The organism is Vallicoccus soli (genome assembly GCF_003594885.1).
GTDB lineage: Bacteria > Actinomycetota > Actinomycetes > Motilibacterales > Motilibacteraceae > Vallicoccus > Vallicoccus soli.
This window is the reverse complement of sequence record NZ_QZEZ01000002.1, coordinates 115,343-173,013: the sequence shown is the minus strand read 5'-3', so window position 1 is coordinate 173,013 and position 57,671 is coordinate 115,343. Positions and strand designations below refer to the sequence as shown.

The following is a 57,671-nucleotide window of genomic DNA, read 5'->3' as shown; positions in this document are numbered from 1 at the left end:
CCATCAGCGACCGGCGGATCAGCGTCCTCGACGCCTTCAAGCAGGCCGACCAGGTGCTCCTGCAGGGCGTCTCCGGCATCACCGACCTCATCACGACGCCGGGCCTGATCAACCTCGACTTCGCCGACGTCAAGTCGGTCATGCAGGGCGCCGGCTCGGCCCTCATGGGCATCGGCTCCTCCCGCGGCGACGACCGCGCCGTGCAGGCCGCCGAGATGGCGATCAGCAGCCCGCTGCTCGAGGCGTCCATCGACGGCGCGCACGGCGTGCTGCTCTCGATCTCCGGCGGCTCGGACCTCGGCCTGTTCGAGATCAACGAGGCCGCCCAGCTCGTCGCGGAGGCCGCCCACCAGGAGGCCAACATCATCTTCGGCGCCGTCATCGACGACGCGCTCGGCGACGAGGTGCGCGTGACGGTCATCGCGGCGGGCTTCGACGGGGGCGCGCCGCGCCGCCGCGAGCCGGCGATGGCGCGCCGCGCGCCCGAGGCCCCGCCGGAGCGCCCGTCGCGCCGGGACCGCGGCGACCGGGGGGCCGAGCGCCCCGAGCCCGCGCGGGCCGAGCGACCGGCGGCTAGCACCGGCCGGCAGACCGACGCCAGCGCCCAGACGCCGGCCGTGCAGTTCGAGCCGTCGCACCCGACCGGTCCGGTCCCCGGGGCCCCCGCCCAGGGCCAGGAGCCGGCGCGGGCGCCGCGCCCGGTGGCCTTCGAGGGCGACGACGACCTGGACGTGCCGGACTTCCTGAAGTAGTGCGCCTCGACGTGCTGCCCGCCGGCCTGCCGGCGGGCGCCACCGGCGCCTTCACCACCCGCCACGGCGGGGTGGTGGCGGCACCGTACGGCGCCGCCAACCTCGGCCTGCACGTCGGCGACGAGCCGGCGCGGGTGCTCGCCCACCGCGCCGCGCTCGGCGACCGGCTGGGCGGCGCCGTGCGCTTCGCGCAGCAGGTGCACGGCGCCGGGGTCCTCGTCGTCGACGAGCGGGTCCCCGCCCCGGGGCAGGACGCCCCCGGGGTCGACGCGCTCGTCACGGCGCTCCCCGGCGTCCCCGTGGCGGCGCTCGTCGCCGACTGCGTGCCGGTCCTGCTCGCCGACGTCGTGGGCGGGGTCGTCGCCGCGGCCCACGCGGGGCGGCAGGGCCTCGTGCGCGGCGTGCTCGAGGCGACGGTGGCCGCGATGACCGGGCTCGGCGCCGACCCCGCCCGCACCGTCGCCGTCGTCGGCCCCTGCGCCGGCGCGTGCTGCTACGAGGTGCCGGCCGCGCTGCGCGACGAGGTCGCCGCCCTCGTGCCGGGCACGGCCGCGACCACCCGCCGCGGCACCCCCGCGCTCGACCTGCCCGCCGGTGCGCTCGGCGTGCTGCGCCGCGCCGGCGTGGGCGAGGTCCGCGTCCTGGGTGCGTGCACCATCGACGACGAGCGCTTCTACTCCTACCGGCGCGAGGGCGTCACCGGGCGCATGGCCGGCGTCGTCGTGCTCGACCCGCCGGGGCGCCGCGGGTGAGCGGGCGCCGCGAGGAGGTCGCCGCCGGCCTGGCCGCCGTCGAGGAGCGCGTGCGCCGGGCCTGCGCCGCCGCGGGCCGCCCGCGCGCCGGCGTGGTGCTCGTCGCGGTCACCAAGACCTGGCCGGCCTCGGACGTGCGCCTCGTCGCCGAGCTGGGCGCCACCGACGTGGGGGAGAGCCGCGACCAGGAGGCCGCGCCGAAGCACGCCGAGTGCGCGGACCTCGGCCTGCGCTGGCACTTCGTCGGGCAGCTGCAGACCAACAAGGCGCGCTCGGTCGCCGCGTACGCCGACGTGGTCCACTCGGTCGACCGCGCCCGGCTCGTCGACGCGCTGGCGGCCGGGGCGCGCCACCACGGCCGTACGGTCCGCTGCCTCGTCCAGGTCGCCCTCGACGCCTCGCCGGGCGAGACGGGCCCGCGCGGCGGGGCCGCGCCCGCGGACGTGCGGGCCCTCGCCGACCGGGTGGCCGCCGCCGAGGGCCTCGAGCTCGGCGGGGTGATGGCCGTCGCCCCGCGCGGCGCCGACCCCGCCGAGGCGTTCGCCGCGCTGGCCCGCACGGCAGCGGCGGTGCGCCGCGCCCACCCGGCCGCGACCGACCTCTCGGCGGGCATGAGCGGCGACCTCGAGCAGGCGGTCGCCGCCGGCGCGACACACCTGCGGGTGGGCAGCGCGGTGTTCGGCGCGAGGCCGCCGCTCGGGTAACGTCCCAGCAGGCGGTCCGCCGCCGGCACGAGCACAGCCACGAGCACAGCCACGAGCACGACCCAGCAGCACGGACAGCGTCGGCCCCGCCCGCCGCGACCGCGAGCGATCCCAGCCCAGGAGGACCCCGACATGGCCGGCGCGATGCGCAAGATGGCGGTCTACCTCGGACTCGTGGAGGACGACGACCGCTACGACGAGTACGACGACTACGACGAGCGCGACGACCGCCGCCGCGACGCGCGCGACGGGCGCGAGGCGCCGGAGGACCGCTACGAGCGCGACGTGCGCGAGGTCCGCGAGGTCCGTGACGCGCGCGAGGTCCCGCAGGAGCGGGCCCGGACCATCGCCGCGGTCCGGGACGAGCCGGTCGTCCGGCGCAGCACCGGTGCTACCGTCGCGGCCATGCCGCCCCGTGTCCCCGCCCCCGCCCCCGAGCCCGTCTCGGCGCTCGACCGCATCACCACGATCCACCCGCGGGCGTACAACGACGCGAAGGCGATCGGCGAGGCGTTCCGCGACGGCACCCCGGTGATCATGAACCTCACCGACATGGACGACGCGGACGCGAAGCGGCTCGTGGACTTCGCGGCCGGGCTGATCTTCGGCCTGCACGGCGGCATCGAGCGCGTCACCAACAAGGTCTTCCTGCTCTCCCCGGCGAACGTCTCCGTGACGGCCGAGGACAAGGCCCGGATGGCCGAGAGCGGCTTCTTCAACCAGAGCTGAGGACGCGTGTCCGCCGTCTTCTCCCTGGTCTCCGTCGTCCTCTGGCTGTTCTTCGTCCTGCTCATCGCCCGGCTGGTGCTGGACTACGTGCAGATGTTCGCCCGCTCGTGGTCCCCGCGGGGGCCGCTGCTCGTCGTGGCCGAGGCGACCTACACCGTGACCGACCCGCCGCTGCGCGCCCTGCGCCGGGTCATCCCGCCGCTGCGCATCGGGCAGGTCTCGCTCGACCTGTCGTTCCTCGTGCTCATCATCGCCGTGCAGGTGGGCATCGGGGTGTCCGACAGCATCGCGTCCGGCGCCTGAGCGCGGGCGACCCGACCCCCGAGAGGTGACCCGGTGCCGCTGACCCCGCAGGACGTGCGGTCCAAGCAGTTCACCCAGACCGGCCTCGGCCGCAAGGGGTACGACGAGCACGAGGTGCGCGCCTTCCTCGAGGAGGTCGCCACCGAGCTCGAGGGCGTGCTCGCGGCCCGCACCGAGGCGGTCGAGCGCCTCGAGGCCACGCAGAAGGCCCTCATCACCGCGCAGCAGCGGCCCGAGCCGGCGCCCGCGCCGGCCCCGGAGCCCGCGCCGCCGGCGGAGGACGTCGCGGTGCGCGCGGCCCGCGTCCTCGCGCTCGCCGAGCGCACGGCCGACGAGCACGTCGGCCAGGCCCGCAGCGAGGCCGAGCAGCTGGTGAGCACCGCCCGCGAGCGCGCCGAGACGATGGACCGCGAGGCGGACGAGCGCCGCCGGCAGGTCATCGGCGCCATCGAGGCGCAGCGGGCCGAGCTCGAGCAGCGCATCGAGTCGCTGCGCTCGTTCGAGCGGGAGTACCGCAGCCGCCTCACGGCGTACCTGCAGCAGCAGCTCGCCGAGCTGCACGCCGGCGGCTCCTCCGACGCGACCACGGCCGCGCCGGGCCCGGTCGACGGGCAGCGCGCGGCCGGCGCCTAGCGCTCAGCGCCCGAGGCGCGCCCGCGCCGAGCGCCCCGGGCGGGCGCGACGGCCGCGGCGGGTCGCCCCGCCGCGGCCGCAGCGCTCAGGCCCGGGTGAGCCAGAAGCGCAGCCCGAGGTCCGCGTCGCCGTGCTGCGGCAGCGGGCCGCCGGCGCTGCCGCCCGGCGACGGCGTCGCCGCGTGCTCGCCGGGCTCGCCGCGCCGGAACGCCGTCGCGAGCACCTCGTCCGCGACGAGGGCGCCGTGCTCCTCGAGCGCCTCGGCGAGCTCGCCCTCGGCCTCCCACCAGAGCGCGATGCGGTCGCTGACCTCGAGCCCGGACGCCTTGCGCGCCTCCTGGACCAGGCGCACCGCCTCACGGGCGAGCCCGGCCCGGCGCAGCGCCGGGGTGAGGGTGAGGTCGAGGGCGAGGGTCTCGCCGGCGTCGCTCGCCACCGCCCAGCCCTCGCGCGGCGCCTCGGTGACGACGACGTCGTCCGTGCCCACCTCGACCTGCTCGCCGTCGACCTCGACCGTCGCCGTGCCGCTCGCCCGCAGCGCGGCGACGAGCGCCGTCGGTCCGGCGGCGGCCACGGCGGCCGCGACCCGCGGCGTGCGCTGGGCGAACCGCTTCCCGAGCGACCTGAAGTTCGCCTTGAGGCTCACGTCGACGAGGTCGCCGCCCGACCCGTCCAGGCCGGTGAGCTCGACGACGTTGAGCTCCTCGGCGACCTGCGCGCGCAGCTCCGGCGGCAGGTCGGCCCAGCCCGCGGCACCGACGAGCGCCCGTCCCAGCGGCTGGCGGCTGCGCACCTTCGACTCCGCGCGGGCCGCGCGGCCGAGCTCGACGAGGCGCCGCACGAGCGCCATCCGGCCGGCGAGCGCGTCGTCGACGAGCGCGGGGTCGGCCTCGGGCCACGCCGCGAGGTGCACCGACGCCGGCGCGCCCGGCGTGACCGGCCGGACGAGGTCCTGCCACACCCGCTCGGTGACGAACGGGACGAGCGGGGCCATGAGCCGGGTGAGCAGGTCGAGGCACTCGTGCAGCGTGGCCAGCGCCGCCGGCTCGCCCTGCCAGAAGCGGCGGCGGGAGCGGCGGACGTACCAGTTGGACAGGTCGTCGACGAAGGCGGCGAGCAGCGCCCCCGCCCGCTGGGTGTCGAACGCCTCGAGCGCGGCGTCGACCTGCGCGGCGAGCCGGTGCGCCTCGGACAGCGCCCAGCGGTCGAGCAGCGGTCGCTCCGCCGCTGAGGGTGCCCCCGAGGCGGGCGTCCACCCGGCGGTGCGCGCGTAGAGCGACTGGAACGCCACGGTGTTCCAGTAGGTCAGGAGCACCTTGCGCACGATCTCCTGCAGCGCCCCGTGGCCGACCCGCCGCGCGACCCACGGGGAGCCCGACGCGGCCATGAACCAGCGCAGGGCGTCCGCCCCGTGCTCGTCCATGAGCGGGATCGGCTCGAGGATGTTGCCGAGGTGCTTGCTCATCTTGCGCCCGTCCTCGGCGAGGATGTGCCCGAGGCAGAGCACGTCCTCGTACGACGAGCGGTCGAAGACGAGCGTCCCGACGGCCATGAGCGTGTAGAACCACCCGCGGGTCTGGTCGATCGCCTCGCAGATGAAGTCCGCGGGGTACGCCCGCTCGAACCGCTCGCGGCTGCCGGGCAGGTGCGGGTAGCCCCACTGCGCGAACGGCATCGACCCGGAGTCGAACCAGGCGTCGGCGACCTCGGGGACGCGCACCGCCTCCTCGCCGCACTCCGGGCAGGGGAGCGTGACCTCGTCGACGTACGGGCGGTGCGGGTCGAGCGCGGACAGGTCCCGGCCCGCGAGCGCGCCGAGCTCGGCGCGCGAGCCCACCACGGTGAGGTGCCCCGCGCCGCAGCGCCAGATGGGCAGCGGCGTGCCCCAGAAGCGGTTGCGCGAGAGCGACCAGTCGATGTTGTTCTTCAGCCAGTCGCCGTAGCGGCCCCACTTGACGTTCTCCGGGTGCCAGGTCGTGCGCTCGTTCTCGCGCAGCAGGGCGTCCTTGGCGGCCGTGGTGCGGATGTACCAGGACGGCTGGGCGTAGTAGAGCAGCGCGGTGTGGCAGCGCCAGCAGTGCGGGTAGCTGTGCTCGTACGCGACGTGGCGGAAGAGCAGGCCGCGCTCGGTGAGGTCCTCGACGAGCGGGGTGTCGGCGTCCTTGAAGAACAGCCCGCCGACGAGCGGCAGCCCGGCCTCGAAGGTCCCGTCCGCGCGCACCGGGTTGACCACCGCCAGCCCGTACGCCTTGGCGACCGCGAGGTCGTCGGCGCCGAAGGCGGGGGACTGGTGCACCAGGCCGGTGCCGTCCTCGACGGTCACGTAGTCCGCGAGCACCACGTAGTGCGCGTCCGGGACCTCGACGAGGTCGAAGGGGCGGGCGTACGTCGTCCGCTCGAGCTCGCGCCCGGGCACCGTCGCGACGACCTCGGCCTCCTCGCCGAGGACCGCCCGCAGCAGCGGCTCGGCGACCACCAGCAGCTCGTCGCCGGCGCGGGCCACGACGTAGTCGACCGCCGGGTTCACCGCGACGGCGGTGTTCGAGACGAGCGTCCAGGGGGTCGTGGTCCAGACGAGCAGCGAGGCGCGCCCGGCCCACTCCCCGCCGGTCACGGGGAACCGGACGTACACGGACGGGTCGACGACGGTCTCGTACCCCTGCGCCAGCTCGTGGTCGGACAGGCCGGTGCCGCAGCGCGGGCAGTACGGCGCCACGCGGTGGTCCTCGACGAGCAGGCCCTTGCGGTGGACCTGCTGCAGCGCCCACCACAGCGAGTCGACGTACTCCGGGTCCATGGTCCGGTACGCCTGGCTCATGTCGACCCAGTAGCCCATGCGCTCGGTCATGCGCTCGAACTCGTCGACGTGCCGCTCCACCGACGCCCGGCAGCGCGCGTTGAACTCCGCGACGCCGTACGCCTCGATGTCGCGCTTGCCGGAGAAGCCCAGCTCCTTCTCCACGGCGATCTCGACGGGCAGGCCGTGGCAGTCCCACCCGGCCTTGCGCTCGACGAACCGGCCCTTCATCGTCCGGTAGCGCGGGAACACGTCCTTGAAGACGCGGGCCTCGACGTGGTGGGTGCCGGGGCGGCCGTTGGCGGTCGGGGGGCCCTCGTAGAACACCCACGGCTCGCCCTCGCGGGACGCCTCGACGGAGGCGGCGAAGGTGCCCTCCCGGCGCCACAGCGCGAGGACCTCGCGCTCGAGCGCGGGCAGGTCCACCTGGGCGGGGACCGCGCGGTACTGGCTCACTGCTGCTCCTCCGTGCTCGCTCCTGCTGCACGGAGGGACGAGGCCGTCCGGCCCCGCGGTACCACCCTCCTTGGGCGCGCCCGCTCCGGGCGCTCCCCGCTCGTTCGCGCCGCCCGCTGCCGGGTCTAGTAGGGGCGGGCCCCGTTCTCCCGGCGGCTCGGGGGTGATCTTCGCTCCGGGCACGCCCCCGGGCTCGCACCGTCCCCGGGTCGCTGGTGGCTGCGTCCGGGGCTACTCGTCCCCGTCGTCACCTGCAGACAGCGCGCCCAGGGTAGCGCGCGGCGCGGAGCGCGGCCGTGCCGTGCGACCCTGGTGCGTGATGGACGCGCCCCACGAGGCGTCGCTGGGCGACGCCGAGACCCAGACCGCCCGCCCCCGCCGGACCGGCGCGCTGCTCGTCGTGGCGGTGCTGGCGTACGCGCTCGACCAGGCCACCAAGCTCGTCGCCGTCGACCGGCTGAGCGGACGGGACCCGGTGGAGCTGCTCGGGGGGCTGCTGACGCTGCGGCTCATCCGCAACCCCGGCGCGGCCTTCGGCCTCGCCGGCGGCGCGACGGTGGTGTTCAGCATCGTGGCCGTCGTGGTCGCCGTGATGATCCTGCGCACCGCCCGGCACCTGCGCAGCCTGCCGTGGGCGCTCGCGCTCGGCCTGCTCCTCGGGGGGGCGCTGGGCAACCTCACCGACCGGCTCGTGCGCAGCCCGGGGGTGCTGCGCGGGCACGTCGTGGACTTCCTCGAGCTGCCGAACTGGCCGGTCTTCAACGTGGCCGACATGGCCATCTGCACCGGGGCCGCGCTCATCGTGCTGCTGACGCTGCTCGGGCGCACCGTGGAGGGGACGGTGGAGCGTGGCTGACCGCCGCAGCCTGCCCGTGCCGGAGGGCCTGGAGGGGGAGCGGCTCGACGCCGCCCTGGCCCGGCTCTTCGGCTTCTCGCGCACCCGCGCGGCCGAGCTCGTGACGCAGGGCATGGTCGAGCTCGACGGGGCGCCGGCGGCGAAGTCCGACCGGGTCACCGCCGGCGCCTGGCTCGAGGTCGAGGTGCCGCCGCCGCCGGCCGCGGTGCAGGTGGTCGCCGAGCCGGTGCCGGGCCTGCGCGTCGTGCACGACGACGACGACGTCGTGGTGGTCGACAAGCCGGTGGGCGTCGCGGCGCACCCCAGCCCCGGCTGGACCGGGCCGACGGTGGTCGGCGGGCTCGCCGCGGCGGGCTACCGGGTGTCGACGAGCGGGGCGGCCGAGCGCCAGGGCGTGGTGCACCGCCTCGACGTGGGCACCAGCGGGCTCATGGTGGTCGCCAAGTCCGAGCGGGCCTACTCGCTGCTCAAGCAGGCCTTCCGCGAGCGGACCGTCGACAAGCGCTACCTCGCGCTCGTGCAGGGCCACCCGGACCCCTCGCGCGGGACCGTCGACGCGCCCATCGACCGGCACCCGACGTCCGACTGGAAGTGGGCGGTGGTCGCGGGCGGCAAGCCGAGCGTCACGCACTACGAGACGGTGGAGGCGTTCCGGGCCGCGAGCCTGCTCGACGTGCACCTCGAGACCGGGCGCACCCACCAGATCCGCGTCCACATGTCGGCGCTGCGGCACCCCTGCGTGGGCGACCTGACGTACGGCGCCGACCCCACGCTCGCCGCCCGGCTCGGGCTCACCCGCCAGTGGCTGCACGCCGCCCACCTGGGCTTCGAGCACCCGGGCACCGGGGAGCGGGTCGCCTTCGACAGCGCGCCCCCGGCCGACCTGCAGCACGCCCTCGACACCGTGCGGGCCGAGTCGTGAGCCGCCCCGCCACCGTGGTGCGCCGGGTGGAGGACGAGGCCGGGCGCCAGCGGGCGTACGCGATCCGCACCGAGGTCTTCGTCGAGGAGCAGGCGGTGCCGCTCGAGCTCGAGCTCGACGAGCACGACCCGACGGCGGACCACGTGCTGGCGTACGACGGCGACGAGCCGGTCGGGACCGGCCGGCTGGTCCTCGAGGACGGCGGCGGGGTGGCCCACCTCGGCCGCATCGCCGTGCGGGCCGGCGCCCGCGGGCGGGGCGTGGGCGTCGCCCTCATCACCGCCCTCGAGCAGCTCGGGCGCGAGCGGGGGGCCGGCACGTCGCTGCTCGGGGCGCAGGTGCAGGCGCTGGGCTTCTACGAGCGGCTCGGCTACGTCGCGGAGGGCCCGGAGTTCGACGACGCGGGCATCGCCCACCGCTGGATGCGCAAGGCCCTCTAGTGCCCGCCGCCGCCTCCCCGCCCACGCTCGAGTCGGTCGCCGCCCGGGCGGGGGTCTCCCGCGCGACGGCCGGGCGCGTGCTGTCCGGCTCGCCCCGGGTCAGCGAGCAGGCCCGCGAGGCGGTGCTCAAGGCGGCCGCCGAGCTCTCGTACGTCCCGAACCACGCCGCCCGCTCGCTCGTCACCCGCCGCGCGGGGTCCGTCGCGTTCGTGGTCGGCGAGGAGGAGGAGCGGTTCTTCGCCGACCCGTACTTCGCCGGGGTGCTGCGCGGCGTGCGCTCGGAGGTGCGCGGCGCGGGGGTGCAGCTCGTGCTCGTCGTCATGACGACCGACGAGGAGCGCGAGCGCTTCGCGACGTTCGCGCGCGGCGGGCACGTCGACGGGGCGATGTTCGTGTCGGTGCACGGCGCCGACCCGCTGCCGGCGGCGCTGCGGGCCGCCGGCGTCCCCGTCGTCGTCTCGGGCCGCCCGTACGACGTCCCGGCCGGGCGCCGCGGGGCCGTGCCGTACGTCGCCTCGGACAACCGCGGCGGCGGGCGCCTCGCCGCGCGGGCCCTGCTCGCGCGCGGCTGCGGGTGCGTGGCCACCGTGACCGGCCCGCAGGACATGTCCGCGGCGCAGGACCGCCTCGCCGGCTTCCTCGAGGGGCTGGGGGAGCGCGGGCTGCGCCCGGCCCCCGGCGGTACGCAGGAGGGCGACTACTCGCGGGCCGGCGGGCGCGCCGCGGCGGAGCGCCTGCTCGAGCGCGTGCCCGACGTGGACGGGGTCTTCGCGGCGAACGACCTCATGGCCGCGGGCGTGCTCGACGCGCTCGTCGCCCGGGGCCGGCGGGTGCCCGAGGACGTGGCCGTCGTCGGCTTCGACGACGTGCCGGTGGCGCGCGAGACGTCGCCGCTGCTCACGACGGTGCGCCAGGACGTGCACGGCATCGGCGCCGCGATGGCGCGCCTGCTGCTCGAGCTGGCCGCCGGGGGCGACCCCGACCCGGTGGTCCTGCCCACCGGGCTCGTCGCCCGCGCCAGCGCCTGACCACTCTCGCCGAACCCCTGGTGGGACCGCTCCCAGCCGCCTACTGTGCGGTCTGTGGGAGCGCTTCCATGATCACGTAACGACCGGGTCACGAGCCCGCGTCGGGGGGTTGACAGCCCCCGTCCCCGGGCGGATAGTCGTCCCACCCGTGAGAGCGCTCTCACACCACCTCCGGCACGGCAGGGAGCCGTGCCTCGGGGGCCGAGCCACCGCCGTCTCCCTCTCGACCTGGGCCCAGCGCCCGGAGGAGCATCCATGCGCATCCGATCCACCGCACCCGTCGTCGCCACCCTGCTCAGCGGCGCCCTCCTGCTCACCGCCTGCGGCGGCAGCGACGACGAGGCCGCGTCCTCGTCGGGCGGCGGCGACGGCGACGTCGAGCTCAGCGTCAGCCTCTTCGGCACGATGGGCTTCGAGGAGTCCGCCCTCTTCGAGGAGTACGAGAAGCAGAACCCCGGCGTGCAGATCAACTACGAGTCCACGCAGGGCGAGGACAAGTACTGGCCGGCGCTGCAGACGAAGCTGGCCAGCGGCAGCGGCCTCGCCGACGTCCAGGGCATCGAGGTCGCGCGCATCGCCGACGTCGTGGCCAACCAGTCCGACAAGTGGACCGACCTCACGACCCTCCAGGCGACGAAGGACATCGCCGCGAACTACGTGGAGTGGAAGGCCGCGGCCGCCACGACCGAGGACGGCAAGGTCCTGGGCGCCGGCACCGACATCGGCCCGATGGCCCTGTGCTACCGCACCGACCTGCTCGAGCAGGCCGGCCTGCCCACCGACCCGGCCGAGCTGGCCGCCCGCCTGGGCAGCTGGGACGACTACGTCGCCCTCGGCGAGGAGTACAAGGCGGCGGCCCCGGAGGGCTCGGCCTGGATGGACTCGGCCGGCGGCTTCTACAACGCCATGGTCTCCACCTCGGAGGAGATCTACTACGACGAGGCCGGGGAGCTGGTCTACGACAGCAACCCCGCGGTCAAGGAGGCCTTCGACACCGCCGCCGCGGCCGGCGAGGCGGGGCTGACCGCCCGCCTCGAGCAGTTCGTCGACCCGGCCTGGGACCAGGGCTTCGCCTCGGGCTCCTTCGCCACCATCGCCTGCCCGTCCTGGATGATCGGCTACATCAAGGGCAAGGCCGGCGACGCCGGCGCCGGCAAGTGGAACGTCACCCCGCTGCCGGGCGGCGAGGGCGGCAACTGGGGCGGCTCCTACCTCGCGATCCCGGAGTCGAGCGAGAACAAGGAGGAGGCCGCGAAGCTCATCGCGTGGCTGACCGACGGCGAGCAGCAGGCCACGGTCTTCAAGAACGTCGGCAACTTCCCCTCCACGACCGACGGCATCGCCAACGTCGGTGACGCGACCGACGAGTACTTCAACGGCGCCCCCATCGGTGAGATCTTCACCGCCTCCGCCGACGCCGCGCCGACCCAGATCCTGGGCCAGGACGACGGCGTCCTGAAGAACACGCTGGTCAAGGCGCTGCTCTCGGTCGAGGCCAACGGCGTCCCGGCCCAGGAGGCCTGGGACAGCGCGGTCTCGCAGGTCGAGAACCAGCTCGGCTGACACCTCTCGGGGCCGGCCGGCGCCCCACGGCGCCGGCCGGCCCCCCGGTCCACCCGACCCCGAACCCCGAGAGGTCCGCCATGACGGTCGACACGATGCCGGGCACGCCGTCCCCGGCCGACGCGGTCCCGCCCGCCCCTGGCGCGCGGCCCGCACCCCGCCGGCGGCGCCGGCGCCTGCTGGGCGAGAGCGGCCTGGCCCCGTACGCCTACGTGGGCCCCTTCTTCCTCATCTTCCTGGCGTTCGGGCTCTTCCCGCTCGTCTACACCGCCTGGGTCAGCCTCCACGAGTACCGCCTCGGCGGCGAGATGACGTGGACCGGCCTCGACAACTACACGTGGCTCTTCACGAGCGAGCAGTTCTACAACGCGCTCTGGAAGACCATCACGATCGGCGCGCTGTCCACGATCCCCCAGCTCGCCCTGGCCCTGGGCCTGGCGCACCTGCTCAACTACCGCATGCGGGCGCGGAACTTCTTCCGCATCTCGATGATCATGCCGTACGCGACCTCCGTCGCGGCGTCGACGCTGGTCTTCGCGCAGATCTTCGGCCGGGACAACGGTTTCGCGAACTGGCTGCTCAGCCTCGTCGGCATCGACGGGCCGGACTGGCGCAACGGCAACTGGACCGCGCAGATCGCCATCTCGGTCATCGTCATCTGGCGCTGGACGGGCTACAACGCGCTCATCTACCTCGCCGGCATGCAGTCGATCTCCCAGGACCTCTACGAGGCAGCGGCCATCGACGGCGCGAGCAAGTGGCAGCAGTTCGTGCACGTGACGCTGCCGGGCCTGCGCCCGACGATCCTCTTCACCGTCGTCGTCTCCACGATCGGTGCGACGCAGCTCTTCGGCGAGCCCCTGCTCTTCGGCGGCGGCACGCCCAACGGCGGCGCGCTGGGGCAGTACCAGACGCTCGGCCTGTACATGTACCAGCAGGGCTGGCAGTTCGGCGCCCTCGGGCGCGCGGCGACGGTCGCCTGGGTGACCTTCGTGCTCATCGTCCTGCTCGTCGTGCTGAACACCGCGCTGACCCGGTGGCGCACCGGTGAGCGCAGCACCCGGAGGGCGGCCCGATGAGCACCACCACGACGCAGCTGCGCGAGGCGGCGATCGCCGCCCCCGTGCCCCCCGCGGCCCGGCGCCCGCGCCGGCGCGACCCCGGCAGCGCCGGGTGGGTGGCCTACCTCCTGCTCGCGCTGACGGCGTTCGTCTTCCTCGTGCCCTTCTACTACATGGTCGTGGCGGCCAGCCGGCCCATGGCCGAGATGAACGTCTCGCCGCCGCCGCTGCTGCCGGGCGGGGACCTCTGGTCGAACATCCAGAAGGCCATGGAGCAGCAGGACCTCGTCAAGGCGATCGTCAACTCCACGATCGTGTCCGGCGCGGTCACCGTGAGCACGGCGCTGTTCTGCACGCTGGCGGGCTTCGCCTTCGCCAAGCTGCGCTTCAGCGGCAAGAACGTCCTGTTCGGCATCGCCATCGGCACCATGATGATCCCGCCGACCCTGGGCGTCGTGCCCCTCTACAAGCTCATGTCGGACCTCGAGCTCACCGGCCGCCTCGCCTCGGTGATCCTGCCGTTCCTCGTGTCGGCGTTCGGCGTGTTCTTCATGCGCCAGTACCTCGTGCAGTCCCTGCCGGACGAGCTCATCGAGGCGGCGCGCATCGACGGCGCCTCGTCGCTGCGGACCTTCTGGAGCATCGTCCTGCCGATCGCCCGCCCCGGCATGGCGGTCCTCGGGATGCTCACCTTCATGACCATGTGGAACGAGTTCTTCTGGCCGGTCATCGCGCTGAACTCGTCCAACCCCACGGTGCAGGTGGCCCTGGCCAACCTCGGCAGCGGCTACGTCCCGGACCAGTCGATCATCCTCGCGGGCACGCTCGTCGGCACGGTCCCCGTGCTGGTCGTCTTCGCCCTGCTCGGGCGGCAGATCGTCAACGGCATCCTCGCCGGCGCCGTCAAGGGCTGACGCCCCCACCCGCACCACCACCCAGCCCGCCTCTCGTACGCGAAGGAGGACGGCGGCCCGCCCCCGGCGGGCCGCCCACCCCATGACTGCCACCGACAGCACCACCGCCGTCCCGCTCGTCGAGCCGGCGGCCCCGGCCGGGCGGGCCTTCCCGCCGGGCTTCACCTGGGGCTCGGCCACCGCCTCGTACCAGATCGAGGGCGCGGTCGCGGAGGACGGGCGCACCCCGTCGATCTGGGACACGTACTCGCACACCCCGGGCAAGGTCCTCGCGGGCGACACCGGCGACGTGGCGGCCGACCACTACCACCGCGTCGAGGAGGACGTCGCGCTCATGCAGTCCCTCGGGCTGCGCGCGTACCGCTTCTCGGTCGCCTGGCCGCGGATCACCCCGCAGGTGAGCGCCGACGCGCTCGGCCCGGTCAACGAGGCCGGCCTGCGCTTCTACTCCGACCTCGTCGACCGCCTCGTCGCGGCCGGCATCACCCCGGCGGTCACGCTCTACCACTGGGACCTGCCGCAGGCGCTGGAGGACGCGGGCGGCTGGACCGACCGGCGCACCGCCGCGCGGTTCGCCGAGTACGCCGAGGTGGTCGCCGCGGCGCTCGGCGACCGGGTCCGCACCTTCATCACGCTCAACGAGCCGTGGTGCTCGGCGTACCTCGGCTACGCCAGCGGCGTGCACGCCCCCGGCCGCACCGAGCCCCTGGCCGCGCTGCGCGCGGTGCACCACCTCAACCTGGCCCACGGGCTCGGGGCCGCGGCCGTGCGCCGGGCGGCCCCGTCGGCGCAGGTGGCGCTGACGCTCAACCTCGCCTGGGTCCGCCCCGAGGGCGCCTCGGACGCCGACGCGGACGCCGCCCGGCGCGTCGACGGCCTGCAGAACCGGGTGTTCCTCGGGCCGGTGCTCGAGGGCGCGTACCCGCAGGACGTCCTGCAGGACACCGCCGGCGTGACGGACTGGTCGTTCGTGCTCGACGGCGACCTCGCGCTGATCCACCAGCCGCTCGACGTGCTCGGGGTGAACTACTACAGCCCGACCGTCGTGCGGGCCTGGGACGGCAGCACCCCGCGGGTCGAGGCCGACGGGCACGGCAACAGCGCGCACAGCCCGTGGGTCGCGTGCGAGGACGTCGAGTTCCCGCAGCAGCCGGGTCCCTACACCGAGATGGGCTGGAGCATCGACCACCGGGGGATGCGCGAGCTGCTGCTGCGGATGCACCGCGAGCACCCCGGCCTCGAGCTCATGGTCACCGAGAACGGCGCCGCGTTCCCCGACGTCCCCGACGCGCAGGGCCGGGTGCACGACGAGGACCGCATCGCCTACCTCGACGCGCACATCGGTGCCGTGCACGAGGCGATCGCCGCCGGCGCCAACGTCACCGGCTACTTCGTCTGGTCGCTCATGGACAACTTCGAGTGGGGCTACGGCTACTCGAAGCGCTTCGGCATCGTGCGGGTCGACTACGACACGCAGGTGCGCACCCCGAAGGACAGCGCCGCCTGGTACGCCCGCGTCATCGACGCGAACGCCCTGCCGTAGGCGGTGCGCCGCCGCGCCCGGGCCCGGCCCCGGGCGCGGCGGCGTCCCTGCGCTCAGCCGCCCTCGACCACCCGGGCGGCGATGCCCGGGGGCATCGGCTCGTGACGGGCGTACGAGCGGGTGAACGACCCGGTGCCGTGCGAGACCGAGCGCAGGTCGACGGCGTACCGGGTGAGCTCGAGCTGCGGGACGTCGGCCCGCACGAGCGAGCGGCCCGAGCCGACGGGCTCGGTGCCGGTGACCCGGCCGCGGCGCGAGGACAGGTCGCTCATGACGCCGCCGACGTACTCGTCCGCCACGAGGACGGACACCTCGTCGAACGGCTCGAGCAGGTGCACGTCCGCCCCCGCGGCCGCGTCCTTGAGGGCGAGCGCCCCGGCGGTCTGGAACGCCATGTCCGACGAGTCGACGGAATGGGCCTTCCCGTCGACCAGGGTCACCCGCAGGTCGACGACCGGGTAGCCGGCCCGGACGCCCTTGCGCATCTGGGCCCGCACGCCCTTCTCCACCGACGCGATGAACTGCCGGGGCACCGCGCCGCCGACGACGCGGTCGACGAACTCGAACCCGGAGCCCTCGGGCAGCGGCTCCACGTCGATCTCGCACACCGCGAACTGCCCGTGCCCGCCGGACTGCTTGACGTGCCGCCCCCGCCCGTGCGCCGGCCCGGCGAACGTCTCGCGCAGCGCCACCCGCAGCGGCTCGGAGGTCACCCCCACGCCGTACCGCCCGCGCAGCCGCTCCAGCAGCACGTCGAGGTGCGCCTCGCCCATGCACCACAGCACGAGCTGGCCCGTCTCGGCGTCCGCGACCAGCCGCAGCGTCGGGTCCTCGGCGACCAGGCGGCCCAGGCCCTGGGCGAGCTTGTCCTCGTCCGCCTTGGACGTGGCGGTGAGCGCCACCGGCAGTAGCGGCTCGGGCATGACCCACGGCTCGACGAGCAGCGGGGCGTCCTTGGACGAGAGGGTGTCGCCGGTCTCGGCCCGGGTGAGCCGCGCCACCGCGCAGACGTCGCCCGCGACGGCGTGCGGGACCGGGCGCTGCGTCGCCCCCAGCGGCGAGGAGAGCGCGCCGACGCGCTCGTCCACGTCGTGCCCCTCCTCCTCGGGCGCGCGCGAGAACCGCTCGTTGTGCCCCGAGACGTGCACCACCGTGTCCGGGCGCAGGGTGCCGGAGAAGACCCGCACGAGCGAGACCCGCCCGACGTACGGGTCCGTGGTCGTCTTGACGACCTCGGCGACGAGCGGGCCGTCGGGGTCGCAGGTGAGCGGCCCGCGCGGGTCGCCCTCGGGGGTCGTCACCGCCGGCAGCGGGTGCTCCAGCGGGGAGGGGAACCCCTGCACGATCCCGTCGAGCACCTCCCGCAGCCCGATCCCCGCGGGCGCGCAGACCGGCAGGACGGGGTGGAAGGACCCGCGCGCGACCGCCTTCTCCAGGTCCTCGACGAGCACCTTCTCGTCGATCTCCTCGCCGGCGAGGTAGCGGTCCATGAGCGTCTCGTCCTCGGACTCGCCGATGATCCCCTCGATGAGGGCGTCGCGGGTCTCCTTCACCAGCGCGACGTGCTCGGGGTCGGGCTCGCGCTCGGTGCGGGAGCCCGACGAGTAGTCGTACACGGTCTGCGTGACGAGCCCGAGGAGCCCCGCCAGCCCGCCGTCGTCACCGGCCATGGGCAGGTAGAGCGGCATCACCCCGTCGCCGAAGACCCGCTGGCAGATCGCGACGACGTCGTCGAAGTCGGCGGCGCGCTCCTTGTCGAGCTTGGTGACGAGGACCGCCCGCGGCATCCCGACCGCCGCGCACTCCTCCCAGAGCATCGTCGTCGCCGCGTCGACGCCGTCCACGGCGGACACGACGAAGAGCGCGGCGTCCGCCGCGCGCAGCCCGGCGCGCAGGTCGCCGACGAAGTCCGCGTAGCCCGGGGCGTCGAGGAGGTTGACCTTCACCCCGGCGTGCTCCAGGGGCGCGAGGGCCAGCGACACCGAGCGCTGCTGGCGCTTCTCCGCCTCGTCGTGGTCGGTCACCGTGGTGCCGTCCTCGACCCGGCCGGGGCGCGGGACCGTCCCCGACGCGGCGAGCAGGCCCTCGACGAGGGTCGTCTTGCCCGAGCCGGTGTGACCGACGAGGACGACGTCGCGGACGTCCTGGGGGCGCACCGGGCAGGGCGCGGCCGGTGCCCTGCCCGCGGCCCCGGCGCTGGACGAGTGGGGCATGGGGACCTCCGTGGGGACGCTCGGTGGGACGCTGGCCGGACGGTCGGCGGGTGGGGACGAGCGTGCTCCTGCGCGTCGCCCGCGCACAAGCCCGGCGCGCGCCTGCGTAGGATCGGGCGGGCGCACCGCGGGCCCGGCGCGGGCCCGCGGCGGCGGGCGACCCGCCGCCCCGGCACCCACGACCAGCGACGGACGACGACGGGACGCGGCAGCGCATGCTCAACCGGTACGCCCGGGCCTTCTTCACCCGGCTCCTGACGCCCATCGCCCGGTTCCTCGTGGGCCGGGGCGTCAGCCCCGACGTCGTGACGCTCGTCGGCACCGCCGGGGTCGTCGCCGGCGCGCTCGCCTTCTTCCCGCGCGGCGAGTTCTTCTGGGGGACGATCGTCATCACGGCCTTCGTCTTCTCCGACCTCGTCGACGGCGCCATGGCCCGCATGTCCGACCGGTCCTCGCGGTGGGGCGCGTTCCTGGACTCGACGCTGGACCGGGTCGGCGACGCGGCCGTCTTCGGCGGGATCGCGCTCTGGTACGCCGGCTCGGGCGAGGACCTGCTGCTCTGCGCGCTCGCCGTCTACTGCCTCGCCACCGGCTCGGTCGTGCCCTACGCCAAGGCGCGCGCCGAGGGCCTGGGGATGACGGCGGACGTCGGGATCGCCGAGCGCGCCGACCGGCTCGTCGCGATCCTCGTCGCCACCGGCTTCAAGGGGCTCGGCGTGCCGTACCTGCAGGAGGGCGTGCTGTGGGTGCTCGCGGTCGCCTCCACGGTGACCGTCGTCCAGCGGATGCTCGAGGTCCGGCGCCAGGCGCTCGCGGCGTGAGCGGGCGCGCGTACGCCCTGGGCTGGTCGCTGGTCCGCCGGCTGCCCGAGCCCCTGGCGTACGGCGCCTTCCGCCTCGGCGCGGACGCCTTCTGGCTCGCCCGCCCCGCCCCGGTGCGCCGGCTCGAGCGGACCCTCGCCCGAATCGTGCCGGGGCGCGAGCGGGAGGTGGCCCGCGACGCCGTGCGGTCGTACCTGCGCTACTGGTGCGACGTGTTCCGGCTGCCCGACTGGGCGCCGGAGCGGGTCGTGGGCCGGGTCCGCGTGGAGCACGAGGAGCGGCTCCGCGCCCCGCTCGCCGAGGGGCGCGGCGTCGTCGCGGCCCTCGGGCACCTGGGCAACTGGGACCACGCCGGCGCCTGGGCCGGGCTGACCGGCGCCCCGGTCACGACCGTCGCCGAGCGGCTGGAGCCGCCGGACCTGTTCGAGCGGTTCGTCGCCTTCCGCCGCCGGATCGGCATCGAGGTGCTGCCGCTCGACGCCCCCGGCCTCACCGGGACGCTGGCCGCGCGCCTGGCCGCCGGCGGCCTCGTCCCGCTGCTCGTCGACCGGGACCTCGCCGGCACCGGCGTCGCGGTGGACCTGCTCGGCGAGCAGGCCCGCTTCGCCCCGGGCCCGGCGCTGCTCGCCCTGCGCACCGGGGCGGCGCTGCTGCCGGTGACCGTGCACCGCGACGAGGACGTCCTCGTCCTCGTCCTGCACCCGCACGTGGAACCGCCCCGCGCGGGCACGACCCGCGAGAAGGTGGTGGCCATGACCCAGGCCGTCGCCGACGCGATCGGGGAGGGCGTGCGCGCGCACCCCGAGGAGTGGCACGTCCTGCAGCCGGTGTTCGCCGCGGACCTGCCGGGCCGGCCGTGAGGGTCGGCATCGTCTGCCCCTACTCGTGGGACGTCCCCGGCGGGGTGCAGTTCCACGTGCGCGACCTCGCCGAGCGGCTCCTCGACCTCGGGCACCGGGTCAGCGTCCTGGCCCCCGCCGACGAGGACGCGCCGCTGCCCCCGTACGTCGTGCCGGCCGGGCGGGCGGTCCCGGTGCCCTACAACGGGTCGGTCGCCCGGGTGAACATCGGGCCGCTGAGCGCGGCGCGGGTGCGCCGCTGGCTCGGCGACGGCGGCTTCGACGTGCTGCACGTGCACGAGCCGGCCACGCCGAGCCTGTCGCTGCTCGCGCTCTGGGCGGCGGACGGGCCGGCCGTGGGCACCTTCCACACGTCCAACCTGCGCTCGCGGGCGATGACGGCGGCGTACCCGATCCTCTACCCGACCCTGGAGAAGCTCTCCGCGCGGATCGCGGTCAGCGAGGACGCCCGGCGCACCCTGGTCGAGCACCTCGGCGGCGACGCGGTGCTCGTCCCCAACGGGGTCTACGTCGACCGCTTCGCCTCCGCGCCGGTCGCACCGCTGGGCGCGGAGCCGGGGGAGCAGGGGACCCTCGGGTTCATCGGGCGCATCAACGAGCCGCGCAAGGGCCTGCCGACGCTGCTCGCGGCGATGCCCGCCGTCCTGGCCCGCCGGCCGGGGGTGCGCCTGCTGGTCGCCGGCACCGGCGACGAGCGCGAGGCCCTCGAGGACGCCCCGCCGGCCGTGCGGGCCGCCGTCACCTGCCTCGGCACCGTCTCCGAGGCCGACAAGGTCGCGCTGCTGCGCACCGTCGACGCGTACGTCGCCCCCAACCTCGGCGGCGAGTCGTTCGGGATCATCCTCGTCGAGGCGATGGCCGCGGGGGCGCCCGTCGTGGCGAGCTCGCTCGACGCCTTCCGCCGGGTGCTCGACGACGGCCGCGCCGGCGTCCTGTTCCCCGTCGGCGACGCCCCCGCGCTGGCGGGCGCGCTGCTCGGGCTCCTCGAGGACCCCGCCCGCGGCGCCGCGCTGCGCGAGTACGCCTCCCGCTGGGTCCGCCGCTTCGACTGGGGCACCGTCGCGGCGGACGTCGTGGCGGTGTACGAGACCGTCGCCGCCGGTGCCGCCGCGTCCGTCCCGCCGCAGGGCGGGCGGCTGCTGCGCCCCTGGAGGCGGTGAGCGTGGACCTCACCGCGGTCGCCGTCGACCTCGACCTGCTGCTCGTCGTCGCCCTCGTCGCGCTCGCCGTCTGGTACCTCACCTTCACCGCGGCCCGGCTCGACCGGCTGCACGCGCGCGCCGAGGGGGCCCGCGCGGCCCTCGACGCGCAGCTGCAGCGCCGCAGCTCCGCCACCGCCCAGCTGGCGAGCTCCGGCCTGCTCGACCCCGCCTCCTCCGTGCTGCTCCTGCAGGCCGGCCACGACGCGCGCGAGGCCGGGGCGGAGGAGCAGGAGGTCCGCGAGAGCGACCTGTCGCGGGCGCTGCGCGCCGTCCTCGACGACCCCGAGGTGATCGCCGCCCTGCGCGCGGACCCCGTCGGCGCCGACCTGCTCGCCGAGGTGGCCGACGCGTGCCGCCGGGTCGGCCTGGCCCGGCGCTTCCACAACGACGCCGTGCTGTCCGTGCGGGTCGTCCGGGCCCAGCGCCTCGTGCGGTGGCTCCACCTCGCCGGCACGGCGCCCCTCCCCGCGTCCTTCGAGATCGACGACGCGGAGCCGGCGCTCGTCTGACCGCTCCACCCCATGAGGGGCACCCCCAGGCGCGCGCCGCCCCTGAGGGGCACCCTCAGCAGACTCGACCCTGCTGAGGGTGCCCCCGAGGCGCCGTCCCCGCCCGGGGGTGCCCCTCAGGGGACCCGCCCGGGCGTGCAGCCGCGGCGGGCGCGCGCCGTACCATGTCGTGCCCCACCGAGACCGCGAGACCCCGAGGTGCCCCGTGCCCAGCACGCCCGACGTCCCCACCACTGCCAGCACCGGCACCGCGCGCGTGAAGCGCGGCATGGCCGAGATGCTCAAGGGCGGCGTGATCATGGACGTCGTCACGCCCGAGCAGGCGCGCATCGCCGAGGACGCCGGCGCCGTCGCCGTCATGGCGCTCGAGCGGGTCCCGGCCGACATCCGCGCCCAGGGCGGGGTGGCGCGGATGAGCGACCCCGACATGGTCGAGGGCATCGTCGCCGCGGTCTCCATCCCCGTCATGGCCAAGGCGCGGATCGGGCACTTCGTCGAGGCGCAGGTGCTGCAGTCGCTGGGCGTGGACTACGTCGACGAGTCCGAGGTGCTCACCCCGGCGGACTACGCGCACCACATCGACAAGTGGCGCTTCACCGTGCCCTTCGTCTGCGGCGCGACGAACCTCGGCGAGGCGCTGCGCCGGCTCACCGAGGGCGCGGCGATGATCCGGTCCAAGGGCGAGGCGGGCACCGGGGACGTCTCCAACGCCGTCACCCACATGCGCACCATCCGCGCCGAGGTCCGCCGCCTCACGAGCCTGTCCGAGGACGAGCTCTACGTGGCCGCCAAGGAGCTGCAGGCGCCGTATGAGCTCGTGCGCGAGGTCGCCGAGGCCGGCCGGCTCCCCACGGTCCTCTTCACCGCCGGCGGCATCGCCACCCCCGCTGACGCGGCGATGATGATGCAGCTCGGCGCGGACGGCGTCTTCGTCGGCTCGGGCATCTTCAAGTCCGGGAACCCGGCGCAGCGCGCCGAGGCCATCGTCAAGGCCACGACGTTCCACGACGACCCCGACGTCATCGCCAAGGTCTCCCGCGGGCTCGGCGAGGCCATGGTCGGCATCAACGTCGAGCAGCTGCCGGTCGACCACCGGCTCGCGCAGCGCGGCTGGTGACGCCCGCGCCGACCGTCGGCGTCCTCGCCCTGCAGGGCGACGTCCGCGAGCACGTACGGGCCCTCGAGGCCGCCGGCGCGCGGGCCGTCCTCGTGCGCCGCCCGGGCGAGCTCGCCGCCGTCGACGGGCTCGTCGTGCCGGGCGGGGAGTCGACGACCATGGTCAAGCTCGCCGTGGCGTTCGACCTGCTCGAGCCGCTGCGCGAGCGCGTCCGGGAGGGCATGCCGGCGTACGGCTCGTGCGCCGGCATGGTGCTGCTGGCCGACCGGATCGCCGACGGCGTCCCGGGCCAGCCCACCGTCGGCGGGCTCGACGTGCTCGTGCGCCGCAACGCCTTCGGCCGGCAGGTCGACTCCTTCGAGGCCGACGTGGCGTACGGCGACCTGGACGAGCCCCTGCACGCGGTGTTCATCCGTGCGCCGTGGGTCGAGGAGGCCGGCCCGCGGGTCGAGGTGCTCGCGCGGGTCGTCGGCGGACCCGCCGACGGTAGGATCGTCGCCGTCCGGCAGGGCCGACTGCTGGCCACGAGCTTCCACCCCGAGCTGACGGGGGACCTGCGCGTGCACGACCACTTCGTGCGGGTGGTGCGCGGGGGCTGAGACGCCCCGCGCCCCGCCCGTGCTCTCAGCGAGGAGGAGACCCCGCATGTCCGGCCACTCCAAGTGGGCGACCACGAAGCACAAGAAGGCCGTCGTCGACGCCAAGCGGGGCAAGCTCTTCGCGAAGCTCATCAAGAACGTCGAGGTCGCGGCGCGCACCGGGGGCGGCGACCCCGCGGGCAACCCCACCCTCTACGACGCCATCCAGAAGGCGAAGAAGAGCTCGGTCCCCAACGACAACATCGACCGCGCGGTCAAGCGCGGCTCGGGCGCCGAGGGCGGCGGGGCGGACTACCAGACGATCATGTACGAGGGGTACGGCCCGAACGGCGTGGCCGTGCTCATCGAGTGCCTCACCGACAACCGCAACCGCGCCGCCTCCGACGTGCGCGTGGCGATGACCCGCAACGGCGGCTCGATGGCCGACCCGGGCTCGGTGTCGTACCTGTTCAACCGCAAGGGCCTCATCGTCGTCCCCAAGACCGGGGGCCTCACCGAGGACGACGTGCTCACGGCGGTCCTCGAGGCCGGCGTCGAGGACGTCACCGACGACGGCGAGCAGTTCGAGGTCACCTGCGAGGCGACCGACCTCGTCGCGGTGCGCACCGCGCTGCAGGAGGCCGGCATCGAGTACGACTCCGCCGACGCCACCTTCCTGCCCAGCGTCAGCGTGCCGCTCGACGAGGAGGGCGCGCGCAAGATGTTCCGGCTCATCGACGCGCTCGAGGAGAGCGACGACGTGCAGGACGTGTACGCGAACTACGACGTGAGCGACGAGGTCATGGAGGCCGTGGGCTGACCCGACCGGTCGTCGCCGTGTCGCTGCGCGGCGCCGCCCTCCGCCTGGGGTAGCGTCCTGCCCGAACACGTGTTCGGCGGGGTGGTGCCACCAGGAGGGCGGGTCGCGGTGCGGGTGCTGGGCGTCGACCCGGGGCTGACCCGGTGCGGCCTCGCGGTCGTCGAGGGGCGCGTCGGCGCCCCGCTGACCATGCTCGCCGTGGGCCTGGCGCGCACGCCCGCCGCCGACCCCGTCGCCGAGCGCCTGCACGCGGTCGAGCGCGAGGTCGAGGCGTGGCTCGACCGGCACCGCCCCGACGCGGTCGCCGTCGAGCGGGTGTTCAGCCAGCACAACGTCCGCACCGTCATGGGCACCGCGCAGGCCAGCGCGGTGGCCCTCGTCGCCGCCGCGCGCCGGGGCCTGCCGGTCGCCCTGCACACCCCGAGCGAGGTCAAGGCCGCGGTCACCGGCAACGGGCGCGCGGACAAGGCCCAGGTCGCGGCGATGGTCACGCGGCTGCTGCGCCTCGACGAGGCCCCGCGACCGGCCGACGCCACGGACGCCCTCGCCCTCGCCGTCTGCCACGTGTGGCGCGGCGCCGCGTCGACCCGCCTGCAGGACGCCGCGCGCACCCAGCGGGCCGCCCTGGAGCGGGCCCAGCAGCGCGCGCTGCGCGCCCGGGCCCGGAGCAGCGCGTGATCGCCTCGGTGCGAGGGCGGGTGGCCGCCCTCACCGGGCAGGCGGCGGTCGTCGAGGTGGGGGGCGTCGGCGTGCTCGTGCAGTGCAGCCCGGCCGCGCTCGCCGGCCTGCGCCCCGGCGAGGAGGCGCTGCTGCACACCTCGCTCGTCGTGCGCGAGGACTCGCTGACCCTCTACGGCTTCCTCGAGGACGACGAGCGCACCGTGTTCGAGGTCCTGCAGACCGCCAGCGGCGTCGGCCCGCGCCTCGCGCAGGCGATGCTCGCCGTGCACCCGCCCGACGCGCTGCGCCGGGCGGTCGCGACCGAGGACCTCGCCGCCCTCGTGCAGGTGCCGGGCATCGGGCGCAAGGGGGCGCAGCGGATCGTCCTGGAGCTCAAGGACAAGCTCGGCCCGCCGCTGGGCGGGGCGGCGGCGCCGGCCGCGGCGCCCGTACCGCTCGAGGAGCCGTGGCGGGCCCCGCTGCACGCGGCGCTGCTCGGGCTCGGCTGGTCCGGCAGGGAGGCCGACGAGGCGGTCGAGGCCGTGGCGCCGCAGGCGCAGGAGCAGCTCGAGGCCGGGGGCGCGCCGGACGTCGCGGTGCTGCTGCGCCAGGCGCTGCGCACCCTGAGCAGGGCGTGAGCACGGGCGTGAGCGCGGGCGCGGGTGCCGGACGGGCCGTCAGGGGCGAGGGGAGGCGGGCGTGGTGAGCGAGGAGCGGCTGGTGGCGGGCGAGGCCGACGCGCTGGAGCGCGCGGCCGAGGCGGCGCTGCGCCCGCGCTCGCTCGCTGACTTCGTGGGCCAGGAGCGGGTGCGCGAGCAGCTCGCCGTCGTGCTCGACGCCGCGCGGGCCCGTGAGCGCGCGCCCGACCACGTGCTGCTCTGCGGGCCGCCGGGCCTCGGCAAGACGACGCTGGCGATGATCATCGCGGCGGAGCTGGGCCAGCCGCTGCGCATCACGAGCGGCCCGGCGATCCAGCACGCCGGCGACCTCGCCGCGCTGCTGTCGGGGCTCGCCGAGGGCGAGGTGCTCTTCCTCGACGAGATCCACCGGATGGCGCGCCCGGCGGAGGAGATGCTCTACATGGCGATGGAGGACTTCCGCGTCGACGTCGTCGTCGGCAAGGGCCCCGGCGCCACCGCGATCCCGCTGGAGCTGCCGCCGTTCACCCTGGTGGGCGCGACGACGCGCGCGGGGCTGCTGCCGGGGCCGCTGCGCGACCGGTTCGGCTTCACCGGGCACCTCGACCTCTACGCCCCCGACGACCTGCGGCGCATCATCGTGCGCTCCGCGGGCCTGCTCGACGTGGACCTGCGCGCCGACGGCGCGCGCGAGATCGCGGGGCGCTCGCGCGGCACGCCGCGCATCGCCAACCGGCTGCTGCGCCGGGTGCGCGACTACGCCGAGGTGCGCGCCAAGCGGGTCGTCACCGGCCCGGTCGCCCGCGCGGCGCTCGAGGTGTACGAGGTCGACGCGCTGGGCCTGGACCGGCTCGACCGCTCCGTCCTCGACGCGCTGTGCCGGCTGTTCGCCGGGGGGCCGGTCGGGCTGTCCACCCTCGCCGTCGCCGTGGGGGAGGAGACCGAGACCGTCGAGGAGGTCGCCGAGCCCTTCCTCGTGCGCTCGGGGCTCCTCGCCCGCACGCCGCGCGGGCGCGTGGCCACCCCGGCGGCCTGGGCCCACCTCGGGCTCGCGCCGCCGCGCTCGGTCGTGGCCCTCGCCCCGTCGCTCTTCGACGAGGAGGACGCCGCCGGCGGCGCGCCGCGGGGGCGCTAGCCCGCACGCACCGTCGCGGCGCCCTGCTGCTGCGTGACGGCAGGACTGTCGGACCCCGGCAGCAGGATGGGCGCAGCCGGGCGCGAGGGGCGACGGCACGGCAGGGAGGGGGCGCGGTGGCCGAGGAGGGCGCGGGCGGCAGGCTCGCGGGCAAGGTGCTCGTCGCCGTCACGTCCGGCGTGTCCACGGGCGCCCTGGGCGTGCACGCCGTCGACCCGTTCCTCGACGACTGGCAGCGCACCGGTCTCGTCGTGGTCACCGCCGTCATCGCGACCGGCACGAGCAGCGCCACGGCCGTGGGGGAGTACCGCCGCAAGCAGGCCGAGAGCCGGCGCGAGGACGCCGACTTCTTCCTGCGCGGGGCGCGCTGGGCGGTGCACGACCTCACGGGGCTCGACGTGCGCGACCTCGGCGTCGCCTGCTACGCCGTGCGCCGCCCGCGCCTCGCCCCCTGGGCGGCGCCGCGGCTGCGCCGCATCGGGCGGGTCCGCTCGACCCGGCGGCCCGCGGCGTCCGGCGTGCGCTGGCGCCCGGGGGTCGGGGTGGTGGGCGTCTGCGTCCGCGACGGGCGGGCCGTCGTGCGCGACGTCGAGGCCGACGAGCGCCCCTGGCTGGAGGCCACCCGTCGCGACTGGGAGTCGGTCGTCCCCGAGCACGTCAAGATCGGGCTGTCGTACGACGAGTTCCGCCGGGTCCGCGGCAAGTACCACGTCGTCCTCGCCGTGCCGATCATCCAGGAGCAGGGCGCCCGCTCGCGGGTCGTCGGCGCGGTGGCCCTCGACGGCCCCTCGGGGTCGTACGACGCGCTCTGGACCCAGGACGTGCGCGACGTCCTCACCGGCGCGACGGTCAACCTGCGCAGGTTCGTGCTGTGAGCGGGTACCGTGAGGGGCAGGACCTGCACGTGCTGCACCGCGAGGCGACCCGGGAGGCCACCGTGGCATCGACCGCCAGCCCGTCCGGCGCGCCCGGCCGCGGGGGTCGCGGCACCCTGCGCACCGCGCCCGTGCGCACCTCGACGGCCTCGAGCCGCGGGGCGCGGGCCTACCTCGACGCGCTGCGGCGCCTCGGCGCCGACCCCGAGGTCCTCGACGAGGCCCGGCGCGGCTGGCCCGGCGAGCGCCGGCGCACCCCCCGCGCGAGCTGACCCCGGCGCGGCGTACGGGCCGCCCTCCCGCCACGCCGCGCCCTGTACGGCACTCCCGCCGCGCGGCGCTCGTTGTCGCCCTCCGGAGCCTCACCTAGACTCCTCGCCGCCGCGGCGCCCCCGGGACGTCGCGGCGGGCGCCCGTGCGCTCCCGCCCGCCGTCCCCTGCCGCGCCCCCGGCGCCCGGAAGGACCACGACCGCCGTGGACATCGCCAGCCTGCTGCCGTTCCTGCTGATCCTCGTGGTCGGCTACCTGCTGCTCGTGCGCCCGGCGCGCAACCGGCAGCGGGAGATGGCGCAGCTGCAGGAGCAGCTCGTCCCGGGCGTCGAGGTCATGACGACGGCCGGCCTCTACGCCACCGTCGTCGCCCTCGACGAGACGAGCGTGACCCTCGAGACCGGGCCGGGCACCACCTCGCGCTGGGACCGCCGCGCGGTCGCCCGCGTGGTCACGCCGCTCGACGCGGCGCCCGACGCACCGGCGTACGCCGACGACCTGGACCGCCCCGACGGCCCGCACCGCTCGGACGGCCTGGACCGCCCCGCCGGCCTGGGCCCCGGCGACCCGGGCCCCGGCGACCCGGGCCCGGGGGACCTGGGCCGGCCCGGCGGTGCGACCCGGGCGGACGACCCCGACGACCCGCGCCGGCCCGGGCCCGCCTGAGCGGACCGGCCCCCCACCGTCCCGGCGGCGCCCCCGAGGCCGCCGCGACGGTGGGCGATAATGCGACGACGGTCCGTCCGCCCACGGCGGTCCGTCACCCGGCTCTGCGGCGCCGCGGCACCCTGCGCGCGCCGACCTGACGAGGAGAAGGACGACCAGTGGCAGGACCCCCCGGCGCGACGAGGCCCGGACGCGCGATCGCCGTCCTCGCGGCTCTCGGCGTCGCGCTCTACGCGCTCATCCTCGTCGTCGCCCCCGACCGGGTGGCCGGGCGCGCGCTCAGCCTCGTCGACACGTACACCCCGCAGCTCGGCCTCGACCTGCGCGGCGGCACGGAGATCGTCCTGCGCCCGGTCGTCGCGGCCGGCGCCGAGGGCAGCATCACCGACGAGAACATCAACGAGGCCATCGGCATCATCCGCCAGCGCGTCGACGGCACCGGCGTCGCCGAGGCCGAGGTGAGCTCGCAGGGCTCCGGCGGCGGGCGGACGATCGTCATCCAGATCCCCGGCGAGCGCAACGAGCAGGTGCTGGCGCAGGTCCAGCAGACCGCCGAGCTGCGCTTCCGGCAGGTCCTGGCCGTCGACAACGGGACGCCGCTGCCGCAGCCCACCCCCGGCGCCACCCCGGGCGCCACCCCCGCGGCCCCCGCGCCGGGGGCGACCGTCCAGCCGGGCGCGACGCCGGGCGCCGGCGGCGCCGGTGGCGACGGGGCCGAGGCGCCCGCGGGCATCGCCGAGACGCCGCCGGACCCCGCGCCGCAGCCCACGAGCGACGGCCGCGAGGCGCCGCGCGCGCTCGCGGCCGCGACGCCCGCCGCCCCGGCCGCGACGCCCGCGCCCACCCCGGGGGCGACCCCCGCGCCGGCGCAGGAGCAGGCCCCGGCCGAGGGGCCCTTCACCGCGGCCGAGGTCCCCCAGCGGGTGCAGCAGGCGTTCCAGCGGCTCGACTGCTCCGACCCGCCGGAGCGCACCGGCCCGAGCGACCCCGGCGCGCCCATCGCCAGCTGCGGCGACGACGGCCTGAAGTACCTCCTGAGCCCGGCCGTGCTCGTCGGCACCGACGTCGCCGGCGCGACCTCGGGCCTGCAGGCGCTGCCCAACGGCGGCGTCTCCAACACCTGGGAGGTGCGCCTCGACTTCACCGGCGAGGGCACCCGGAAGTTCGCCGACGAGACCGCGCGGGTCAACGTCCTGCCGCCGCCGGAGAACCAGCTCGCGATCGTCCTCGACGACCGCGTCGTCTCCGCGCCGACCATCAACGAGGCCATCCCCGGCGGCTCGGCGTCGATCACCGGCAGCTTCACCCAGGAGTCGGCGGAGGACCTGGCCAACGTCCTGCGCTACGGCGCCCTGCCGCTGGCGTTCGAGCCCCAGTCGGTCAACGAGGTGTCGCCGACGCTCGGCGACGAGTCGCTGCGCGGCGGGCTCATCGCCGGCGGCCTCGGCCTGCTCGCCGTCGTGCTCTACATGCTCGTCTACTACCGCCTCCTCGGCCTGGTGGCGGTCGCGAGCCTCGTGGTCGCGACCATCGGCACCTGGGGCCTGCTCGTCTTCCTCGGCTGGCAGATCGGCTACGCGCTGACCCTCGCGGGCATCGCCGGCGCCATCGTGTCGATCGGCGTCACCGCGGACTCGTTCGTCATCTACTTCGAGCGCATCCGCGACGAGGTGCGCGAGGGGCGGACGGTCCGCGTGGCGGCCGAGACCGGCTGGCGGCGCGCCCGGCGCACGATCATCGCCTCCGACGTCGTGTCGCTGCTGGCCGCCGTGGTGCTCTACTTCCTCTCCAGCTCCTCGGTCCGCGGCTTCGCCTTCACCCTGGGCCTGACGACGCTCGTGGACGTCATCGTCGTGTTCCTCTTCACCAAGCCGCTCGTGACGCTCTTCGTCCGCTCCCGCGGGCTGAGCACCGGCGGGATGTCCGGGCTCGACGCGAAGCGGCTCGGGGCGGTGCCGGGCAGCTCGCCCTCGCCGTCGCTGGCCATGGCCCGTGCGCGCGAGCGCCGCCGCGTGGCCGAGGCGGGCGCCGCCTCGGGCGCGACCTCGATGGGGAAGGACCTCTGATGGACCTCGCGACCCTGGGCAACCGGCTCTACACCGGTGAGAAGTCCTTCGACATCGTCTCCAAGCAGCGCCGCTGGTACGCCGTCTCGGTCCTCATCATCCTCGTCTGCTTCGGCGGGCTCTGGGTCCGCGGGCTGAACCTCGGCATCGAGTTCGAGGGCGGGTCCGCGTTCCAGGTGACGGCCCCCGCGGTCGACGTCCAGCGCGGCCAGGAAGCCGTCGGCGGCGTCGTCGCCGGCCAGGTGCAGGCGCAGCAGGTCGGCGACGACACGCTGCGCCTGGAGACCGAGCAGCTGAGCCCCGAGGAGACCACCGAGGTCCAGGCCGCGCTCGCCGAGGAGTTCGGCGTGCAGCCGGGCGACGTCAGCGCGCAGTTCGTCGGGCCGTCCTGGGGCGAGGACGTCACGCAGTCCGCGATCCGGGCGCTGCTGGTGTTCCTGGCGCTCGTCGTCATCTACCTGTCGATGACCTTCGAGTGGAAGATGGCGGTCGCGGCGATCGTCGCGCTGCTGCACGACATCCTCATCACTGTCGGCATCTACGCGATCGTCGGCTTCGAGGTCACCCCGGCCAGCGTCGTCGGCCTGCTGACCATCCTCGGCTACTCGCTGTACGACACCGTGGTCGTCTTCGACAAGGTCCGCGAGAACACGGCGGGGATCACCGCCGGCTCGCGGGCGACGTACAGCGAGGCCGCCAACCTCGCGCTCAACCAGACGATCGTCCGGTCGGTCAACACCACCGTCATCGCCCTGCTGCCCATCGGCGCCATCCTCTTCGTCGGCGCGGGCCTGCTCGGCGCGGGCACGCTCAAGGACCTCGCGCTCTCGCTCTTCGTCGGCGTCGCCGCGGGCGCGTACTCCTCGATCTTCATCGCCACCCCGCTGCTCGCGGACCTCAAGGAGCGCGAGCCGGCGGTGCAGGCCCTGCGCGAGCGCGTCCACGCCCGCCGCTCCGGCGTCGCGGCGACGGCGCCGCGCCGCCGCGCGGCGGCCGGCGCGGGGGCGGGCACCGGGACGGCCCTGCTCGAGGCCCCCGGCGACGGGGCGGGCGGGCCGCTCGACGACGGCGCCGCCGCGCACGGGGACGCGCACGGTGACGCGGACGGGGCCGCCGGCGGTGACGCGGACGGCGCCGCCGGGACCGGGCGCGGCGCCACCGCGCTCGGGGCCGAGGGCCCGCACCGCGGCGGGCAGGTGCGCGGGCCGCGCAACCAGCCGCGCCGCACGAGCGCCGAGGCGCGCAAGCGCCCCGGCGGGCGGAAGCGCTGAGCGCCGGCCCCGGGCGCGAGGAGGTCGGCGCCCGGCTCGCCCCGCTGGTCCGCGACGTGCCCGGCTTCCCGGAGCCGGGCGTGGTCTTCAAGGACATCGCCCCGCTGCTCGCCGACCCCGGTGCGCTGCGCCTGGCGACCGAGGGGCTCGCGGCCGCGGGGCCGGGCGCGGACCGCGTCGTCGGCGTCGAGGCCCGCGGCTTCATCCTCGGCGCCCCGGTCGCCCTGCACCTCGGCGCGGGCTTCGTGCCGGTGCGCAAGAAGGGCAAGCTGCCGGGGGCGACGCTCGAGGCGGCGTACGCGCTGGAGTACGGCGAGGCCGTGCTGCAGCTGCAGGAGGACGCGCTCGTCGCCGGCCACCGGGTCCTGCTCGTCGACGACGTGCTGGCGACCGGCGGCACCGTCGAGGCGGCCGTCGGCCTGTGCGCCCGCGCCGGCGCGGAGGTCGTCGGCGTCGCGGTCCTCCTCGAGCTGCCCGGCCTCGGCGGGCGCGAGCGGCTGGAGCGGGCGGCCCCGGGCGTACCCCTGCACGTCCTGCTGCCCTGACGCCGACCCGCGGGGGCGGCGCCTGCGGCGCCGCGCCGTATGATCGTGCGTGACGCACCTGCAGCAGCGCTGGTGAGGGGAGGCGGGTCGCGGTGGACGACTCCCGGACGACGTCGGTCGACGTCGAGGACGCGCGCGCCCCGCAGGCCGAGCCGGCGCCCGCGACGAGCACGGCGGCGGCGCGCCGGTTCCGCCGGCGGCTGGCCCGCTTCGGCGCCCAGCGCCCGCAGGTCGACCCGGTCCTCGAGCCGCTCTTCGGGCTGGTCCGCGAGAACCACCCCGGCGCCGACCTGTCGATCATCGAGCGGGCGTACGCGCGGGCCGAGCAGGCCCACACCGGGCAGCTGCGCAAGAGCGGCGACCCCTACATCACCCACCCGCTCGCCGTGGCGAGCATCCTCGCCGAGCTGGGCATGACGCCGCCGACGCTGTGCGCGGCCCTGCTGCACGACACGGTCGAGGACACGGACTACACGCTCGCCGCGCTGCGCGCCGAGTTCGGCGACGAGATCGCGATGCTCGTCGACGGCGTGACCAAGCTCGACAAGGTCACGTACGGGCAGGCCGCCCAGGCCGAGACGGTCCGCAAGATGGTCGTGGCGATGGCCCGCGACATCCGCGTCCTCGTCATCAAGCTCGCCGACCGGCTGCACAACGCGCGCACGTGGCGCTACGTGTCGCAGGCCTCCGCCGAGCGCAAGGCCCGCGAGACCCTCGAGATCTACGCCCCGCTGGCGCACCGGCTGGGCATGAACACCATCAAGTGGGAGCTCGAGGACCTCTCGTTCGCGACGCTCTACCCGAAGATGTACGACGAGATCGTCCGGCTCGTCGCCGACCGGGCCCCCTCGCGCGACGAGTACCTCGCGACGCTCATCGACCGCGTCACCACCGACCTGTCCGACGCGCGCATCGCCGCGAAGGTCACCGGGCGGCCGAAGCACTACTACTCCGTCTACCAGAAGATGATCGTGCGGGGCCGCGACCTCGGCGACATCTACGACCTGGTGGGCGTGCGGGTCCTCGTCGAGACCGTCCGCGACTGCTACGCCGCGCTGGGCACCGTCCACGCGCGGTGGAACCCCGTGCCGGGGCGGTTCAAGGACTACATCGCGATGCCCAAGTTCAACATGTACCAGTCGCTGCACACGACGGTCATCGGGCCCGAGGGCAAGCCCGTCGAGCTGCAGATCCGCACGTTCGCCATGCACCGCCGCGCGGAGTACGGCATCGCCGCGCACTGGAAGTACAAGGAGGACCCGGGCGCCAAGAACGAGCGCCCCGGGCAGGGCGTCGACGCCACGAACGACATGCAGTGGCTGCGCCAGCTCCTCGACTGGCAGAAGGAGGTCGAGGACCCGGGGGAGTTCCTCGAGTCCCTGCGCTTCGACCTCAGCGCCGCCGAGGTGTACGTCTTCACCCCCCGCGGCGACGTCATCTCGCTGCCGGCGGGCTCGACGCCGATCGACTTCGCGTACGCCGTGCACACCGAGGTGGGGCACCGCTGCATCGGCGCGCGGGTCAACGGCCGGCTCGTGCCGCTGGAGTCCACGCTCGAGAACGGCGACGTCGTCGAGGTGTTCACGAGCAAGGCCGAGGGCGCGGGGCCGTCGCGCGACTGGCTGACGTTCGCCGCCTCGCCGCGCGCCCGCAACAAGATCCGCCAGTTCTTCAGCAAGGAGCGGCGCGAGGAGGCCATCGAGGCGGGCAAGGACCAGATCGCCCGCGCGATGCGCAAGCAGGGGCTGCCCCTGCAGCGCCTGCTCACCTCCGAGACGCTGACGACGATCGCCGCGGAGCTGCGCTACCCCGACATCTCCGCGCTGTACGCCGCGGTCGGCGAGGGGCACACCTCCGCGCAGTCGGTGGTCCAGCGGCTCGTGCAGTCCGCGGGCGGCGAGGAGGGGGCGACCGAGGACCTCGCCGAGGCGACCACCCCGACCCGCCGGCCGGGGCGCGCGCGCCCGGCGGGCGACCCGGGCGTCGTCGTCGTCGGCGCCTCCGACGTGTGGGTGAAGCTCGCCCGCTGCTGCACCCCGGTGCCGGGCGACCCCATCGTCGGCTTCGTCACCCGGGGCAACGGCGTCTCCGTGCACTCCGCGGGCTGCGTCAACGTCGCCGCCATGCGGGCGGACCCGGAGCAGGCCGGCCGCATGGTCGAGGTGGAGTGGGCCCCGACGTCCTCCTCGGTCTTCCTCGTCGCCATCCAGGTCGAGGCCCTCGACCGGGCCCGGCTGCTCTCGGACGTCTCCCGCGTGCTGTCCGACCAGCACGTCAACATCCTCTCGGCCTCGGTCACCACCACCCGCGACCGCGTCGCCGTCTCCCGCTTCACCTTCGAGATGGGCGACACGACGCACCTCGGCCACGTCCTCAAGGCCGTGCGCGGCGTCGAGGGCGTCTTCGACGCCTACCGCGTCAACAACGCCTGCGCCCCCGGCGCCTGACGCCCCCGCGCCGGCCGGCACCCCGCCCGGCCGCGATCATGCACCCGCCCGGCGGTGATCATGCACCTGCCCGGCGGTGATCATGCACCTGCCCGGCGGTGATCATGCACCTGCCCGGCGGTGATCATGCACCTGCCCGGCGGTGATCATGCAGGCGCCCGGATGCCTGTGGACGACGCGCCGCACCCGGGCCGACGGGCGGCCATGCTCGGCCCGTGCGACCCCTGCTGCTCGACGGCCAGCCCTTCACCACGACCCAGGCGCGCCGCGCCGGCCTGAGCCCCGACCGCCTCGACGAGCTCGTGCTGCGCGGGGAGGCCGTGCGCGTGCTGCGGGGCGTCCTGCTCGATGCGCGGGTCCCCGTCGACCTGGCCGTACGCGCCTCGGCGCTCGCCCTCGTGGCGCCACCGGACACCGTCGTGGCCGGTACGACCGCCGCGTGGCTCCTCGGCGTCCCCGCGCTGCTGCCGGGCGCCGACCGCCTGCCGCCCGTGCTGGAGGTGGTGCGCCCTGCGGGCCGCAGCGCCCTGCGCCGCAGCGGCGTCGTGGCGCGCGTCGCGGTCCTCGGCGACGACGAGGTGGTGGACCTGGGCGGCGTACCCGTCACCGCCCCCACGCGGACGGCGCTGGACCTGGCGCGCGGGCTGGACCGCAGCGACGGGCTGGCGTACCTGGACGCCATGCTCGGCGCCCGCCTCGTCGAGCGGGAGGCGCTGGAGCAGGGCCTCGAGGGGCTCGCCGGGTTCCCGTGGGTCGACCAGGCCCGTGAGCTCGTCGCCCTCGCCGACCCGCGGGCCGAGTCGCCGGGGGAGTCGTGGATGCGCCTGCGGTGGCACGACGCCGGGCTGCCGCCGCTCGAGCTGCAGGTGGAGGTGCAGGTCGGGGACGCGGTGGTCGCGCGGCTCGACACCGCCCTGCGCGAGCGCGGCTTCGCCCTCGAGTACGACGGGGAGCGCTGGCACGGACCGGAGCGCGAGGCCCACGACGCGCACCGCAGGGACCGGCTGCGGCGCGTGCACGGCTGGACGGTCCTCGCCGTCGGCAAGGAGGCCGTGCTCGGGCGCAGCGACGCGTTCGAGCGCGCCGTGGCCGGGGCCGTCGACCTCGTGCCGGAGGTCGTCCCGTGGCAGCGCCGGCGGCGCACGACCCTGCGCGACCGGCGGGTGCGGCTGCGCCGGGCTGCCGAGGCGCGCGAGGCCCTCGGCGCCGCCTCCCCGACCGGGGACCTGCATGATCGCGGCCGGGGGGCTGCATGATCGCGACCGGGGACCTGCATGATCGCGGCCGCGGGGCTGCATGATCGCGGCGGGGCCGGGCCGGGCAGGGGCGCGGCGGGGCGGGGCGGGGCGGGGCGGGGTGTCAGCCGGTGAACTCCGCGAGGGCCTTCTCGGCCTCGACGAGCCAGGCCTGGCGGGCCTCGAGGCCGGCGCGGGCGTCGGCCGCCTTCTTGGCGTTGCCCGCGGCCTCGGCGCGCTGGGCGTCGGCCTCGAGCTTCGCGATCGAGGCCTGCAGCTGCGCGACCGTCGCCTCGGCGCGGGCGCGGGCCTCGGGGTTGCTGCGCCGCCACTGCGCCTCCTCGGCGTCGCGGACGGCGTCCTCGACCCGGCGCAGGCGCCCCTCCACGGTGGGGCGCGCGTCGCGCGGCACGTGCCCGATCGACTCCCAGCGCTCCTGCAGCCCGCGCAGCGCGGCCTTCGCGGCGGCCAGGTCGGTGACGGGCAGCAGCGCCTCGGCCTCGGCGGCGATGCCCTCCTTGGCCGCGAGGTTCTCCCGCTGCTCGGCGTCGCGCTGGGAGAACGTCGCGTTCCGGGCGGCGAAGAACCGGTCCTGCGCGGCCCGGAACGCCTGCCACAGGCGCTCCTCGTCCGCCTTCCCGGCGCGCCCGGCGGCCTTCCAGCGGGTCATGAGGTCGCGGTACGCCCCCGCGGTCGCGCCCCAGTCGGTGGAGTCCTGCAGCGCCTCGGCCTCGCGGACGATGCGCTCCTTGACCTGCTTGACCTCGTCGCGCTGCGCGTCGAGGTTCGCGAAGTGGTGGCGCCGGGCCCGGTCGAAGGCGTTGCGGGCCGCGCTGAACCGCTTCCACAGCGCGTCGTCGGTCTTGCGGTCCAGGCGCGGGGCGGCCTTCCAGTCGTCGAGCAGCGCGCGCAGCCGGTCCCCGGACGCCTTCCACGAGGTGCTCGTCGCGAGGGTCTCGGCCTCGCTGACGATGGCCTCCTTGCGGGAGCGGGCCTCCTCGCGGGCCTTGGCGCGGGCGGCGTCCTGCGTCCCCTTGCGCTCCTCGACCAGGGTCACGAGGGCGGCGAGGCGCCCGGCCAGCGCGCCGAGGTCGCCCACCGCGTGGGCCTGGGCGAGCGTCTCGTGGAGCTTGGCGATGCTCGCCAGGGCGTCCTTGGCCGCCAGGTCGGTGGTGCGGACGCGCTGCTCGAGCAGCGTGATCTGCCCGGCCAGCTCGTCGTACTTGCGCCCGAAGTAGGCCAGCGCCTCCTCCGGCGTCGCGCCGGGGTAGCTGCCGACCTCGCGCTCGCCGTCGGCGACCCGGACCCACACGGTCCCGGCCTCGTCGACCCGACCCCACTCGCTGCTGCTCACCGCGAACCGCCTCGTCCTCGTGCGTACGTCTGCCTCAGGGTCCCAGCCCCGGCCCTCGCGCCCTGCGCCCCCCGGCTCACGACACGGCGACCGCCGAGATGCCGACCGGCTGCGCCGGGCGCCCGTCGCCGGGGCCGTTGCTCTCGTCGGACCCGGCGGCCGCGAGGGCCTCGAGCACGTCGAGGCCCCCGGTCACCCGGCCGAAGACGGTGTAGCCGGGGGCGGGCGGGCGGGTGTCCTCGTACACGACGAAGAACTGGCTGCCGCCGCTGTCGGGGTCGGCGGAGCGCGCCATGGCCAGGGTGCCCGCGGGGTACGCCTCGTCGGCCGGCGCGTTCTCGAGGGGGACGCTGTAGCCGGGGCCGCCGGTCCCGGTGCCCGTCGGGTCGCCGCACTGGAGCACGTAGATGCCGCTCGTGGTGAGCCGGTGGCAGGGGGTGGCGTCGTAGAAGCCCTGCTCGGAGAGCTGCGCGAAGGAGGCGACGGTCGCGGGCGCCGCCTCGGGGAGCAGCTCGACCTCCAGGTCGCCGCAGGTCGTCGAGATCGTCGCCCGCGTCGGGCCCTGCGGGTCGGGGGCGGGCGCGCTGGGGAACGACTGCGGCGAGGCGACCGGCGACGGCGCCTCCGCGCAGTCCAGCCCGGCCGCCGCAGCCGGCGGAGCGGCCGTGGACGAGCCCTCGTCGTCGTCGAGCACGCTGGTGAGCACGAGCGCGCCGACGACGAGGGCGGCGGCGACGACCGCGCCGAGCACGACGCCGCGGCGGCGGGCCCGGGCGGCCGCCTCGGCGCGCCGCTGCTGGCGGCGCTCGTACTGCTCGCGCGCGAGCCTGCGCCCGCGGTCGCTGCCCGTCACGCCCCGCTCCGTCCTCTCACCCGCCGCATCGGGGCGACAGTCTAGGCAGGAGGCGCGCTCGCTACGCTCGCACGAGCCAGAGGTCCGCCCGCCGGTCCCGCCGCCACCACAGGAAGCGCAGGTCGTCCGTGCTCGTCGCCGGGTTCCCCGCAGCCGCGTTCGGCACGAACTGCTACGTCGTGGCCCCGGCGCCGGGGGAGGAGTGCGTCGTCGTCGACCCGGGCGTCGACGTGGCGCCGCGGCTGGACGAGGTGCTGCGCGAGCACCGCCTGCGGCCGGTGGCCGTGCTGCTGACCCACGGCCACCTCGACCACACCTTCTCGGTGGCGCCCGTCTGCGGCGCCCGCGGCGTCCCGGCCTGGATCCACCCCGACGACGAGGAGCTGCTCGCCGACCCGCTCAAGGGCCTGTCGCGCGAGACGGCGGCCGCGCTCGGCCCGCGCCTGGAGTGGTCCGAGCCGGACGACGTGCGCACCCTCGAGGACGGGGCGGTGCTCGGGCTCGCGGGGCTCGAGGTCACCGTCGACCACGCCCCCGGCCACACCCGCGGCTCGGTGCTCCTCCGGCTCCCCGGTGCCGACGACCGGCCGCCCACCTGCCTCTCCGGCGACGTGCTGTTCGCGGGGAGCATCGGCCGTACCGACCTGCCCGGCGGCGACCACGCCGCGATGCTGCGCTCCCTGGAGGACAAGGTGCTCCCGCTGCCCGACGACGTCGTCGTGCTGCCCGGCCACGGCCCGGCGACGACCATCGGGCGCGAGCGCGCCACGAACCCGTACCTGCAGCGGGTGGCGCGGTGAGCACCTTCGCCGCCCCCAAGGGCACCTTCGACCTCCTGCCCCCGCGCGGGGAGGCGTTCCTCGCCGTCCGCGAGGCCATCGCCGCGCCGCTGCGCCGGGCCGGGTACGGCTACGTGGAGACCCCCGCCTTCGAGGAGACCGCGCTCTTCGCGCGCGGGGTCGGGGAGTCGACCGACATCGTCACGAAGGAGATGTACTCGTTCGAGACCCGCGGCGGCGACCAGGTCACGCTGCGGCCCGAGGGCACGGCCGGCGTGCTGCGCGCGGTCCTCGAGCACCACCTCGACAAGGGCGGTCTGCCCGTCAAGCTCTGGTACTCCGGCTCCTACTACCGCTACGAGCGGCCGCAGAAGGGCCGGTACCGGCACTTCAGCCAGGTCGGCGCCGAGGCGCTGGGCACCGAGGACCCGCTCGTCGACGCCGAGCTCGTGGTGCTGGCGATGGAGGCCTACCGCGCGCTGGGGCTCACCCGGGTGCGGCTGCTGCTGAACTCGCTGGGCAGCGCGCAGTCGCGCCCGGCGTACCGGGACGCGCTGCAGGCGCACCTCGCGACGGCGGACCTCGACCCCGAGACGCGCCGGCGCGCGGAGATCAACCCGCTGCGGGTGCTCGACGACAAGCGGCCGGAGCTGGCGGACCTCATCGCGAGCGCCCCGCTGCTGCAGGACTTCCTCAGCGCCGACGACCGCGCGCACCACGACGCCGTGCGCACCGCGCTCGCCGACGCGGGCGTGGAGTGGGAGGACGCGCCGCGCCTGGTCCGCGGCCTCGACTACTACACGCGCACGACGTTCGAGTTCGTCCACGACGGCCTCGGGGCGCAGTCGGCGGTCGGTGGCGGCGGCCGCTACGACGGGCTGGCCGAGTCCATCGGCGGCCCGCGCCTGCCGGGCGTGGGCTGGGCGCTCGGCGTCGACCGCACCGTGCTCGCCCTCGAGGCCGAGGGGCGTGCCCTGCCCGGTGCGACCCCGCTCGACCTGTTCGTCGTCCCGCTCGGGGAGGCCGCGCGACGGCGCTGCGCGGCCCTCGTGACCGGGCTGCGCCGGGCCGGGGTCGCGACCGACATGGCGTACGACGGGCGCGGGGTCAAGGGCGCCATGAAGGCGGCGGACCGCAGCGGGGCGGCGTACGCGGTCATCCTCGGCGACCGAGATCTCGAGGCGGGCGCCGCCCAGGTCAAGCACCTGGCCAGCGGCGAGCAGACCGCCGTGCCGCTCGACGACCTCGTACCGCACCTCGTGACGCTCCTGGAGAACCCGTGATCCGCACCCACCCCGCCGGCTCGCTGCGCGCCGAGCACGCCGGGCAGACCGTGACCCTCGCCGGATGGGTCGCCCGCCGCCGCGACCACGGCGGCGTCGCGTTCCTCGACCTGCGCGACGCCTCGGGGGTGGTGCAGGCCGTGCTCCACGACGCGGACGTCGCCGGCGACCTGCGCGCCGAGTACTGCGTCAAGGCCACCGGCACCGTCCGGCGCCGCCCCGAGGGCAACGAGAACGCCGCGATCCCGACCGGCGACGTCGAGGTCGAGGTGAGCGACCTGGAGGTGCTCGCCGAGGCGGCGCCGCTGCCGTTCCAGCTCGACGACCACCTCGAGGTCGGCGACGAGGTGCGCCTGCGCTACCGCTACCTGGACCTGCGCCGCAGCGGCCCGGCCCGGGCGCTGCGCATGCGCTCCTACGTCAGCCACGTCGCGCGCGAGGTGCTGCACGAGCGGGACTTCGTCGAGGTCGAGACGCCGACGCTCACCCGCTCCACGCCCGAGGGCGCCCGCGACTTCCTCGTGCCGGTGCGGCTCAAGCCGGGGTCCTGGTACGCCCTGCCGCAGTCGCCGCAGCTGTTCAAGCAGCTGCTCATGGTGGCCGGGATGGAGCGGTACTACCAGATCGCCCGCTGCTACCGCGACGAGGACTTCCGCGCCGACCGGCAGCCGGAGTTCACCCAGCTCGACATCGAGATGTCCTTCGTCGAGCAGGACGACGTCATCGAGGTCGGCGAGGCCGTGGTGCGCGCGCTGTGGCAGCGCGTCCTGGGCGTCGAGGTCGGTGACGTCCCGCGCATGACGTACGCCGAGGCCATGACCCGCTTCGGCAGCGACAAGCCCGACCTGCGCTTCGGCCTGGAGCTGGTGGACTGCACGGCGTACTTCGCCGAGACCCCGTTCCGCGTCTTCCGCAACGAGCACGTCGGGGCGGTCGTCATGCCGGGCGGGGCGTCGCAGACCCGCAAGGAGCTCGACGGCTGGCAGGACTGGGCCAAGGCGCGCGGGGCGCGCGGGCTCGCGTACGTCCTGGTGCAGGAGGACGGGACCCTCGGCGGACCGGTCGCGAAGAACCTGTCCGACGCCGAGCGCGAGGGGCTGGCCGCGCACGTGGGCGCCTCGCCCGGCGACGCGGTGTTCTTCGCCGCGGACAAGCGGTCCGCGGCGCTCGCGCTGCTCGGCGCCGCCCGGCTCGAGATCGCGCGGCGCCAGGACCTGATCGACCCCGAGCGGTGGGAGTTCCTCTGGGTCGTCGACGCCCCGATGTTCGAGGAGGACGGCGAGGGCGGCTGGACCGCGGTCCACCACCCCTTCACCTCCCCGAACGCCGAGTGGGCCGACCGGTTCCAGGACGACCCCGGGAACGCGCTTGCCTACGCGTACGACATCGTCTGCAACGGCAACGAGATCGGCGGCGGCTCGGTGCGTATCCACCGCGCCGAGATGCAGCAGCGGGTGTTCGACGTCCTCGGGATCTCGGAGGAGGAGGCGCAGGACAAGTTCGGCTTCCTGCTCGACGCGTTCCAGTACGGCCCCCCGCCGCACGCCGGCATCGCCTTCGGCTGGGACCGGATCTGCATGCTCCTCGCCGGCGCGGACTCGCTGCGCGAGGTGATCGCGTTCCCGAAGACCGGTGGCGGCTACGACCCGCTGACGGGGGCGCCGACCCCGATCACCGCGCAGCAGCGCAAGGAGGCCGGCATCGACGCCAGGCCCGAGGTGCCGGAGCAGGGCTGACCCGCGGGGTGGTGGCGCAGAGGGCGCCCCTGTCGTGCACCGAGCGCGAGAGGGGCGCCCTCTGCGCAGCCGGGCACGGCGGATCCGGAGGGGATCCGCAGAAGGCGCCCCCGTGGCGGCTAGATCGCCAGAAGGGCGCCTTCTGCGGTTCCCGGGGAACCGCGTGCGGGCTCAGCCGAAGCGGCCGCTGGTGAACAGGTGCGTGTCGCGGTAGCCGAGGCGCCGGTACATCGCCCGGGCGACGCCGTTGTCGGCGTACATGCCGAGCGTGACCCAGCCGTGCTCCGCCAGCAGGGCGCGGGTCACCCAGGCGGTGACGGCGGCGCCCCAGCCGTGGCCCCGTACGGTCGCCGCGGTCGCGATGGAGGCCAAGTGCGGTACGCCGCGCACGTGCTCGACCCAGGCGGCGGTCGCCGCGAGGCGCCCGTCGAGCCGCACCCCGCACCAGCGCACCACCCCGGGGCCGCCGGGGACGGCGGAGTGGCGGGGGCTGTCGGCGGCGAGCAGCGCGGCGACGTCGTCCTCGTCCCCGGCGCCGAGCCAGCGGACCTGCTCCTCACCGGCCCGGCGCGGCGGGGCGTCGTCGGTCCAGAACCAGTCCCAGTCGGTGGCGACGGGGACCTCCACGCCCGCGAGGAGGGGTACGGCCCCGCGCGGCAGCGTCGCGCCGTGCGGCGCGGCGGCGGTCCCGGCGGTCCGGGCGCGCACCGCCGCCGCGAGCCGCGCCGCGTCCGCTGGGTCGCCGACGGCGCTGAGCCACGGGACGTCGCGGCCGGGGCGGCGCCCGACCCAGCCGGCGGCGCGCCCGAGCGCCCAGCCGTCGACGAGGCGCTGCGGGTCGAGCTCCGCGCGGACGTACGCGTCCCCGCCGCTGCGGTCCAGCACGCCGGGGGCGTCGAGGCGGTCGAGGGCGGGATGGCGCAGGTCGGGCACCCGCCCATGGTGGCGCGGGGCCCGTGGTCGTCCGGGCGCGGGGAGGCGCTGCGGGCCGGGCCGGGTGCCCGCGCTGGCTAGGGTCGTGGGTGTGGAGGACGACCTGTTCGACGGTGCGCTGACGGTGCCGGACGCGCCGCCGCCCCCGCCTCCCGCCCCGACGGACGGGCCGGGGCGCCCGCCGCTCGCGGTGCGGATGCGCCCGCGGAGCCTCGACGAGGTGGTCGGCCAGGCGCACCTGCTGCACCCGGGCTCGCCGCTGCGGCGGCTCGTGGAGCCCACGGGCGGCCCCGCCGCGCCGACGAGCGTCGTGCTGTGGGGCCCGCCGGGCAGCGGGAAGACGACGATCGCGTACCTCGCCAGCTCCGCCACGGGCCGGCGCTTCGTCGAGCTCTCCGCGGTGACCGCCGGGGTCAAGGACGTGCGCCAGGTCGTCGACGGCGCCCGGCGCACCATCGCCGCCGGCGGCCCGGAGACGGTCCTCTTCGTCGACGAGGTCCACCGGTTCAGCAAGAGCCAGCAGGACGCGCTCCTGCCGGGCGTGGAGAACCGCTGGGTGACGCTCGTGGCGGCGACGACCGAGAACCCGTACTTCAGCGTGATCAGCCCCCTGCTCTCGCGCAGCCTCCTGCTCACGCTCGAGCCGCTCACGGAGGAGGACGTCCGGGGGCTGGTGCGCCGGGCGCTGGCCGACGAGCGGGGGCTCGGCGGGGCGGTCGAGCTCGCCCCCGAGGCCGAGGAGCACCTGCTGCGCATCGCCGGCGGCGATGCCCGCCGCGCGCTCACCGCGCTGGAGGCCGGGGCCGGGGCGGCGATCGCCCTGGGGCAGCCGGTGCTCGACGTCCCCACGCTCGAGCGGGCCGTCGACCGGGCCGCGGTGCGCTACGACAAGACCGGGGACCAGCACTACGACGTCGCCAGCGCCTTCATCAAGTCGATCCGCGGCTCCGACGTCGACGCGGCGCTGCACTACCTCGCGCGGATGGTCGAGGCGGGCGAGGACCCGCGGTTCATCGCCCGCCGCCTCGTCATCTCCGCGAGCGAGGACATCGGGCTCGCGGACCCGACGGCCCTGCAGGTGGCGGTGGCGGGGGCGCAGGCGGTGCAGCTCATCGGGATGCCGGAGGCGCGCATCAACCTCGCCCAGGTCGTCGTGCACCTCGCGCTCGCGCCGAAGTCCAACGCGGCGTACCTCGCGGTCGACGCGGCCATCGCCGACGTGCGCAAGGGCCTCGCGGGGCCCGTGCCGCCCCACCTGCGCGACAGCCACTACGCCGGCGCGGGCAAGCTCGACCACGGCACCGGCTACCGCTACGCGCACGACGCCCCCCACGGCATCGCATCGCAGCAGTACGCCCCCGACGCCGTCGACGGCCGCGACTACTACGCCCCGACCGCGTACGGCGCCGAGCGCGAGCTGCGCGAGCGGCTCGCCCGGGTGCGGCGGGTGCTGCGCGAGCGCTGAGCGGGCCGCGCAGCCATGAGGGGCACCCTCAGCGGCCCGGGCCCGCCGCGTGCGGCGCCGTGCACCGCCAGGCCGGCGTGCCCGTGCACGCCGTCGCACTCGCCCCGCCCGAGCGCCTCGGGGGTCCCCTCATGGCACCGCGATAAACTCGACGCTCCGCCCCGCGACCGCCGACCGGGGCCAGCCGCCCGAGGGGAAGTGCTCAGCCGCATGTCCGCAGGAGAGGTCGCCGGCCTCGTGGCCGCGCTGGCGCTCGTCGTGCTCGTGGCGCTGGTGGCCGTGCCGCTGCTGCGCCTGGCCCGCACGCTCGAGGACGCCCGGCGCGCGATCGCCCTCATCACCGACGAGGCGGTGCCCGCGCTGCGCGAGACGCGCGCGGCCGCGGCGTCGGTGCGGGCCGGGGCGGGACGGGCGGAGGGCATCGACGCCGACCTCGCCGAGGCGGCGCACAACGCGCAGGCGATCAGCTCCCTGGTGGCGAGCGCGGTGACCGGGCCCGCGGTGAAGGTGTCCGCGCTGGGCTACGGCGTGCGCCGGGCCCTGGAGCACCGGCGCGCCGCGTCGGCCCGGGGGCGGCGCGAGGAGACGCTGGCCCGGGTGCGGGCCCGCCGCGAGGAGCGGCTGCGGCGCGGGCAGGGCCGCGGGAGGGGGGCGGCGTGAGCCGGGTCTTCTGGCTGGCGATGGGCGTGACCGCCGGCGCCGTGGTCTCGCGCAAGATCACCCGCACCCTCGACGCGCTGTCCCCGCAGAGCGTGGCGGGCTCGCTCGCGGAGGGCCTGGCGATCCTCGGCGACGGGGTGCGCGACTTCGTCGACGACGTGCGCGACGGCATGGGCGAGCGCGAGCGCGTGCTGGCCGCCCAGCTGGGCCTGCCCGACGCCGAGGGCCGCCACCTGCTCTACCTCGCGCCGGGCGAGGCCCGACCCGCCCCCGGCACCACCGACGCGCGGGCCCTCGAGGGCCCCGAGACGCAGGAGCACTGATGCAGACCGCCGAGATCCGCCGCCGGTTCCTCCGGCACTTCGAGCGCCACGGCCACACCGTCGTGCCGTCGGCGCCGCTGCTGCTCGACGACCCCAACCTGCTCTTCGTCAACGCCGGCATGGTGCCGTTCAAGCCGTTCTTCCTCGGCCAGCAGACGCCGCCGTACCGGCGCGCGACGAGCGTGCAGAAGTGCGTGCGGACCCTCGACATCGACGAGGTCGGCAAGACGAGCCGGCACGGCTCGTTCTTCCAGATGAACGGCAACTTCTCGTTCGGCGACTACTTCAAGCGCGGCGCGATCGAGCTCGCGTGGTCGCTGTCCACGGGCAGCGTCGCCGAGGGCGGCTTCGGCCTCGACCCGGACCGGCTCTGGGCGACCGTCTACCACGACGACGACGAGGCCGCGGCCCTGTGGAAGGAGGTCACCGGCCTGCCCGACGAGCGGATCGTGCGCCGGGGCCTGGCGGACAACTACTGGCACATGGGCGTGGTCGGCCCGGGCGGCCCGTGCAGCGAGATCTACTACGACCGGGGTCCGCAGTACGGCCCCGAGGGCGGTCCCGAGGTCGACGAGGACCGCTACATGGAGTTCTGGAACCTCGTCTTCATGCAGTACGAGCTCTCCGCGGTCCGCTCGAAGGTGGACTTCGACGTCCGGGGGCCGCTGCCGCAGCCGAACATCGACACCGGCATGGGCCTGGAGCGCATCGCGTCGATCCTGCAGGGCGTCGACAACCTGTACGAGATCGACGAGGTCGCCCCCGTGCTGCGCCGCGCCGCCGAGCTGGCGGGCAAGCGGTACGGGCGCGAGCACGCCGACGACGTGCGGCTGCGGGTCGTCGCGGACCACGTGCGCACCGGGCTCATGCTCATCGGCGACGGCGTGGTGCCGGGCAACGAGGGCCGCGGGTACGTCCTGCGCCGCATCCTGCGCCGCGCGGTCCGCGCCATGCGCCTGCTCGGGGTGGACGCGGCGACGCTGCCCGAGCTGCTGCCGGTGAGCAAGGACGCGATGAGGGCGTCGTACCCGGAGCTCGAGCGCGACTTCGCCCGCATCTCCTCCCTGGCGTACGCCGAGGAGGAGTCGTTCCGCTCGACGCTGCGCGCGGGCACCACGATCCTCGACACCGCGGTGCGCGAGGCGAAGTCCGCCGGCGCGCCGCAGCTGTCGGGGCAGCGGGCGTTCCAGCTGCACGACACGTACGGCTTCCCCATCGACCTCACGCTGGAGATGGCGGCCGAGCAGGGTCTGCGGGTCGACGAGGCGGGCTTCCGCCGCCTCATGCAGGAGCAGCGCGAGCGGGCCAAGGCCGACGCCAAGGCGAAGCGGACCGGCCACGCCGACGTGTCGGCGTACCGCGAGGTGCAGGACGCCCTGGGCCGCCCGGTCGAGTTCACCGGGTACGACGAGGTGTCCGGCGAGGGCCGCGTGGCTGGCCTGCTCGTGGGGGGCGCCGCGGCCCCCGCGGCCGGCGCCGGGCAGGAGGTCGAGCTCGTCCTGGACCGCACGCCGTTCTACGCCGAGGGCGGCGGCCAGCTCGCCGACCAGGGCCGCATCACGCTCGGCGGCGGGGCCGTCGTCGAGGTGCTCGACGTGCAGCAGCCGGTGCAGGGCCTGCTGGTGCACCGCGCGCGGGTCGTCTCCGGCGAGGTGACCGCCGGCGAGGCGGTGCTCTCCGAGGTCGACCTGGCGCGCCGGCGGGCGATCAGCCGGGCGCACACCGCCACGCACATGGTCCACAAGGCGTTCCGCGAGGCGCTGGGGGAGACCGCGACGCAGGCGGGCTCGGAGAACCGGCCCGGCTCGTTCCGCTTCGACTTCTCCGCCGCCGGCGCGGTGCCGGCCAGCGTGCTCGGCGACGTCGAGGCGCGGGTCAACGCGCTGCTGGCCGACGACCTGCCGGTGCACGCGGAGGTCATGACGCAGGAGGAGGCCGTGCGCTCCGGCGCGATGGCGCTCTTCGGCGAGAAGTACGGCGACGAGGTGCGCGTGGTCTCGGTGGGGGACTGGGCGCGCGAGCTCTGCGGCGGCACCCACGCGCAGCGCTCCGGGCAGCTCGGCCTGGTCAAGCTGCTCGGCGAGGCGTCGATCGGCGCCGGGGTCCGTCGCGTCGAGGCGCTCGTCGGCACCGACGCGTACAGCTACCTCGCCCGCGAGCACGTGCTCGTGCAGCAGCTCACCGGCGCGCTCAAGGTGCGCCCGGAGGAGCTCCCCGAGCGGGTCTCCGCGCTCGTGGCGCAGCTGCGCGACGCGGAGAAGGAGATCGCGCAGATGCGCGCCGGCGCCCTGCTCCAGGCCGCGCCCGGGCTGGTCGAGGCCGCGAAGGACGTGTTCGGGGTGTCCGTGGTGACCCACCGCGCGCCCGACGGCACGTCGGCGGACGACGTGCGGCGCCTCGTGCTCGACGTGCGCGGGCGCTTCGCGGCGGACCGCCCGGTCGCGGTGGCGGTCGCGGCGAAGGCCGGCGAGCGGCCCGTCGTGGTCGTCGCGGTCAACGAGACCGGCCGCTCCTGGGGCGTCAAGGCCGGCCTGCTCGTGCGCGAGGCCGCGAAGGTCCTCGGCGGCGGGGGCGGCGGCAAGGACGACGTCGCGCAGGGCGGCGGGCAGGACGCGACGAGGATCGGCGACGCGCTGGCCGCGGTCGAGCACGCCGTCGGCCGCCAGGTCACCGGCGGGTGAGGCGGGCGTGAGGAGGGGCCGGCGCCTGGGCGTCGACGTGGGCACGGTGCGGGTCGGCGTGGCGCTCAGCGACCCCGACGGGCTCGTGGCCACCCCCGTGGAGACCGTCCCGCGCGGGTCCGGCGACGTGGCGCGCCTGGCCGCGCTCGTCGCGGAGCACGAGGCGCTCGAGGTGGTCGTCGGCCTGCCGCGGCACCTGCGCGGCGGCGAGGGCGCCTCGGCGGCCGACGCCCGCGGCTTCGCCGCGCGGCTGGCCGCGCGGGTGGCGCCGGTGCCGGTGCGCCTCGTCGACGAGCGGCTGTCCACGGTGAGCGCCGAGCGCTCGCTGCGCGCCTCGGGCGTCAGCGGCGCCCGGGGGCGGCGCGAGCGCAGGGGCGTGGTGGACCAGGCCGCGGCGGTCGTGGTGCTCCAGCTCGCCCTCGACACCGAGCGCGGCAGCGGACGGCTGCCGGGGAGCCCCGTACCGGTCCCCGTCACCGTGCCCGACGGCGTGCCCGACGGCGAGCGCGGTGCAGCGCAGGGTGACGGCGCGCCGGGGGCCGGCTCGCCGGACCGGGCGCGCACGACGGGTTCTGGCAGGCTGGAGGGATGAGCCAGCTCGGCCTCGACATGGACACCGAGGAGCGCCACCGCCGGCGCGAGCGCCACGGGCGCCGCGCGACGCTGGTCGCGCTGCTCCTGGTGCTCGCCCTGCTCGCCGCGATCGTGGTCGGCGGCTGGACGCTCTGGCAGCGGCTCACCGAGGGCCCGGAGGACTTCGCCGGCACCGGCACCGACCCGGTGCAGGTGCAGGTCGAGCCCGGCGACTCGGCCTCGGCGATCGGGCGCACGCTCGAGGAGGCCGGGGTCGTCGCCTCGCTGGGCGCGTTCCGCGACGCCGCGGAGGCCGACCCGCGCTCCAGCGGGCTGCAGCCGGGGTCGTACGCGCTGCGCAAGGGCATGAGCGCCGCCGCCGCGCTCGACCTCATGCTCGACCCGTCCGCGCGCGTGCAGGACGAGGTGACGGTCCCCGAGGGGCTGCGCGTCGGCGAGACCCTGCGGGTGCTCAGCGAGGGCACCGGCATCCCCGTGGCGGACTTCCGCGCGGCGCTGGAGCGGCCCGAGGCGCTGGGGCTGCCCGCGTGGGCCGGCGGGCGCGCCGAGGGGCTGCTGTTCCCGGCGACCTACACCGTCGACGCCGGGGCCACGGCGGCCGAGGTGCTCGCCCAGATGGTGCGCCGCTTCGGCCAGGCCGCCGAGGAGACCGGGATCGCCGGCAGCGGCGGGGCCAAGGCGCGCAACCTGCTGACCGTCGCGAGCATCGTGCAGGCCGAGGCGCCGCCGCAGTACATGCGCAAGGTCGCCCGCGTGGTCTACAACCGCCTGGCCGCGGGGCGCCCGCTGCAGCTGGACACCACGGTGGACTACGCCAACGGCAAGCGCGGGGTCACCACGACGCCGCAGGACCGGGCCAACCCGTCGCCGTACAACACGTACGCCAACGCCGGCCTGCCGCCGGGGCCGATCGCCTCGCCCGGCACCGAGGCCATGCGCGCGGCGGTCGACCCCGAGCCCGGGCCGTGGCTCTTCTTCGTGGCGGTCGACCCCGACACCGGCGAGACGCGGTTCGCCGTCACCGAGCAGGAGCACGCGGCCAACGTGGAGCTGTTCCGGCAGTGGCTGGCCCGGCGGGGCGACGGGTGAGGGCTGGCGTCCTCGGCTCGCCCGTCGCGCACTCGCTCTCACCGGTCCTGCACCGCGCCGCCTACGCGCAGCTCGGCCTCGACTGGTCCTACGACGCCCACGACGTGCCCGCGGGCGGCCTCGCGGGGTTCCTCGACGCGCTCGGCCCGGACTGGGCCGGCCTGTCGGTGACGATGCCGCTCAAGCGCGAGGCGCTCGACCTCGTCGACTGGGCGAGCCCGGGCGCGCGCGACGTCGAGGCGGTCAACACCGTCCTGCTCTCGCGCGGGCGGCGCCTGGGCAGCAACACCGACGTGCCGGGGATGCTCGCCGCCCTCGCCGAGGCCGGCACGACCTCCGCGGCGAGCGGCACCGTGCTCGGCGGCGGCGCCACGGCCCGCTCGGCCCTGGGGGCCCTGCGGGACCTCGGGGTCGCGCGGGCGACCGTGGTCGCCCGCCGCCCGGCGGCCGTGCAGGAGCTGGCCCCGACCGCCCGCCGCCTCGGGCTGGGGCTCGTGCCGGCGCCGTGGGACCCCGCGGCCCTCGGCGACGCGCTGGGGGCGGACGTCGTGGTGGCCGCCGTGCCCGGCGAGGCCGCCGCCGCGCTCGCCGCCGCCGTCCCGCCGCGGCCCGGCACCCTCCTCGACGTCGCGTACGACCCCTGGCCCACCAGCCTCGCCGCCGCCTGGGAGCGCGCGGGCGGGGCGGTGCGCGGCGGGCTCGACCTGCTCGTGCACCAGGCGGTGCTGCAGGTCGGCCTCATGACGGGCCGCGACGCGCCGGGGCGGCTGCTGCCGGTGATGCGCGCCGCCGCCGAGGAGGCGCTCGCGGCGCGCGCCTGACCCGTCCGGTCGCTCAAGGTCCCGCCGCGCGTGCCGATGCTGCCTGCAGGCGGGAGGTCCGCCGGGCGGTCGAGCGGAGGTGGAGCGGGTGCAGCAGCTGGGCGACGTCCTGCTGGCCGGCGGCCTCGTCACGCCCGACCAGCTCGAGGCGGCCAGCGGCGAGCAGGCCGGCGGGCGCACCCTCGGGCGCGTGCTCGTCGAGGAGGGCGTCCTCAGCGAGGCGCAGCTCGTCGCGGCCCTGGCCACCCAGATCGGCATGCCGTTCGTCGACCTGAGCGAGCACCCGGTCGACGGGTCGGCGATCGCCCGCGTGCCGGGGGCGCTGTGCCGCCGCTACGCCGCGATCCCCGTCGGCTTCGAGGACGGCCGGCTCGTGCTCGCCATGGCGGACCCGGCCAACGTCTTCGCGATGGACGACATGCGGGCCATGACCGGCCTCGACGTCAAGCCGGTCGTCGCCACCCGCCCCGACGTGCTCGCCGCCATCGACCGGTACTACCGCGCCGACTCCGACATGGACGACCTCACCAGCGCGCTCGACGCGCAGGAGGAGGAGCAGGACCTCTCGACGGTCAAGGAGATCGTCGAGGACGCGCCCATCGTCAAGTACGTCAACCTGCTCATCACCCAGGCCATCCAGGACCGCGCCTCGGACATCCACCTCGAGCCGGGGGAGCACGACCTGCGCGTGCGGTTCCGCATCGACGGCGTGCTCCACGAGGTCATGCGCTCGCCCCGCTCGATCCAGTCCGGCGTCATCAGCCGCCTCAAGATCATGGCGGACATCGACATCGCCGAGCGGCGCGTCCCCCAGGACGGGCGGCTCTCGGTCACCGCGCACGGGCAGAAGGTCGACCTGCGGGTGGCGACCCTGCCCACGGTGTGGGGCGAGAAGGTCGTCATGCGCATCCTCGACAACTCCACGGCGCGCCTCGACCTGGCCGACCTCGGCTTCAGCGACGGCAACTACGCGCGCTACGCGGAGAGCTTCACCAAGCCGTACGGGATGGTCCTCGTCACCGGACCCACGGGCTCGGGCAAGTCGACGACCCTCTACGCGACGATGAACATCGTCAGCCGGCCCGAGGTCAACGTGATCACCGTCGAGGACCCGGTCGAGTACCGGCTGCCCGGCATCAACCAGGTGCAGACGAACGCGAAGGCGGGGCTGACGTTCGCCTCGGCGCTGCGCAGCATCCTGCGCTCGGACCCCGACGTGGTGCTCATCGGCGAGATCCGCGACCACGAGACCGGGCAGATCGCGGTCGAGGCCGCGCTCACCGGCCACCTCGTGCTCTCCACGCTGCACACCAACGACGCGCCGTCGGCCATCACCCGGCTGACCGAGATGGGGATCGAGCCGTTCCTCGTGGGCTCCGCGCTCGACGCGGTGCTCGCCCAGCGCCTCGCCCGCCGGCTGTGCGGCAAGTGCAAGGAGGCGTACGTCCCCGAGCCCGCCCACCTGCTCGCGGCGCGCTTCCCGTGGCAGGACGGCGAGGACCTGCCGGAGCTGTTCCGCCCGGTGGGCTGCTCGGTGTGCGCGAAGACCGGCTACAAGGGCCGCCTCGCGCTGCACGAGGTCATGCGGGTGTCCGAGCAGGTGGAGCGCCTCGCGGTCCAGCGCGCCTCGGCCACCGAGATCGGCGCGGTGGCCCGCTCCGAGGGGATGCTGACGCTGCGCGAGGACGGGATGGCCAAGGTGGCCGCCGGCGTGACGAGCGTCGACGAGATCCTGCGCGTCGTCGTCTGAGGCCGTCCCACCGGTCCCGGGGCCTCAAGCGCCGTGCCGGCCCCGCCGATGCAGCCGGGGGAGGCCGCGGTCCGCGCGGCCCGGGCACAGGAAGGACCGCCGCGCCGTGACGCAGCCCCACGACGGGACCGACGCCGGCTGGGCGTACGCGCCGAGCGGCCCGGCCGTCCCCCTCGAGCCCGTCCAGGAGCCGTACGGGACCGCCTGGCTGCAGCCGGCGTACCAGCCGGTCGCCTTCGACCCGGCGCCGGACCCGGTGGCGGCGGCGGTGGCGCTGGAGGTCAGCGAGGCGGTCCACGACGCGTACGCCCGCAGCTCGACCGAGGCCGCGCCGGAGGAGGACGACGTCCACCTCGACACGCTGCTCGGGCACCTGCTCGCCGTCGGCGGCTCCGACCTGCACGTCACCGCCGGCGCCCCGCCGATGGTGCGCCTGCGCGGCGACCTGCTGCCGGTGGAGGGGTACGAGCGCCTGCTCCCGCAGGGCATCCAGCGCGCGCTCTACGCGCTCATGACCCAGCGCCAGCGGGAGAAGTTCGAGGAGTCCCTCGAGCTCGACTTCGCCTACGCCATCCCCGGCGTCGCCCGCTTCCGCGTGAACGTCTACCGCCAGCGCGACGCGATGGGCGCGGTGTTCCGCGTGATCCCCTTCGAGATCAAGCGGCTGGAGGACCTCGGCGTCCCGGAGGCGGTCGCCCAGTTCGCCCAGCTGGCCCGCGGCTTCGTGCTCGTGACCGGGCCCACGGGGTCGGGCAAGTCGACGACGCTCGCCTCGCTCGTGGACCTCGCGAACCGCACCCGGCGGGACCACATCATGACCGTCGAGGACCCCATCGAGTTCCTCCACCAGCACCAGTCGTGCATCGTCAACCAGCGCGAGGTGGGGGAGGACACCTGGTCCTTCGCCAGCGCCCTCAAGCACGTGCTGCGCCAGGACCCCGACATCATCCTCGTCGGCGAGCTCCGCGACCTCGAGACGATCTCGATCGCGCTCACCGCCGCCGAGACCGGCCACCTCGTCTTCGCGACGCTGCACACGCAGGACGCCGCGCAGACCATCGACCGCGTCATCGACGTCTTCCCCGCCAACCAGCAGGAGCAGGTGCGCGTGCAGCTCGCCGGCTCGCTGCAGGGGATCGTCTGCCAGACGCTCTGCAAGACCGCGGACCAGCGCGGGAGAGCGGTGGCCACCGAGGTGCTCGTCGCGACGCCGGCGATCCGGAACCTGGTGCGCGAGGGCAAGACGCACCAGATCTACTCGGCGATGCAGGCGGGCCAGCAGCACGGGATGCACACGATGGACCAGCACCTCGCGGAGCTCGTCCGCCAGGGCCGGATCACCTACGACACGGGGCTCGAGAAGTGCCACCACGTCGAGGACTTCAAGCGGCTCGCGGGCCGGGGCTGAGGGGCAGGGCATGGCAGCGACGCTGACGTTCCAGTACGCCGTCCGCGACAGGGCGGGCAAGGTCGTCAAGGGCACGCTCGAGGCGGACTCGCAGGCGGCCGTCGCGGCGCGTCTGCGGAGCATGGGCTACGCCCCGGTGAGCATCACGCAGGCGAGGTCGGGCGGGCTCAACCGCGAGATCACCCTGCCCTCCTTCGGCGCGAAGGTGAGCCTCAAGGACCTCGCGGTCTTCGCCCGGCAGTTCGCGACGATGGTCGACTCCGGGCTGTCCCTCCTGCGGGCGCTGTCGATCCTCGAGGAGCAGAGCCGCAACCCGCACCTGACGAAGGTGCTCGGGGAGGTCCGCACCGCCGTCCAGTCCGGGACGTCGCTGTCCGCCGCCCTCGCCAAGCACCCGCAGACCTTCCCCGTCATCATGATCAACATGGTGCGCGCCGGCGAGGTCGGCGGCTTCCTCGACGAGGTGCTGCTCCAGCTGGCGCAGGGCTACGAGGCCGACGTCAAGCTCATGGGCAAGATCAAGTCGGCGATGACGTACCCGGTCGTCGTCCTCGTCATGGCGGTGCTCGCGGTCATCGGCATGCTCGTCTTCATCGTCCCCGTGTTCGAGGGCATGTTCGCGAGCCTGGGCGGGAAGCTGCCTCCGCCCACCCTCGCCCTGGTCTTCCTCAGCCACCAGATGGCCTGGCTGGTGCCCCTGCTCGTCGTCCTGCTCGTCGCCGCGTCGGCGACGTGGGTGCGGGTGCGGCACCTCGAGCGGGTGCGCGACGTCGTCGACCCGCTCAAGCTGCGGGCACCCGTCTTCGGGACGCTGTTCCAGAAGATCGCGCTCTCGCGCTTCTGCCGGAACTTCGGCTCGATGCTCAAGGCCGGCGTGCCCATCCTGCAGGCGCTGGACATCGTCGCCGAGACGAGCGGGAACCGGGTCGTCGGCAGGGCGCTGCAGGACGTGCGGGCCAGCGTGGCGCAGGGCCAGCCGATGACCGCCCCGCTGGCGCAGCACGCCGTGTTCCCGCCCATGGTCGTGCAGATGCTCGCGGTCGGCGAGGACACCGGCGCGATCGACGTCATGCTCTTCAAGATCGGCGAGTTCTACGACCAGGAGGTCGAGGCCACCACGGAGAGCCTGACCGCCCTCATGGAGCCGCTCATCATCGCCCTGCTCGGCAGCATCGTCGGCGCCATGATCGTGGCGCTCTACATGCCGATCTTCAAGATCTTCGACCTCGTGCAGGGCTGAGGGCGAAAGAGGGTCCCCGTCGCTCAAGTCCCCGCGGGGACGGCCGATGGGGAAGGTGTCAGCAGACGCACCGGCAAGAAACGGCACCCCCGCCGCGAGGCGGGTCCGCAGAGCCAGGGGACCGCGCGACCAGGGTCGCGGTCAGCCCAGCTGCCTCAGCCGGCCCGTGAGGGCCGCGGAGGGACCGGCGGGGCGTCTCGGAACGGTCCCGAAAGGACGGACGCACATGCTCGCTCGCATCCGCAAGGCCCTCGAGGGCAAGGAGTCGGGCTTCACGCTCATCGAGCTCCTCGTCGTCGTCATCATCATCGGCATCCTCGCCGCCATCGCCATCCCGACCTTCCTCAACCAGCGCACCAAGGGCTGGGAGGCGTCCGCGAAGGCGGAGCTGCGCAACCTCGCGACCGCCGAGGAGTCCTTCGCCACGGACAGCGGCGGCACCTACTCGACGGACATCGCGACCGCCGGCGCCGGTCTGCGGGGCCAGGGCTACAACCCGAGCGCGAACGTGACCGTGCAGTTCGCCGCGACGCAGCCGTCCGGCGGCTACACCATCTGCGCCCGTCACAACAGCGGCGGCCTGAAGTACCGCATCTCCACCGAGGGCGCGAACGCGGGCTCGCCCACCGCGATCCCGGGCTCGACCGCTTCGACGGCCTGCGCCTGACGCGCAGCACCACAGCAGCACAGCAGGAGGGGCGGGCCCGGGGGGCCCGCCCCTCCTCGCGTCCCCAGGACCGGCAGCGCTCAAGGAGCGGGCCGGACCGGCCGATAGGAGCGGCATGGCAGGCACGGCAGGCGGGCGCGCGCGGCGCGGCGACGAGGGGTTCAGCCTCGTCGAGGTCCTCGTCGCGACGGTGCTCTTCGCCGCCCTCGGCGCCGCCGCGGCGAGCGTGCTCGTCAAGGGCCTCGCCGTGAGCGCGTCCGGCGAGGCGCGCACCGTCGCGGCGAACCTCGCCACCCAGCAGGTCGAGGCCGTCCGCGGGGCCCTCACGCCGGACCAGGTCGTCAGCGGCACCCGCACGGTCCAGCTCGCCGGGCGGACGTACACCGTCACCACGACGGCCGCCCTCGACACGGTGCGCTCGAAGGGCGTCAGCGCCTGCGACGGCACGACGGGGGCCGCGGCGCAGAAGCGCGTGACGGTCGTCGTCACCTGGCCCGACATGGGCGGCACGCAGCCGGTGCGCGAGGAGACGACCCTCGCCCTGCCGATCTCCGGCTCCACGGCGACGACCGGCGTGCTCACCGTCCCGGTGCAGGACCGCGCGGGCAAGGGCCTGGCCGGCCACACCGTGCAGCTCGCGCTCGCCGGCACCCCGGTCGCCTCCGCCGTCACCCAGCGGGACGGCTGCGCGGTCTTCCCCGCCCTCGCGCCCGGGACGACGTACCAGGCGAGCGTCACGACGGCCGGCTACGTCGGCGTCGACGGACGCGCGACGGCGTACGGCCCGCTCGGCCAGTCCGTGCAGAGGGCGACCGTGACCAAGGCGCAGCCGATCCGGTACGACCGCCCGGCCACCCTCGTCGTCGCCCTGTCCGGTGCGGCCGCGACGTACCCCCTCCCCGTCGCAGCGGGCGGGAGCGGCTTCGACCTCAGCAGCGCCGAGGCGGCGACGACGGCGACGGCCGTCGTGCCCTGCGGCTCGGCGCCCTGCGCGGCGCGCCAGCCCTCCACGGGCACGACCCCGAGCTCCTGGCGGGTCGACGGCCTCTTCCCCTTCGGCACCGGGTACGCCCTCTGGGGCACCCAGTGCTCGGTGCGCCCCGGCGGCCTGCCGGCCGTGGCGACCGCCCCCGGGCAGGTGTCGAGCGCGACGCTCGCCGGCTTCGGGGGCGTCTCGGCGACGCTCACCGACAGCGCCGGCGCCGCCCTGACCGGCCGCACGCTCTACGCCGTGCCCGTCGGCTCCACCTGCACCGCGCCCCTGCGGTTCCCGGACCCGACGTCGGCCTCCGCCACCAACGTGGCGCTGCCCGCCGGCACCTGGCGCATCGCCGCGGACCCGACGGCCTCCACGGCCGGCGCCCGGCAGGTCACCGTGACCGCGGGACAGGTCTCGCCCACGACGCTGGCGGTGACGCCGTGACCCGGCTGCGCCGGGCGCTGCGGCGCGACGAGGGCACCAGCCTCGTCGAGCTCCTCGTCGCCACGGTCCTCACCGCGCTGCTCGGCGCGGCGCTCGTGACGACCCTGCTGCAGGGGATGCGCACGACCCAGCTCTCGGACTCGCGCACCGCGAACGGGCAGGCCGTCCGGACCGTGCTCGAGGCGATGACGCAGGCCCTGCGCACCGCCGCGGACCCCTCGACCGCCCCGGGCGTGGACGCCTTCGTGGCGGCCGGCCCGACCGACGTCACCTTCTACGCGGCCCTCGGCAACCGCACGGGCGCCATCGGCGCCGACGTGCCGCCGAGCCGCGTCCGCTTCTGGTTCGCCCCGACCGGCAGCGGCCTCGGCGAGGTCCGCCAGACGGTCGTCCCGCCGGACCCCGGCTCGACGCTCACCGCGGCGACGTGGAGCGGGGCCGGCACGACCCGCGTGCTCGCGCGCTCGGTCGTGGCCCCGACCGCCGGCTGCCCCCTGTTCGTCTACCAGCGCCGCAGCGACGCGCCCACCGCCCCCTGCCCGGCGACCCGGCTCGCCGTGGACACGAGCACGAGCACGGTGCCGGTGGCGGCGGACGGCTCCGTCGCCGCCGCCAACCTGTCGCGGATCACCGCGGTGGAGGTCTGGGTGACCGTCCGCACCGACAGCCTCGGCGGCAGCGACCCGTCGAGCCCCCGTCGTGCGACGAGCACGGGGGTCGACCGCGTGACCCTGCTCAACGAGAACCTGACGACGTGAGGGGCCCCGGAGTGAGGACCGCCCGCCGCAGCGCCCGCGACGACGAGGGCTTCGCGCTGCTGTCCGTCATCGTCACGATGGCGCTGCTGACGCTCTTCGTGCTGGCGTCGGTCGCCTACGCCGCGAACGCCGTGCACGGGTCGCGGCGCGGGCAGGACTGGCACGCGGCGCTCGCGGCCGCGCAGACGGGCATGGACGACCTGCGCTCGCGGCTCAACGACTGCGACGGCTACTGGTCGGCGCCGTGCCCGGGCGGTCCCGACCAGTCCGACCTCACCACCGACTGGTCGAACCCGACGTGGCAGACGGTGCCGTCCGCGGCGGGGGAGACCGACCGGCAGTTCGCGTACGGCTTCGTCACCCTGCCGACCCAGGTCACCGGCCTCATCCGCATCCGGGCGATGGGCCGGGTCGTGCGCGGCGAGGGCAGCTACGGGCCCACCCGCACCTTGTCGGCCGACCTGCGCAAGCC

52 protein-coding genes, 2 pseudogenes and 1 riboswitch (2 of these 55 running past the window's edge) are annotated in these 57,671 nt (G+C 75.8%); of the genes and pseudogenes, 49 read left to right on the top strand and 5 right to left on the bottom strand.

Annotated features, from left to right (window positions below):
- From ftsZ to D5H78_RS05975, 6 genes are all read left to right on the top strand, one after another.
- Nucleotides 1-752, top strand: partial view of a cell division protein FtsZ gene (gene ftsZ, locus D5H78_RS06000; RefSeq protein WP_119949534.1) — the 3' portion only. 502 nt of this gene lie to the left of the window's left edge; only the last 752 of its 1,254 coding nucleotides appear in the window; its start codon lies off the left edge, out of view; the stop codon is at nucleotides 750-752.
- Nucleotides 752-1,504, top strand: coding sequence for a peptidoglycan editing factor PgeF (gene pgeF, locus D5H78_RS05995; protein WP_218566288.1), 753 nt, complete (start codon nucleotides 752-754; stop codon nucleotides 1,502-1,504). Before ftsZ ends, pgeF begins: the two co-directional genes overlap by 1 nt.
- Entirely contained in the window at nucleotides 1,501-2,208 is a 708-nt protein-coding gene (locus D5H78_RS05990) for a YggS family pyridoxal phosphate-dependent enzyme (RefSeq protein WP_119949533.1), read from the top strand. The genes pgeF and D5H78_RS05990 overlap by 4 nt, the downstream gene beginning before the upstream one ends.
- A gap of 132 nt (nucleotides 2,209-2,340) precedes the next feature.
- Nucleotides 2,341-2,937 carry a cell division protein SepF gene (locus D5H78_RS05985; protein WP_119949532.1) on the top strand — a complete coding sequence of 199 codons (597 nt, stop codon included), beginning with the start codon at nucleotides 2,341-2,343 and terminating at the stop codon, nucleotides 2,935-2,937.
- 6 nt (nucleotides 2,938-2,943) lie between these two features.
- Nucleotides 2,944-3,240 (top strand): YggT family protein, encoded by a 297-nt coding sequence (locus D5H78_RS05980; RefSeq protein WP_119949531.1) that lies wholly within the window; start codon nucleotides 2,944-2,946, stop codon nucleotides 3,238-3,240.
- 33 nt (nucleotides 3,241-3,273) lie between these two features.
- Nucleotides 3,274-3,873 (top strand): DivIVA domain-containing protein, encoded by a 600-nt coding sequence (locus D5H78_RS05975; protein WP_119949530.1) that lies wholly within the window; start codon nucleotides 3,274-3,276, stop codon nucleotides 3,871-3,873.
- A gap of 85 nt (nucleotides 3,874-3,958) precedes the next feature.
- Here D5H78_RS05975 and ileS read toward each other — a convergent pair whose 3' ends face one another.
- Complete coding sequence (gene ileS, locus D5H78_RS05970) at nucleotides 3,959-7,126, bottom strand: isoleucine--tRNA ligase (RefSeq protein WP_119949529.1); 3,168 nt, start codon at nucleotides 7,124-7,126, stop codon at nucleotides 3,959-3,961.
- A 319-nt stretch (nucleotides 7,127-7,445) separates the two neighbouring features.
- Between ileS and lspA the strand changes: the two genes are divergently transcribed.
- From lspA to D5H78_RS05930, 8 genes are all read left to right on the top strand, one after another.
- Nucleotides 7,446-7,982, top strand: coding sequence for a signal peptidase II (lspA, locus tag D5H78_RS05965; RefSeq protein ID WP_119949528.1), 537 nt, complete (start codon nucleotides 7,446-7,448; stop codon nucleotides 7,980-7,982).
- Nucleotides 7,975-8,904: an RluA family pseudouridine synthase gene (locus tag D5H78_RS05960; protein ID WP_119949527.1), complete on the top strand. Its 930-nt coding sequence runs from the start codon at nucleotides 7,975-7,977 to the stop codon at nucleotides 8,902-8,904. The genes lspA and D5H78_RS05960 overlap by 8 nt, the downstream gene beginning before the upstream one ends.
- On the top strand, nucleotides 8,901-9,344 hold the full coding sequence (locus tag D5H78_RS05955; protein ID WP_119949526.1) for a GNAT family N-acetyltransferase: 444 nt from the start codon (nucleotides 8,901-8,903) through the stop codon (nucleotides 9,342-9,344). The genes D5H78_RS05960 and D5H78_RS05955 overlap by 4 nt, the downstream gene beginning before the upstream one ends.
- Nucleotides 9,344-10,372 carry a LacI family DNA-binding transcriptional regulator gene (locus tag D5H78_RS05950; protein ID WP_119949525.1) on the top strand — a complete coding sequence of 343 codons (1,029 nt, stop codon included), beginning with the start codon at nucleotides 9,344-9,346 and terminating at the stop codon, nucleotides 10,370-10,372. The genes D5H78_RS05955 and D5H78_RS05950 overlap by 1 nt, the downstream gene beginning before the upstream one ends.
- Nucleotides 10,373-10,627: 255 nt before the next feature.
- Nucleotides 10,628-11,935, top strand: coding sequence for an ABC transporter substrate-binding protein (locus D5H78_RS05945; protein WP_119949524.1), 1,308 nt, complete (start codon nucleotides 10,628-10,630; stop codon nucleotides 11,933-11,935).
- Nucleotides 11,936-12,015: 80 nt separating this feature from the next.
- Nucleotides 12,016-13,014, top strand: a complete 999-nt coding sequence (locus tag D5H78_RS05940; RefSeq protein ID WP_119949523.1) for a carbohydrate ABC transporter permease — start codon at nucleotides 12,016-12,018, stop codon at nucleotides 13,012-13,014.
- The gene (locus D5H78_RS05935; RefSeq protein ID WP_119949522.1) at nucleotides 13,011-13,910 is read left to right on the top strand and encodes a carbohydrate ABC transporter permease; all 900 of its coding nucleotides are present in this window, start codon (nucleotides 13,011-13,013) and stop codon (nucleotides 13,908-13,910) included. Before D5H78_RS05940 ends, D5H78_RS05935 begins: the two co-directional genes overlap by 4 nt.
- 82 nt (nucleotides 13,911-13,992) lie before the next feature.
- Nucleotides 13,993-15,453 (top strand): GH1 family beta-glucosidase, encoded by a 1,461-nt coding sequence (locus D5H78_RS05930; RefSeq protein WP_119949521.1) that lies wholly within the window; start codon nucleotides 13,993-13,995, stop codon nucleotides 15,451-15,453.
- Nucleotides 15,454-15,506: 53 nt separating this feature from the next.
- On the opposite strand, the gene D5H78_RS05925 is transcribed toward D5H78_RS05930, so the two are convergent.
- Nucleotides 15,507-17,666, bottom strand: coding sequence for an elongation factor G-like protein EF-G2 (locus tag D5H78_RS05925; RefSeq protein WP_119949520.1), 2,160 nt, complete (start codon nucleotides 17,664-17,666; stop codon nucleotides 15,507-15,509).
- A gap of 215 nt (nucleotides 17,667-17,881) precedes the next feature.
- Here D5H78_RS05925 and pgsA point away from each other — a divergent pair, with 215 nt between their 5' ends.
- The 18 genes from pgsA to D5H78_RS05835 all read left to right on the top strand — a co-directional run bounded on the left by pgsA (nucleotide 17,882) and on the right by D5H78_RS05835 (nucleotide 35,403).
- Nucleotides 17,882-18,487, top strand: coding sequence for a phosphatidylinositol phosphate synthase (pgsA, locus tag D5H78_RS19725; protein WP_218566287.1), 606 nt, complete (start codon nucleotides 17,882-17,884; stop codon nucleotides 18,485-18,487).
- Nucleotides 18,484-19,347, top strand: a complete 864-nt coding sequence (locus D5H78_RS19720) for a phosphatidylinositol mannoside acyltransferase (RefSeq protein WP_218566286.1) — start codon at nucleotides 18,484-18,486, stop codon at nucleotides 19,345-19,347. Before pgsA ends, D5H78_RS19720 begins: the two co-directional genes overlap by 4 nt.
- Entirely contained in the window at nucleotides 19,344-20,507 is a 1,164-nt protein-coding gene (locus D5H78_RS05915) for a glycosyltransferase family 4 protein (RefSeq protein ID WP_119949519.1), read from the top strand. Before D5H78_RS19720 ends, D5H78_RS05915 begins: the two co-directional genes overlap by 4 nt.
- A 2-nt stretch (nucleotides 20,508-20,509) precedes the next feature.
- Nucleotides 20,510-21,058: a hypothetical protein gene (locus D5H78_RS05910; RefSeq protein ID WP_218566285.1), complete on the top strand. Its 549-nt coding sequence runs from the start codon at nucleotides 20,510-20,512 to the stop codon at nucleotides 21,056-21,058.
- Between the two features lie 205 nt (nucleotides 21,059-21,263).
- On the top strand, nucleotides 21,264-22,175 hold the full coding sequence (gene pdxS / locus D5H78_RS05905) for a pyridoxal 5'-phosphate synthase lyase subunit PdxS (protein WP_119949518.1): 912 nt from the start codon (nucleotides 21,264-21,266) through the stop codon (nucleotides 22,173-22,175).
- The gene (gene pdxT, locus D5H78_RS05900) at nucleotides 22,172-22,774 is read left to right on the top strand and encodes a pyridoxal 5'-phosphate synthase glutaminase subunit PdxT (protein ID WP_119949517.1); all 603 of its coding nucleotides are present in this window, start codon (nucleotides 22,172-22,174) and stop codon (nucleotides 22,772-22,774) included. Before pdxS ends, pdxT begins: the two co-directional genes overlap by 4 nt.
- 46 nt (nucleotides 22,775-22,820) lie before the next feature.
- Entirely contained in the window at nucleotides 22,821-23,573 is a 753-nt protein-coding gene (locus tag D5H78_RS05895; protein WP_119949516.1) for a YebC/PmpR family DNA-binding transcriptional regulator, read from the top strand.
- A gap of 108 nt (nucleotides 23,574-23,681) precedes the next feature.
- A complete protein-coding gene (ruvC, locus tag D5H78_RS05890) occupies nucleotides 23,682-24,251 on the top strand; it encodes a crossover junction endodeoxyribonuclease RuvC (RefSeq protein WP_119949515.1) in 570 nt (189 codons plus the stop codon).
- Nucleotides 24,248-24,871: a Holliday junction branch migration protein RuvA gene (ruvA, locus tag D5H78_RS05885; RefSeq protein ID WP_119949514.1), complete on the top strand. Its 624-nt coding sequence runs from the start codon at nucleotides 24,248-24,250 to the stop codon at nucleotides 24,869-24,871. Before ruvC ends, ruvA begins: the two co-directional genes overlap by 4 nt.
- A gap of 64 nt (nucleotides 24,872-24,935) precedes the next feature.
- Complete coding sequence (ruvB, locus tag D5H78_RS05880) at nucleotides 24,936-26,006, top strand: Holliday junction branch migration DNA helicase RuvB (protein WP_245941607.1); 1,071 nt, start codon at nucleotides 24,936-24,938, stop codon at nucleotides 26,004-26,006.
- Nucleotides 26,007-26,122: 116 nt separating this feature from the next.
- Nucleotides 26,123-26,881, top strand: coding sequence for a hypothetical protein (locus tag D5H78_RS05875; RefSeq protein WP_119949512.1), 759 nt, complete (start codon nucleotides 26,123-26,125; stop codon nucleotides 26,879-26,881).
- Nucleotides 26,878-27,153: a hypothetical protein gene (locus D5H78_RS05870; protein WP_119949511.1), complete on the top strand. Its 276-nt coding sequence runs from the start codon at nucleotides 26,878-26,880 to the stop codon at nucleotides 27,151-27,153. Before D5H78_RS05875 ends, D5H78_RS05870 begins: the two co-directional genes overlap by 4 nt.
- A gap of 203 nt (nucleotides 27,154-27,356) precedes the next feature.
- Nucleotides 27,357-27,818 (top strand): preprotein translocase subunit YajC, encoded by a 462-nt coding sequence (yajC, locus tag D5H78_RS05860; protein ID WP_119949510.1) that lies wholly within the window; start codon nucleotides 27,357-27,359, stop codon nucleotides 27,816-27,818.
- Nucleotides 27,819-27,976: 158 nt separating this feature from the next.
- Nucleotides 27,977-29,884 (top strand): protein translocase subunit SecD, encoded by a 1,908-nt coding sequence (secD, locus tag D5H78_RS05855; RefSeq protein ID WP_119949509.1) that lies wholly within the window; start codon nucleotides 27,977-27,979, stop codon nucleotides 29,882-29,884.
- A complete protein-coding gene (gene secF / locus D5H78_RS05850) occupies nucleotides 29,884-31,155 on the top strand; it encodes a protein translocase subunit SecF (protein ID WP_218566283.1) in 1,272 nt (423 codons plus the stop codon). The genes secD and secF overlap by 1 nt, the downstream gene beginning before the upstream one ends.
- A complete protein-coding gene (locus D5H78_RS05845) occupies nucleotides 31,152-31,700 on the top strand; it encodes an adenine phosphoribosyltransferase (protein WP_281268679.1) in 549 nt (182 codons plus the stop codon). The genes secF and D5H78_RS05845 overlap by 4 nt, the downstream gene beginning before the upstream one ends.
- A gap of 92 nt (nucleotides 31,701-31,792) precedes the next feature.
- Nucleotides 31,793-34,147 carry a RelA/SpoT family protein gene (locus tag D5H78_RS05840; protein WP_119949507.1) on the top strand — a complete coding sequence of 785 codons (2,355 nt, stop codon included), beginning with the start codon at nucleotides 31,793-31,795 and terminating at the stop codon, nucleotides 34,145-34,147.
- A gap of 215 nt (nucleotides 34,148-34,362) precedes the next feature.
- Nucleotides 34,363-35,403, top strand: coding sequence for a type IV toxin-antitoxin system AbiEi family antitoxin (locus tag D5H78_RS05835; RefSeq protein WP_119949506.1), 1,041 nt, complete (start codon nucleotides 34,363-34,365; stop codon nucleotides 35,401-35,403).
- A gap of 103 nt (nucleotides 35,404-35,506) precedes the next feature.
- Here the strand turns inward: D5H78_RS05835 and D5H78_RS05830 are convergent, their stop codons facing one another.
- Both D5H78_RS05830 and D5H78_RS05825 read right to left on the bottom strand, forming a co-directional pair.
- Nucleotides 35,507-36,736: a DUF349 domain-containing protein gene (locus tag D5H78_RS05830; protein WP_119949505.1), complete on the bottom strand. Its 1,230-nt coding sequence runs from the start codon at nucleotides 36,734-36,736 to the stop codon at nucleotides 35,507-35,509.
- 76 nt (nucleotides 36,737-36,812) lie between these two features.
- A complete protein-coding gene (locus D5H78_RS05825) occupies nucleotides 36,813-37,589 on the bottom strand; it encodes a peptidylprolyl isomerase (protein WP_119949504.1) in 777 nt (258 codons plus the stop codon).
- A gap of 128 nt (nucleotides 37,590-37,717) precedes the next feature.
- Here D5H78_RS05825 and D5H78_RS05820 point away from each other — a divergent pair.
- The 3 genes and pseudogenes from D5H78_RS05820 to aspS all read left to right on the top strand — a co-directional run.
- Nucleotides 37,718-38,441, top strand: a pseudogene (locus tag D5H78_RS05820) (MBL fold metallo-hydrolase); the annotation flags it as partial.
- Complete coding sequence (gene hisS, locus D5H78_RS05815) at nucleotides 38,386-39,651, top strand: histidine--tRNA ligase (RefSeq protein WP_119949502.1); 1,266 nt, start codon at nucleotides 38,386-38,388, stop codon at nucleotides 39,649-39,651. The pseudogene D5H78_RS05820 and the gene hisS, both read left to right, overlap by 56 nt.
- Nucleotides 39,648-41,387, top strand: coding sequence for an aspartate--tRNA ligase (gene aspS, locus D5H78_RS05810; RefSeq protein WP_119949501.1), 1,740 nt, complete (start codon nucleotides 39,648-39,650; stop codon nucleotides 41,385-41,387). Before hisS ends, aspS begins: the two co-directional genes overlap by 4 nt.
- Nucleotides 41,388-41,558: 171 nt before the next feature.
- Here aspS and D5H78_RS05805 read toward each other — a convergent pair whose 3' ends face one another.
- The gene (locus tag D5H78_RS05805; protein ID WP_119949500.1) at nucleotides 41,559-42,320 is read right to left on the bottom strand and encodes a GNAT family N-acetyltransferase; all 762 of its coding nucleotides are present in this window, start codon (nucleotides 42,318-42,320) and stop codon (nucleotides 41,559-41,561) included.
- A 91-nt stretch (nucleotides 42,321-42,411) separates the two neighbouring features.
- Here D5H78_RS05805 and D5H78_RS05800 point away from each other — a divergent pair, with 91 nt between their 5' ends.
- The 14 genes and pseudogenes from D5H78_RS05800 to D5H78_RS05735 form a co-directional block, all read left to right on the top strand.
- A complete protein-coding gene (locus tag D5H78_RS05800; RefSeq protein ID WP_245941605.1) occupies nucleotides 42,412-43,785 on the top strand; it encodes a replication-associated recombination protein A in 1,374 nt (457 codons plus the stop codon).
- Nucleotides 43,786-43,995: 210 nt separating this feature from the next.
- Nucleotides 43,996-44,445: a DUF948 domain-containing protein gene (locus D5H78_RS05795; protein ID WP_165865621.1), complete on the top strand. Its 450-nt coding sequence runs from the start codon at nucleotides 43,996-43,998 to the stop codon at nucleotides 44,443-44,445.
- Complete coding sequence (locus D5H78_RS05790; RefSeq protein ID WP_119949498.1) at nucleotides 44,442-44,768, top strand: hypothetical protein; 327 nt, start codon at nucleotides 44,442-44,444, stop codon at nucleotides 44,766-44,768. The genes D5H78_RS05795 and D5H78_RS05790 overlap by 4 nt, the downstream gene beginning before the upstream one ends.
- Nucleotides 44,768-47,449, top strand: coding sequence for an alanine--tRNA ligase (gene alaS, locus D5H78_RS05785; RefSeq protein WP_119949497.1), 2,682 nt, complete (start codon nucleotides 44,768-44,770; stop codon nucleotides 47,447-47,449). The genes D5H78_RS05790 and alaS overlap by 1 nt, the downstream gene beginning before the upstream one ends.
- 7 nt (nucleotides 47,450-47,456) lie before the next feature.
- Nucleotides 47,457-47,924: pseudogene (gene ruvX, locus D5H78_RS05780) on the top strand (Holliday junction resolvase RuvX); the annotation flags it as partial.
- Nucleotides 47,925-48,037: 113 nt separating this feature from the next.
- On the top strand, nucleotides 48,038-49,132 hold the full coding sequence (mltG, locus tag D5H78_RS05775; RefSeq protein ID WP_119949495.1) for an endolytic transglycosylase MltG: 1,095 nt from the start codon (nucleotides 48,038-48,040) through the stop codon (nucleotides 49,130-49,132).
- The gene (locus D5H78_RS05770; RefSeq protein WP_218566282.1) at nucleotides 49,129-49,953 is read left to right on the top strand and encodes a shikimate dehydrogenase; all 825 of its coding nucleotides are present in this window, start codon (nucleotides 49,129-49,131) and stop codon (nucleotides 49,951-49,953) included. Before mltG ends, D5H78_RS05770 begins: the two co-directional genes overlap by 4 nt.
- An 88-nt stretch (nucleotides 49,954-50,041) precedes the next feature.
- Nucleotides 50,042-51,703, top strand: coding sequence for a GspE/PulE family protein (locus D5H78_RS05765; protein ID WP_119949493.1), 1,662 nt, complete (start codon nucleotides 50,042-50,044; stop codon nucleotides 51,701-51,703).
- 106 nt (nucleotides 51,704-51,809) lie between these two features.
- A complete protein-coding gene (locus D5H78_RS05760; protein ID WP_281268667.1) occupies nucleotides 51,810-53,111 on the top strand; it encodes a type IV pilus twitching motility protein PilT in 1,302 nt (433 codons plus the stop codon).
- Between the two features lie 10 nt (nucleotides 53,112-53,121).
- Nucleotides 53,122-54,351, top strand: coding sequence for a type II secretion system F family protein (locus D5H78_RS05755; protein WP_119949492.1), 1,230 nt, complete (start codon nucleotides 53,122-53,124; stop codon nucleotides 54,349-54,351).
- Between the two features lie 72 nt (nucleotides 54,352-54,423).
- A riboswitch (cyclic di-GMP riboswitch) is annotated at nucleotides 54,424-54,509 on the top strand.
- 68 nt (nucleotides 54,510-54,577) lie between these two features.
- Entirely contained in the window at nucleotides 54,578-55,018 is a 441-nt protein-coding gene (locus tag D5H78_RS05750) for a type IV pilin protein (RefSeq protein WP_119949491.1), read from the top strand.
- 115 nt (nucleotides 55,019-55,133) lie between these two features.
- Nucleotides 55,134-56,441 (top strand): type IV pilus modification PilV family protein, encoded by a 1,308-nt coding sequence (locus D5H78_RS05745; RefSeq protein ID WP_119949490.1) that lies wholly within the window; start codon nucleotides 55,134-55,136, stop codon nucleotides 56,439-56,441.
- Nucleotides 56,438-57,199 carry a PulJ/GspJ family protein gene (locus D5H78_RS05740; RefSeq protein ID WP_119949489.1) on the top strand — a complete coding sequence of 254 codons (762 nt, stop codon included), beginning with the start codon at nucleotides 56,438-56,440 and terminating at the stop codon, nucleotides 57,197-57,199. Before D5H78_RS05745 ends, D5H78_RS05740 begins: the two co-directional genes overlap by 4 nt.
- A gap of 11 nt (nucleotides 57,200-57,210) precedes the next feature.
- Nucleotides 57,211-57,671, top strand: the beginning of a protein-coding gene (locus tag D5H78_RS05735; protein WP_119949488.1) for a PulJ/GspJ family protein. 1,342 nt of this gene lie beyond the right edge of the window; the window shows 461 of its 1,803 coding nt (coding positions 1-461); the start codon lies at nucleotides 57,211-57,213; the stop codon falls past the right edge of the window.

Bases quoted from the DNA above. Each gene is read 5' to 3' on its own strand.
- D5H78_RS05755 (WP_119949492.1), top strand. From the start codon at position 53,122: ATGGCAGCGACGCTGACGTTCCAGTACGCCGTCCGCGACAGGGCGGGC.
- D5H78_RS05985 (WP_119949532.1), top strand. From the start codon at position 2,341: ATGGCCGGCGCGATGCGCAAGATGGCGGTCTACCTCGGACTCGTGGAG.
- D5H78_RS05745 (WP_119949490.1), top strand. From the start codon at position 55,134: ATGGCAGGCACGGCAGGCGGGCGCGCGCGGCGCGGCGACGAGGGGTTC.
- D5H78_RS05895 (WP_119949516.1), top strand. From the start codon at position 22,821: ATGTCCGGCCACTCCAAGTGGGCGACCACGAAGCACAAGAAGGCCGTC.
- D5H78_RS05935 (WP_119949522.1), top strand. From the start codon at position 13,011: ATGAGCACCACCACGACGCAGCTGCGCGAGGCGGCGATCGCCGCCCCC.
- D5H78_RS05925 (WP_119949520.1), bottom strand. From the start codon at position 17,666: ATGCCCCACTCGTCCAGCGCCGGGGCCGCGGGCAGGGCACCGGCCGCG.
- secF (WP_218566283.1), top strand. From the start codon at position 29,884: ATGGACCTCGCGACCCTGGGCAACCGGCTCTACACCGGTGAGAAGTCC.
- pgsA (WP_218566287.1), top strand. From the start codon at position 17,882: ATGCTCAACCGGTACGCCCGGGCCTTCTTCACCCGGCTCCTGACGCCC.
- D5H78_RS05930 (WP_119949521.1), top strand. From the start codon at position 13,993: ATGACTGCCACCGACAGCACCACCGCCGTCCCGCTCGTCGAGCCGGCG.
- D5H78_RS05940 (WP_119949523.1), top strand. From the start codon at position 12,016: ATGACGGTCGACACGATGCCGGGCACGCCGTCCCCGGCCGACGCGGTC.
- lspA (WP_119949528.1), top strand. From the start codon at position 7,446: ATGGACGCGCCCCACGAGGCGTCGCTGGGCGACGCCGAGACCCAGACC.
- D5H78_RS05750 (WP_119949491.1), top strand. From the start codon at position 54,578: ATGCTCGCTCGCATCCGCAAGGCCCTCGAGGGCAAGGAGTCGGGCTTC.
- alaS (WP_119949497.1), top strand. From the start codon at position 44,768: ATGCAGACCGCCGAGATCCGCCGCCGGTTCCTCCGGCACTTCGAGCGC.
- D5H78_RS05945 (WP_119949524.1), top strand. From the start codon at position 10,628: ATGCGCATCCGATCCACCGCACCCGTCGTCGCCACCCTGCTCAGCGGC.
- D5H78_RS05795 (WP_165865621.1), top strand. From the start codon at position 43,996: ATGTCCGCAGGAGAGGTCGCCGGCCTCGTGGCCGCGCTGGCGCTCGTC.
- mltG (WP_119949495.1), top strand. From the start codon at position 48,038: ATGAGCCAGCTCGGCCTCGACATGGACACCGAGGAGCGCCACCGCCGG.